At 71.5% G+C, this 44,061-nt stretch carries 39 protein-coding genes; 4 read left to right on the forward strand and 35 right to left on the reverse strand.

The window, feature by feature from the left end; translation table 11 throughout:
- Window positions 1-111: 111 nt before the first annotated feature.
- The 8 genes from pyrF to pyrR form a co-directional block, all read right to left on the reverse strand.
- Complete coding sequence (gene pyrF / locus ACFC0Z_RS25455; RefSeq protein ID WP_376442192.1) at window positions 112-948, reverse strand: orotidine-5'-phosphate decarboxylase; 837 nt, start codon at window positions 946-948, stop codon at window positions 112-114.
- On the reverse strand, window positions 945-2,054 hold the full coding sequence (locus ACFC0Z_RS25460; RefSeq protein ID WP_376442195.1) for a quinone-dependent dihydroorotate dehydrogenase: 1,110 nt from the start codon (window positions 2,052-2,054) through the stop codon (window positions 945-947). Before ACFC0Z_RS25460 ends, pyrF begins: the two co-directional genes overlap by 4 nt.
- Before the next feature lie 75 nt (window positions 2,055-2,129).
- On the reverse strand, window positions 2,130-5,438 hold the full coding sequence (gene carB / locus ACFC0Z_RS25465; RefSeq protein ID WP_376442197.1) for a carbamoyl-phosphate synthase large subunit: 3,309 nt from the start codon (window positions 5,436-5,438) through the stop codon (window positions 2,130-2,132).
- A complete protein-coding gene (gene carA, locus ACFC0Z_RS25470; protein ID WP_376442199.1) occupies window positions 5,431-6,573 on the reverse strand; it encodes a glutamine-hydrolyzing carbamoyl-phosphate synthase small subunit in 1,143 nt (380 codons plus the stop codon). The genes carB and carA overlap by 8 nt, the downstream gene beginning before the upstream one ends.
- A complete protein-coding gene (locus ACFC0Z_RS25475; RefSeq protein WP_376442201.1) occupies window positions 6,570-7,148 on the reverse strand; it encodes a hypothetical protein in 579 nt (192 codons plus the stop codon). Before ACFC0Z_RS25475 ends, carA begins: the two co-directional genes overlap by 4 nt.
- A complete protein-coding gene (locus ACFC0Z_RS25480; RefSeq protein ID WP_376442204.1) occupies window positions 7,145-8,431 on the reverse strand; it encodes a dihydroorotase in 1,287 nt (428 codons plus the stop codon). The genes ACFC0Z_RS25475 and ACFC0Z_RS25480 overlap by 4 nt, the downstream gene beginning before the upstream one ends.
- 2 nt (window positions 8,432-8,433) lie before the next feature.
- The gene (locus tag ACFC0Z_RS25485; protein WP_376442207.1) at window positions 8,434-9,417 is read right to left on the reverse strand and encodes an aspartate carbamoyltransferase catalytic subunit; all 984 of its coding nucleotides are present in this window, start codon (window positions 9,415-9,417) and stop codon (window positions 8,434-8,436) included.
- A gap of 90 nt (window positions 9,418-9,507) precedes the next feature.
- Window positions 9,508-10,071 (reverse strand): bifunctional pyr operon transcriptional regulator/uracil phosphoribosyltransferase PyrR, encoded by a 564-nt coding sequence (gene pyrR / locus ACFC0Z_RS25490; RefSeq protein WP_376442210.1) that lies wholly within the window; start codon window positions 10,069-10,071, stop codon window positions 9,508-9,510.
- 246 nt (window positions 10,072-10,317) lie between these two features.
- Here pyrR and bldD point away from each other — a divergent pair, with 246 nt between their 5' ends.
- Window positions 10,318-10,818 carry a transcriptional regulator BldD gene (gene bldD, locus ACFC0Z_RS25495; RefSeq protein ID WP_330176793.1) on the forward strand — a complete coding sequence of 167 codons (501 nt, stop codon included), beginning with the start codon at window positions 10,318-10,320 and terminating at the stop codon, window positions 10,816-10,818.
- A gap of 269 nt (window positions 10,819-11,087) precedes the next feature.
- Here the strand turns inward: bldD and nusB are convergent, their stop codons facing one another.
- From nusB to ACFC0Z_RS25565, 14 genes are all read right to left on the reverse strand, one after another.
- Window positions 11,088-11,525, reverse strand: coding sequence for a transcription antitermination factor NusB (gene nusB, locus ACFC0Z_RS25500; RefSeq protein ID WP_376442212.1), 438 nt, complete (start codon window positions 11,523-11,525; stop codon window positions 11,088-11,090).
- A 2-nt stretch (window positions 11,526-11,527) separates the two neighbouring features.
- Window positions 11,528-12,094 carry an elongation factor P gene (efp, locus tag ACFC0Z_RS25505; protein ID WP_376442214.1) on the reverse strand — a complete coding sequence of 189 codons (567 nt, stop codon included), beginning with the start codon at window positions 12,092-12,094 and terminating at the stop codon, window positions 11,528-11,530.
- A gap of 48 nt (window positions 12,095-12,142) precedes the next feature.
- A complete protein-coding gene (locus ACFC0Z_RS25510; RefSeq protein WP_376442217.1) occupies window positions 12,143-13,255 on the reverse strand; it encodes an aminopeptidase P family protein in 1,113 nt (370 codons plus the stop codon).
- A 117-nt stretch (window positions 13,256-13,372) separates the two neighbouring features.
- Entirely contained in the window at window positions 13,373-14,416 is a 1,044-nt protein-coding gene (locus ACFC0Z_RS25515) for an AAA family ATPase (RefSeq protein ID WP_376442219.1), read from the reverse strand.
- A 178-nt stretch (window positions 14,417-14,594) separates the two neighbouring features.
- The gene (gene aroQ / locus ACFC0Z_RS25520; protein ID WP_376442221.1) at window positions 14,595-15,050 is read right to left on the reverse strand and encodes a type II 3-dehydroquinate dehydratase; all 456 of its coding nucleotides are present in this window, start codon (window positions 15,048-15,050) and stop codon (window positions 14,595-14,597) included.
- Window positions 15,047-16,144, reverse strand: coding sequence for a 3-dehydroquinate synthase (gene aroB, locus ACFC0Z_RS25525; protein ID WP_376442223.1), 1,098 nt, complete (start codon window positions 16,142-16,144; stop codon window positions 15,047-15,049). The genes aroQ and aroB overlap by 4 nt, the downstream gene beginning before the upstream one ends.
- Entirely contained in the window at window positions 16,141-16,710 is a 570-nt protein-coding gene (locus ACFC0Z_RS25530; RefSeq protein WP_376442226.1) for a shikimate kinase, read from the reverse strand. The genes aroB and ACFC0Z_RS25530 overlap by 4 nt, the downstream gene beginning before the upstream one ends.
- The gene (gene aroC / locus ACFC0Z_RS25535) at window positions 16,707-17,894 is read right to left on the reverse strand and encodes a chorismate synthase (RefSeq protein ID WP_376442228.1); all 1,188 of its coding nucleotides are present in this window, start codon (window positions 17,892-17,894) and stop codon (window positions 16,707-16,709) included. Before aroC ends, ACFC0Z_RS25530 begins: the two co-directional genes overlap by 4 nt.
- 215 nt (window positions 17,895-18,109) lie before the next feature.
- Window positions 18,110-18,952 carry a shikimate dehydrogenase gene (locus ACFC0Z_RS25540; protein ID WP_376442230.1) on the reverse strand — a complete coding sequence of 281 codons (843 nt, stop codon included), beginning with the start codon at window positions 18,950-18,952 and terminating at the stop codon, window positions 18,110-18,112.
- A complete protein-coding gene (gene mltG, locus ACFC0Z_RS25545; protein ID WP_376442233.1) occupies window positions 18,933-20,684 on the reverse strand; it encodes an endolytic transglycosylase MltG in 1,752 nt (583 codons plus the stop codon). Before mltG ends, ACFC0Z_RS25540 begins: the two co-directional genes overlap by 20 nt.
- 101 nt (window positions 20,685-20,785) lie before the next feature.
- On the reverse strand, window positions 20,786-21,250 hold the full coding sequence (ruvX, locus tag ACFC0Z_RS25550) for a Holliday junction resolvase RuvX (protein ID WP_360810020.1): 465 nt from the start codon (window positions 21,248-21,250) through the stop codon (window positions 20,786-20,788).
- Between the two features lie 2 nt (window positions 21,251-21,252).
- Window positions 21,253-23,922, reverse strand: a complete 2,670-nt coding sequence (gene alaS / locus ACFC0Z_RS25555; RefSeq protein WP_376442235.1) for an alanine--tRNA ligase — start codon at window positions 23,920-23,922, stop codon at window positions 21,253-21,255.
- The gene (locus ACFC0Z_RS25560; RefSeq protein ID WP_376442238.1) at window positions 23,922-24,281 is read right to left on the reverse strand and encodes a hypothetical protein; all 360 of its coding nucleotides are present in this window, start codon (window positions 24,279-24,281) and stop codon (window positions 23,922-23,924) included. The genes alaS and ACFC0Z_RS25560 overlap by 1 nt, the downstream gene beginning before the upstream one ends.
- Window positions 24,282-24,287: 6 nt before the next feature.
- On the reverse strand, window positions 24,288-24,725 hold the full coding sequence (locus ACFC0Z_RS25565) for a DUF948 domain-containing protein (protein WP_376442241.1): 438 nt from the start codon (window positions 24,723-24,725) through the stop codon (window positions 24,288-24,290).
- Between the two features lie 170 nt (window positions 24,726-24,895).
- Between ACFC0Z_RS25565 and ACFC0Z_RS25570 the strand changes: the two genes are divergently transcribed.
- Complete coding sequence (locus ACFC0Z_RS25570) at window positions 24,896-27,079, forward strand: regulator (RefSeq protein WP_376442244.1); 2,184 nt, start codon at window positions 24,896-24,898, stop codon at window positions 27,077-27,079.
- 56 nt (window positions 27,080-27,135) lie between these two features.
- Here ACFC0Z_RS25570 and rpsD read toward each other — a convergent pair whose 3' ends face one another.
- The 5 genes from rpsD to ACFC0Z_RS25595 all read right to left on the reverse strand — a co-directional run bounded on the left by rpsD (window position 27,136) and on the right by ACFC0Z_RS25595 (window position 32,255).
- A complete protein-coding gene (gene rpsD / locus ACFC0Z_RS25575; protein WP_015032311.1) occupies window positions 27,136-27,750 on the reverse strand; it encodes a 30S ribosomal protein S4 in 615 nt (204 codons plus the stop codon).
- 334 nt (window positions 27,751-28,084) lie between these two features.
- A complete protein-coding gene (locus ACFC0Z_RS25580) occupies window positions 28,085-29,440 on the reverse strand; it encodes a replication-associated recombination protein A (RefSeq protein WP_376442246.1) in 1,356 nt (451 codons plus the stop codon).
- A 62-nt stretch (window positions 29,441-29,502) separates the two neighbouring features.
- On the reverse strand, window positions 29,503-30,144 hold the full coding sequence (locus ACFC0Z_RS25585; RefSeq protein WP_376442505.1) for a vitamin K epoxide reductase family protein: 642 nt from the start codon (window positions 30,142-30,144) through the stop codon (window positions 29,503-29,505).
- A 132-nt stretch (window positions 30,145-30,276) separates the two neighbouring features.
- The gene (hisS, locus tag ACFC0Z_RS25590; RefSeq protein WP_376442249.1) at window positions 30,277-31,539 is read right to left on the reverse strand and encodes a histidine--tRNA ligase; all 1,263 of its coding nucleotides are present in this window, start codon (window positions 31,537-31,539) and stop codon (window positions 30,277-30,279) included.
- Between the two features lie 8 nt (window positions 31,540-31,547).
- A complete protein-coding gene (locus tag ACFC0Z_RS25595; protein WP_376442251.1) occupies window positions 31,548-32,255 on the reverse strand; it encodes an MBL fold metallo-hydrolase in 708 nt (235 codons plus the stop codon).
- 163 nt (window positions 32,256-32,418) lie between these two features.
- On the opposite strand from ACFC0Z_RS25595, the gene ACFC0Z_RS25600 reads away from it, so the two are divergent.
- Together ACFC0Z_RS25600 and ACFC0Z_RS25605 are read left to right on the forward strand one after the other, a co-directional pair.
- The gene (locus ACFC0Z_RS25600) at window positions 32,419-33,216 is read left to right on the forward strand and encodes a peptidylprolyl isomerase (RefSeq protein ID WP_376442254.1); all 798 of its coding nucleotides are present in this window, start codon (window positions 32,419-32,421) and stop codon (window positions 33,214-33,216) included.
- 214 nt (window positions 33,217-33,430) lie between these two features.
- Window positions 33,431-34,660 (forward strand): DUF349 domain-containing protein, encoded by a 1,230-nt coding sequence (locus ACFC0Z_RS25605; protein WP_376442256.1) that lies wholly within the window; start codon window positions 33,431-33,433, stop codon window positions 34,658-34,660.
- Between the two features lie 67 nt (window positions 34,661-34,727).
- Here ACFC0Z_RS25605 and ACFC0Z_RS25610 read toward each other — a convergent pair whose 3' ends face one another.
- From ACFC0Z_RS25610 to ruvC, 8 genes are all read right to left on the reverse strand, one after another.
- On the reverse strand, window positions 34,728-37,190 hold the full coding sequence (locus ACFC0Z_RS25610) for a RelA/SpoT family protein (RefSeq protein WP_376442258.1): 2,463 nt from the start codon (window positions 37,188-37,190) through the stop codon (window positions 34,728-34,730).
- A gap of 199 nt (window positions 37,191-37,389) precedes the next feature.
- The gene (locus tag ACFC0Z_RS25615) at window positions 37,390-37,941 is read right to left on the reverse strand and encodes an adenine phosphoribosyltransferase (RefSeq protein WP_376442261.1); all 552 of its coding nucleotides are present in this window, start codon (window positions 37,939-37,941) and stop codon (window positions 37,390-37,392) included.
- Entirely contained in the window at window positions 37,938-39,005 is a 1,068-nt protein-coding gene (gene secF / locus ACFC0Z_RS25620; RefSeq protein ID WP_376442263.1) for a protein translocase subunit SecF, read from the reverse strand. The genes ACFC0Z_RS25615 and secF overlap by 4 nt, the downstream gene beginning before the upstream one ends.
- Window position 39,006: 1 nt before the next feature.
- Window positions 39,007-40,767: a protein translocase subunit SecD gene (secD, locus tag ACFC0Z_RS25625; RefSeq protein ID WP_376442266.1), complete on the reverse strand. Its 1,761-nt coding sequence runs from the start codon at window positions 40,765-40,767 to the stop codon at window positions 39,007-39,009.
- A 141-nt stretch (window positions 40,768-40,908) separates the two neighbouring features.
- Window positions 40,909-41,361, reverse strand: coding sequence for a preprotein translocase subunit YajC (gene yajC, locus ACFC0Z_RS25630; RefSeq protein WP_376442269.1), 453 nt, complete (start codon window positions 41,359-41,361; stop codon window positions 40,909-40,911).
- 165 nt (window positions 41,362-41,526) lie between these two features.
- Window positions 41,527-42,618, reverse strand: a complete 1,092-nt coding sequence (gene ruvB, locus ACFC0Z_RS25635; RefSeq protein ID WP_376442272.1) for a Holliday junction branch migration DNA helicase RuvB — start codon at window positions 42,616-42,618, stop codon at window positions 41,527-41,529.
- 47 nt (window positions 42,619-42,665) lie between these two features.
- Window positions 42,666-43,298, reverse strand: a complete 633-nt coding sequence (gene ruvA / locus ACFC0Z_RS25640) for a Holliday junction branch migration protein RuvA (RefSeq protein WP_376442275.1) — start codon at window positions 43,296-43,298, stop codon at window positions 42,666-42,668.
- Window positions 43,295-43,882: a crossover junction endodeoxyribonuclease RuvC gene (gene ruvC, locus ACFC0Z_RS25645; protein WP_360810605.1), complete on the reverse strand. Its 588-nt coding sequence runs from the start codon at window positions 43,880-43,882 to the stop codon at window positions 43,295-43,297. Before ruvC ends, ruvA begins: the two co-directional genes overlap by 4 nt.
- Between the last annotated feature and the right edge of the window lie 179 nt (window positions 43,883-44,061).

The raw sequence follows: 44,061 nt of genomic DNA on the forward strand, positions 1-44,061 counted from the left end.
GGACTTTTCCGGCAAAACGACCCGGTTTTGAGCCAAGTTTTCGTCAAATGGTGAGACGGCTCGCTCCCGCCCGGCCCGTCCGCTCCGACCTGCGGATTGTCCGGAGGAGGGTCAGCCGGCGACGGCCGTGCGGATCTCGTCCGCGTAGCGGTCGGCCGAGGCCCGCAGGGCGGACACGTCGGGGCCGTGGCGGAGGACGCCCCGGCTCACGTTCGGGACCACGTTGCGGACCGCGGAGCCGAAGACGGCCGGGAGGTCGGCCGGGGTCGCGCCCTGGGCACCGATGCCGGGGGCCAGGAGCGGACCGTTGATGTCCAGGTCGAAGGAGGACAGGTCGCCGAGCGTGGCACCGACCACCGCGCCGAAGGAGCCCATGGGGGTCTCCCCCGCGTTCTCCTCGGCGAGGTGGGCCAGCATCGTCGCGCCGATGGTCCGGCCGTCCTCACGGACGGCCCGCTGGACCTCCGCCCCCTCCGGGTTGGAGGTGAGCGCCAGGACGAAGAGTCCTGCGCCCGACTCGCGGGCCAGGTCGACGGCCGGCTTCAGGGAGCCGTACCCGAGGTACGGGGAGACCGTCAGCGCGTCGGAGAAGAGCGGCGAGTCCTTGCGGAGGAAGGCCTCGGCGTACGCGGCCATGGTCGAGCCGATGTCCCCGCGCTTCGCGTCCATGACGACCAGGCCGCCGGCGGCGCGCAGGTCGGCGACCGCGCGCTCCAGGACGGCGACACCGCGCGAGCCGAAGCGCTCGAAGAAGGCGGCCTGCGGCTTGAAGACGGCGACGGTGTCGGCGAGGGCCTCGACGACGGTGAAGGTGAAGCGCTCCAGGCCGTCGATGTCGTCGCTCAGGCCCCAGGAGTCGAGCAGGGCGGCGTGCGGGTCGATGCCGACGCAGAGCGGACCGCGCTCGTCCATGGCGGTGCGCAGGCGGGTACCGAAGGAGATCGTCACTTGGTGGCCTTTCGGTGGTCGGCGCCGATGGCCTCGGCGAGGGTGGCGTACGGGGACGCCTGGAGGCGGGCGGCGAGGCCCTTGTGGATCGCGCGGGCGTAGAACGGGCCCTCGTAGATGAAGGCGCTGTAGCCCTGGATGAGCGTGGCGCCGGCGAGGATGCGCTGCCAGGCGTCCTCGGCGTTCTCGATGCCGCCGACGCCGACGAGGACGATGCGGTCGCCCACGCGCGCGTACAGGCGGCGCAGGACCTCGAGGGAGCGCTCCTTGACGGGAGCGCCGGAGAGACCACCGGTCTCCTTGATCAGCTCGGGGTCGGAGGTCAGGCCGAGGCCCTCGCGCGCGATGGTGGTGTTGGTGGCGATGATGCCGTCGAGACCGAGCTCCAGGGCGAGGTCGGCGACCGCGTCCACGTCCTCGTCCGCCAGGTCGGGGGCGATCTTGACCAGGAGCGGGACGCGCCGGCCGGTGACCGCGCGGTCGGCTGCTTCCCGTACGGCCGTGAGGAGCGGGCTCAGGGACTCGGTGGCCTGGAGGTTCCGCAGGCCGGGGGTGTTCGGCGAGGAGACGTTGACGACGAGGTAGTCGGCGTGGGCGGCGAGCCGCTCGGTGGACTTCACGTAGTCGGCGGCGGCCTCCGCCTCGGGGACGACCTTGGTCTTGCCGATGTTGACGCCGACGACCGTCTTGAAGACCGGGGTACGGGTGCCCAGGCGCTCGGCGACGGCGGCGGAGCCCTCGTTGTTGAAGCCCATGCGGTTGATCAGGGCGCGGTCCGGGACGAGCCGGAAGAGGCGCTTCTTGGGGTTGCCGGGCTGGGCCTCGCCGGTGACGGTGCCGATCTCGATGTGGTCGAAGCCGAGCATCGCCATGCCGTCGATGGCGACGGCGTTCTTGTCGAAGCCGGCGGCGAGGCCGAAGGGGCCGTGCATCCGCAGGCCGAGGGCCTCGGTGCGCAGCTCCTTGTACCGGGGCGCGAGGACGGCGGCGACGAAGGTGCGCAGGACGGGGACGCGGGCGGCGAGCCGGATCCAGCGGAAGGCCAGGTAGTGGGCCTTCTCGGGGTCCATGCGCTTGAAGACGAGGGTGAAGAAGAACTTGTACATGTCTCGGATCCAGGTCTGCTCATGAGAAGGGGGACACCGCGGTGTTGCCGGTGTCCCCCTTCGTCGTACGGGCTGCTAGTCGCGGGCCGCGGTCAGGTGCTCCGCGTGCTCCTGGAGCGACCGGACGCCGACGTCGCCGTGGCCGAGCGCCTCGATGCCCTGGACGGCGGCGGCGAGCGCCTGGACCGTGGTGAGGCAGGGGACGCTGCGCGCCACCGCGGCCGTACGGATCTCGTAGCCGTCGAGGCGGCCACCGGTGCCGTACGGGGTGTTGACGATCAGGTCGACCTGGCCGTCGTGGATCAGCTGGACGATCGTCTTCTCGCCGTTCGGGCCCTCGCCCTCGCTGAGCTTGCGCACGACGGTGGCGTTGATGCCGTTGCGCTTGAGGACCTCGGCCGTGCCGGAGGTGGCGAGCAGCTCGAAGCCGTGGGCGACGAGCTCGCGGGCCGGGAAGATCATCGAGCGCTTGTCGCGGTTGGCGACCGAGATGAACGCGCGGCCCTTGGTGGGCAGCGGGCCGTAGGCGCCGGCCTGCGACTTGGCGTAGGCCGTGCCGAAGACCGCGTCGATGCCCATGACCTCGCCGGTGGAGCGCATCTCCGGGCCGAGGACGGTGTCGACGCCGCGGCCGTGGATGTCGCGGAAGCGGGACCACGGCATCACGGCCTCCTTGACGGAGATCGGCGCGTCGATCGGCAGGGTGCCGCCGTCGCCGGTCTTCGGCAGGAGCCCCTCGGCGCGCAGCTCGGCGATGGTCGCGCCGAGCGAGATGCGGGCGGCGGCCTTCGCGAGCGGGACGGCGGTCGCCTTCGAGGTGAAGGGGACGGTCCGGGAGGCGCGCGGGTTGGCCTCCAGGACGTAGAGGATGTCGCCGGCCATCGCGAACTGGATGTTGATCAGGCCGCGGACGCCGACGCCCTTGGCGATCGCCTCCGTGGAGGCGCGCAGGCGCTTGATGTCGTAGCCGCCGAGCGTGATCGGGGGCAGGGCGCAGGCCGAGTCGCCGGAGTGGATGCCGGCTTCCTCGATGTGCTCCATGACGCCGCCGAGGTAGAGCTCCTCGCCGTCGTAGAGCGCGTCGACGTCGATCTCGATGGCGTCGTCGAGGAAGCGGTCGACCAGGACCGGCCGGGTGGGGCTGATCTCGGTGGACTCGGCGATGTACGACTCCAGGCGGGTCTCGTCGTACACGATCTCCATGCCGCGGCCGCCGAGCACGTACGACGGGCGGACGAGGACCGGGTAGCCGATCTCGTCGGCGATGGCCTTGGCCTCGGTGAAGGTGGTCGCGGTGCCGTGCTTCGGGGCCGGGAGGCCGGCCTCGGCGAGGACGCGGCCGAAGGCGCCGCGGTCCTCGGCGGCGTGGATGGCCTCCGGGGAGGTGCCGACGACCGGCACGCCGTTGTCCTTGAGCGCCTGCGACAGACCCAGCGGGGTCTGGCCGCCGAGCTGGACGACGACACCGGCGACGGGGCCGGCCAGCGTCTCGGCGTGGACGATCTCCAGCACGTCCTCGAGCGTCAGCGGCTCGAAGTACAGGCGGTCGGAGGTGTCGTAGTCCGTGGAGACGGTCTCCGGGTTGCAGTTGACCATCACGGTCTCGTAGCCGGCGTCGCTCAGGGCGAAGGAGGCGTGGACGCAGGAGTAGTCGAACTCGATGCCCTGGCCGATGCGGTTCGGACCGGACCCCAGGATGATCACGGCGGGCTTCTCGCGCGGCGCGACCTCGGTCTCCTCGTCGTAGGAGGAGTAGAAGTACGGGGTCTTCGCGGCGAACTCGGCGGCGCAGGTGTCGACCGTCTTGTAGACCGGGCGGACGCCGAGGGCGTGCCGGACCTCGCGGACGACGTCCTCGCGCAGGCCGCGGATCTCGGCGATCTGGACGTCGGAGAAGCCGTGGCGCTTGGCCTCGGCGAGGAGCTCGGGGTGGAGCTTCTCGGCGGCGGCCAGCTCGTCGGCGATCTCCTTGATCAGGAAGAGCTGGTCGACGAACCACGGGTCGATCTTCGTGGCGTCGAAGACCTCCTGCGGGGTGGCCCCGGCCCGGATGGCCTGCATGACGGTGTTGATGCGGCCGTCGGTCGGGCGGACCGACTCACGGAGCAGCTCGGCCTTGTCACCGGGCTCGCCGACGAAGGTGAACTGCGAGCCCTTCTTCTCCAGGGACCGCAGGGCCTTCTGGAGCGCCTCGGTGAAGTTGCGGCCGATCGCCATGGCCTCGCCGACCGACTTCATGGTCGTGGTCAGCGTGGAGTCGGCGGAGGGGAACTTCTCGAACGCGAAGCGCGGGGCCTTGACGACGACGTAGTCGAGCGTGGGCTCGAAGGACGCCGGGGTCTTCTCCGTGATGTCGTTCGGGATCTCGTCGAGCGTGTAGCCGACGGCGAGACGGGCCGCGATCTTGGCGATCGGGAAGCCGGTCGCCTTGGAGGCGAGCGCCGAGGAGCGGGAGACGCGCGGGTTCATCTCGATGACGATGATCCGGCCGTCGACCGGGTCGATCGCGAACTGGATGTTGCAGCCGCCGGTGTCGACGCCGACCTCGCGGATGATCGCGATGCCGATGTCGCGCAGGCGCTGGTACTCGCGGTCGGTGAGGGTCATCGCCGGGGCGACGGTGATCGAGTCACCGGTGTGGACGCCCATCGGGTCGAAGTTCTCGATGGAGCAGACGACCACGACGTTGTCGGCCTTGTCGCGCATCAGCTCCAGCTCGTACTCCTTCCAGCCGAGGATGGACTCCTCCAGGAGCACCTCGGTGGTCGGGGAGAGCGTGAGGCCCTGGCCGGCGATGCGGCGCAGCTCCTCCTCGTCGTGGGCGAAGCCGGAGCCGGCGCCGCCCATGGTGAAGGAGGGGCGGACGACGACGGGGTAGCCGCCGAGCGTCTCGACGCCCTTGAGGACGTCGTCCATGGAGTGGCAGATGACCGAGCGGGCGGACTCGCCGTAGCCGATCTTGGCCTTGACGGCCTCGACGACACCCTTGAAGAGGTCGCGGTCCTCGCCCTTGTTGATGGCCTCGACGTTGGCGCCGATGAGCTCGACGCCGTACTTCTCCAGGACGCCCTGCTCGTGCATGGAGATCGCGGTGTTGAGCGCGGTCTGGCCGCCGAGGGTGGGCAGGAGGGCGTCGGGGCGCTCCTTGGCGATGATCTTCTCGACGAACTCGGGGGTGATCGGCTCGACGTACGTGGCGTCGGCGATCTCCGGGTCGGTCATGATCGTGGCCGGGTTGGAGTTGACCAGGATCACCCGCAGGCCCTCGGCCTTGAGGATGCGGCACGCCTGGGTGCCGGAGTAGTCGAACTCGGCGGCCTGGCCGATGACGATCGGGCCGGAGCCGATGACCAGGACGGACTGGATATCGGTGCGCTTAGGCACGCTCGGCCTCCATCAGGGATACGAAGCGGTCGAAGAGGTACGCGGCGTCGTGCGGGCCCGCGGCCGCCTCGGGGTGGTACTGGACGGAGAAGGCCGGCTGGTCGAGCAGCTGGAGGCCTTCCACCACGTTGTCGTTCAGGCAGACGTGGGAGACCTCGGCACGCCCGAAGGGGGTGTCGGAGACCTTGTCGAGCGGCGCGTCGACGGCGAAGCCGTGGTTGTGCGCGGTGACCTCGACCTTGCCGGTGGTGCGGTCCTGCACCGGCTGGTTGATGCCGCGGTGGCCGTACTTCAGCTTGTACGTGCCGAAGCCGAGGGCGCGGCCCAGGATCTGGTTGCCGAAGCAGATGCCGAAGAGCGGGGTCTTGCGCTCCAGGACGGCGCGCATGACGGAGACGGGGCCGTCGGCGGTGGCCGGGTCGCCCGGGCCGTTGGAGAAGAAGACGCCGTCCGGGTTCACCGCGTAGATGTCCTCGGCGGTGGCGGTGGCGGGCAGGACGTGGACCTCGATGCCGCGCTCGGCCATCCGGTGCGGGGTCATGCCCTTGATGCCGAGGTCGACGGCGGCGACGGTGAACTTCTTCGTGCCGATCGCGGGGACGACGTACGTCTCCTTGGTGGCGACCTCGGCGGAGAGGTTCGCGCCCTTCATCTGGGGCTGCTCCTGCACCTTCGCCAGGAGGGCCGCGTCGTCGGCGATCCCCTCGCCGGAGAAGATGCCGACGCGCATGGCGCCGCTCTCGCGGAGGTGGCGGGTGAGGGCGCGGGTGTCGATACCGGAGATGCCGACGACGCCCTGGCGCTCCAGCTCCTCGTCCAGCGAGCGCTGCGCGCGCCAGTTGGAGGAGACGCGGGCGGGGTCGCGGACGACGTAGCCGGAGACCCAGATGCGGCCGGACTCGGGGTCCTCGTCGTTGACGCCGGTGTTGCCGACGTGCGGGGCGGTCATGACGACCACCTGGCGGTGGTACGACGGGTCGGTGAGGGTCTCCTGGTAGCCGGTCATGCCGGTGGAGAACACGGCCTCGCCGAAGGTCTCCCCCACGGCCCCGTAGGCGCGGCCGCGGAAGATGCGGCCGTCCTCCAGGACGAGTACGGCGGGAGTCTTGGCGGCTCCCCTTGTGGAGGTCGTCATCGTGCGATGCCTTCCGTCGTGGTGGTGTGGTGCATGGAGTTGATGGCCTCGACCCAGGCGGCGTGCTCGGCCGCCCGGTCGGAGCGGAAGCCGGAGTCGAGCAGCTTGTCGCCGTGGGCCCAGGTGACGATCAGCAGGCCGCCCTCGGCGAGGACCTTGCCCGCGATGCCCTTGTCGAGGCGGGCCTCGCGCAGGGCCTCGGCCGGGATGAGGAAGTCGTCCGCCCCGGGGCGGACGACCGAGATCCCGGCGTCGGCGAGCGTGAGCTCGACGCGGCTGCGGGTGCCGAGGCCGTGGGCCACGATCCGGTCGAGCCACTGCCCGGCCGTCGTGGAGCCGTGGTAGCGCCCGCTGAGAGTCAGTGTGGCTTCACCGGGCTGCTCCGGCACGGCGGCGAGCTCGGGCAGGTCGGACTGGAGGCTGCCCCGCCACTTCCATCCCTGGCGCATCAGCCAGTAGACGAGGACGACGAAGAGGAGCAGTCCCGCGACCCAGCCGATCCGGCCGGCCCAGTCGGTGACCTCCGCCGATTTCTGGTCCGCCGCCTGTGCGGCGATGGTGATGAGTGGTGTCACGCCAGCTTCCCGTCCACGACCGTTGCCCGGCCCCGCAGGAAGGTGTGGGTGACGCGTCCCGGCAGCTCGCGGCCCTCGTAGGGGGTGTTGCGGCTGCGGGAGGCGAAGTCCGCGGGGTCCACGACACCACGGTATGCCGGATCGACCAGCGTCAGGTTCGCGGGCTCACCAGCCGAGACGGGTCGTCCGTGCCCGGTGGCCTGTCCGATGCGGGCGGGGGCGACGGACATGCGGTCCGCGACGCCGGCCCAGTCGAGGAGTCCGGTCTCGACCATCGTCTGCTGGACGACGGAGAGCGCGGTCTCCAGGCCGACCATGCCCATGGCGGCGGCGGCCCACTCGCAGTCCTTGTCCTCGTGCGGGTGCGGGGCGTGGTCGGTGGCGACGATGTCGATCGTGCCGTCGGCCAGCGCCTCGCGGAGCGCGAGGACGTCCTTCTCGGTGCGCAGTGGCGGGTTGACCTTGTAGACCGGGTTGTACGAGCGGACCATCTCGTCCGTCAGGAGGAGGTGGTGCGGGGTGACCTCGGCGGTGACGTCGATGCCGCGGGACTTGGCCCAGCGGACGATCTCGACGGAGCCGGCGGTGGAGAGGTGGCAGATGTGGACGCGGGAGCCGACGTGCTCGGCGAGGAGGACGTCGCGGGCGATGATCGACTCCTCGGCCACGGCCGGCCAGCCGCCGAGGCCGAGCTCGGCGGAGACGATGCCCTCGTTCATCTGGGCGCCCTCGGTGAGGCGGGGCTCCTGGGCGTGCTGGGCGACGACGCCGCCGAAGGCCTTCACGTACTCCAGGGCGCGCCGCATGATGACGGCGTCGTCGACGCACTTGCCGTCGTCGGAGAAGACGGTGACGCCGGCGGCGGAGTCGTGCATGGCGCCGAGCTCGGCGAGCTTCTTGCCTTCGAGGCCGACGGTGACGGCGCCGATGGGCTGCACGTCGCAGTAGCCGGACTCCTTGCCGAGGCGCCAGACCTGCTCGACGACACCGGCGGTGTCGGCGACCGGGTGGGTGTTGGCCATGGCGAAGACGGAGGTGTAGCCGCCGGAGGCGGCGGCGCGGGTGCCGGTGAGGACGGTCTCGGAGTCCTCGCGGCCGGGCTCGCGCAGGTGGGTGTGGAGGTCGACGAGGCCGGGCAGGAGGATCTGGCCCTCGGCCTCGACGACCGTCGCGCCCGCGGCCGACAGGCCCGTACCGACCTCGGCGATGGTCTCGCCGTCGATCAGGACGTCCTGGGCCTCGCCGCCGAGGACCTTCGCACCGCGGATAAGGATCTTGCTCATGATTACTTGTTCTCCTCGGTGCGGGGGGTGGCTGTGGTGGCGGACTCGTTGCCGCCCAGCAGCAGGTAGAGGACGGCCATCCGGACGGACACGCCGTTGGCGACCTGCTCGACGACCGTGCAGCGGTCGGAGTCGGCGACCTCGGCGGTGATCTCCATGCCGCGGACCATGGGGCCGGGGTGCATGACGATGGCGTGCTCGGGCATCTTCGCCATCCGGTCGCCGTCCAGCCCGTACCGGCGCGAGTACTCGCGCTCGGTGGGGAAGAAGGCGGCGTTCATCCGCTCGCGCTGCACACGCAGCATCATCACCGCGTCGGACTTCGGCAGCACGCTGTCGAGGTCGTACGAGATCGCGCAGGGCCAGGTCTCGACGCCGACCGGGACCAGGGTCGGCGGGGCCACCAGGGTGACCTCGGCGCCGAGGGTGTGCAGCAGGTCGACGTTGGAGCGGGCGACCCGGCTGTGCAGGACGTCTCCGACGATCGTGATGCGCTTGCCGGCCAGGTCCTGGCCGAGGCCCGTGTCGCGGCCGACGAGGCGGCGGCGCATGGTGAAGGCGTCCAGGAGGGCCTGGGTGGGGTGCTGGTGGGTGCCGTCGCCCGCGTTGATGACGGGGGCGTCGATCCAGCCGGAGGTGGCGAGGCGGTACGGGGCGCCGGAGGCTCCGTGCCGGATGACGACCGCGTCGACGCCCATGGCCTCCAGGGTCTGCGCGGTGTCCTTGAGGGACTCGCCCTTGGAGACGCTGGAGCCCTTGGCCGCGAAGTTGATCACGTCGGCGGAGAGGCGCTTCTCGGCGGCCTCGAAGGAAATCCGGGTCCGGGTGGAGTCCTCGAAGAAGAGGTTGCAGATCGTGCGGCCGCGCAGGGTGGGCAGCTTCTTGATCGGCCGGTCGGCCACCCGGGCCATCTCCTCGGCGGTGTCGAGGATCTGGACGGCGTCGTCGCGGGTGAGGTCGGCGGCCGAGATGAGGTGACGCATCATCGGGGTTTCTCTCCGTGGTGGGGAGGGCGTGAGGGCATGCGGGGGCGCAGGGGTGTGCCCCCCGGAGGCCCCGCGGGGTAGCCGGTCCGGCTAGGAGGCGGGCTGGGAACCGAGCAGGACGGTGTCGCGACCGTCTTCCTCGGCGAGCTGCACCTTGACCGTCTCCCGCAGCGACGTGGGGAGGTTCTTGCCGACGTAGTCGGCACGGATCGGAAGTTCGCGGTGGCCGCGGTCGACGAGGACCGCGAGCTGCACGGCGCGCGGGCGGCCGATGTCGCCGAGCGCGTCGAGGGCGGCGCGGATGGTCCGGCCGGAGAAGAGGACGTCGTCGACGAGGACGACGAGGCGGCCGTCGATGCCGTCACCGGGGATCTCGGTGCGGCCGATGGCGCGCGCGGGCTTCAGCCGGAGGTCGTCCCGGTACATGGTGATGTCGAGCGAACCGACCGGGATCTTGACACCGGTGATCGACTCGAGCTTCTCGGCGAGCCGGCGGGCGAGGAAGACACCGCGGGTCGGAATGCCGAGGAGGACCACGTCGTCGGCGCCCTTGGCGCGCTCGACGATCTCGTGGGCGATGCGGGTCAGGACCCGCGCGATGTCGGGGGCCTCGAGAACGGGCCGGGCCTCATCGCCGTACTGCTGGGCGTCCATAAGAAAGGACCTCCTTCTCCGCCTCACGGGACGGTTCTTAAAGGACGTCTGATGTGCGAGCCCCACATTACCAGGGGCGGCGTGTCGCGCCCGCCGGGGGTCGGGACGCCGCACCGGAACGTCACCCCCCTGGGAGGGGTGGTACGGACCGTTCGGCTTGACGGGAAAGAGTAACGCTGCGTAACCTCACAGTGAGTTACCAGCCGCGCGGCGCAGCCGCATGTCGTCACAGCGTCCGGGAGCGTTATGTCCAGCGAATACGCAAAGCAGCTCGGGGCCAAACTCCGTGCCATCCGTACCCAGCAGGGTCTTTCCCTCCACGGCGTGGAGGAGAAGTCCCAGGGCCGCTGGAAGGCCGTGGTGGTCGGCTCGTACGAGCGCGGCGACCGCGCGGTGACCGTGCAGCGCCTCGCCGAGCTGGCGGACTTCTACGGGGTGCCGGTGCAGGAGCTCCTGCCGGGCACGACCCCGGGCGGGGCCGCCGAGCCGCCGCCGAAGCTGGTCCTGGACCTGGAGCGCCTGGCGCACGTCCCCCAGGAGAAGGCCGGCCCGCTCCAGCGCTACGCGGCGACGATCCAGTCCCAGCGCGGCGACTACAACGGCAAGGTGCTGTCGATCCGCCAGGACGACCTGCGCACCCTGGCCGTGATCTACGACCAGTCCCCCTCGGTCCTCACCGAGCAGCTGATCAGCTGGGGTGTCCTCGACGCGGACGCGCGCCGCGCGGTCGCCCACGACGAGAACTGACCCTGCCGCTCCCCCGTGCGGGGAGCCAGCAGAAACGTACCGCCGGGCCCGTGGACGTCATCCGACGTCCACGGGCCCGCGTGCTTCCCGGAAGGGCCGCGCCTCCCGGAAGGGCCTTCCGGGGCCTCTGAGGGCCCTCTGAGGCCCCGTACGCAACTTTTGCCCCGAGATGCCCCGAAGAGCCCCGAAGAGTCCCTGATACGCCGAAGGGGCCCACAGCACGAATGCTGCGGGCCCCTTCGGTGTAGCCCCGTGGGGATCGGACGAACTCAGGCGTCCGCGTCCCGGCGGAGGCGCGGCTTCAGTTCCTTGAAGCGCGCCAGGATGCCGTTGACGAAGTTGGGCGACTCGTCCGTGGAGAACTCCTTGGCGAGCTGCACGGCCTCGTCGATCGCGACCGCGTCCGGCGTGCCGTCCTCCCAGATCAGCTCGTACGCACCGAGGCGCACGATGTTCCGGTCGGCGACCGGCATCCGGTCGAGGTCCCAGTCCACCGCGTAGGTGTGGATCAGCTCGTCGATGCGCGCGACCTGGGTCGCGTACCCCTCGACCAGCTGCATGGTGAAGTCGCTGACCGGCGGCTGACGGTCGTCGGACCGCGCGAGCCGGATCTGGTCGGCGAGGACCTCCTGGACGGAGGCGCCGCGCTGATCGGCCTCGAAGAGGATCTGGAAGGCCCGCTTGCGGGCCTTGCTCCGGGCGGCCACGGTTACTTGCTCACCCGGCCGAGGTAGCTGCTGTCGCGCGTGTCGACCTTGACCTTCTCGCCGGTCGTGACGAAGAGCGGGACCTGGATCTCGTGGCCGGTCTCCAGCGTGGCGGGCTTGGTGCCACCGGTGGAGCGGTCGCCCTGGACGCCCGGGTCCGTGTGCTGGATGACGAGCTCGACGGCGGCCGGGAGCTCGACGTAGAGCACCTCGCCCTCGTGCTGCGCGACGGAGGCGCTGAAGCCCTCGATAAGGAAGTTGGCGGCGTCGCCGACGGCCTTGCGGTCGACCATCAGCTGGTCGTAGGTCTCCATGTCCATGAAGACGAAGTAGTCGCCGTCCATGTAGGAGAACTGCATGTCGCGGCGGTCGATGGTGGCCGTCTCGACCTTGGTGCCGGCGTTGAAGGTCTTGTCGACGACCTTGCCGGAGAGCACGCTCTTCAGCTTGGTGCGCACGAAGGCCGGGCCCTTGCCGGGCTTGACGTGCTGGAACTCGACGACGGACCAGAGCTGGCCCCCGTCGAGCTTGAGCACCATGCCGTTCTTGAGGTCGTTCGTGGAAGCCACGGTTGCGGAATCTCCTGGACTGACGTGACCGGGGGATGCGTACGCGCCCTACAGCGCGAGCAGCTCCTTGGTCGTGATGGTGAGTAGCTCGGGTCCGCCGTCCGCCTCCTGGCGCACGACGAGCGTGTCATCGATCCGGACCCCGCCCCGTCCCGGGAGGTGAACCCCCGGTTCGACGGTGACCGGCACACAAGCGTCCAGTTTACCCATGGCCGAGGGTGACAGCTGCGGGTCCTCGTCGATTTCGAGCCCCACACCGTGCCCGGTGAGCGGCACGGCGGCCTCCGCATGGCCTCCCGCGTCCAGGATCTGGCGGGCCGCGCGGTCCACGTCCCGGTACTCCGCGCCGGGTGCCAGGGACTCCCGGCCGGCCCGCTGAGCGGCGAAGACGAGGTCGTACAGCTCGATCTGCCAGTCCGCCGGGGCGGTGCCGATGACGAAAGTGCGACCGATCTCGCACCGGTAGCCGCGGTAGTCGGCGCCGAGGCAGACGGACAGGAAGTCGCCCTCCTCGACCCGGCGGTCGGTGGGCCGGTGCCGGCGGCGGCCGGAGTGCGGGCCGGTCGCCACCGAGGTCGGGAAGGCGGCTCCGTCGGCGCCGTGGTCGACGAGCCGCCGCTCCAGCTCCAGGGCGAGGTGGCGCTCCGTCCTGCCGACGAGGATCGACTCCAGGAGCTCGCCGAGGGCCTGGTCGGCGATCTCGGCGGCGATCCGCAGGCAGGCGATCTCGTCCTCGTCCTTGACGATCCTGAGCTGCTCGACGGCGCACGAGAGGTCGGCGAGCCGGAGCCCGGGCACGGCCGAGCCCATGATCCGGTGCCGGGCCACGGTGAGGTGGTGCTCCTCGACGGCGAGCGCGTCGGCGCCCGCCCGGGAGGCGAGCTCGACCGCGGTGATCGCCGGATCACCGCCCCCGGCGGGCAGCACCTGCTGCCGGAGCAGCTCGTCGAGCCGCCCGTCGGCGGGCTCGCCGCCGGGCGCGACGGGGCAGAGCAGGACGTCCGCCTCCGGCTCCGGGCCCACGAGCAGGACCGCCCCGGGGGGCGCCCCGCCCGCGAGATAACGGACGTTGGCGGGGCGGGAGACCAGGGCCGCCGGGCTGCCCGCGGCCGCGCACCGGTCGCGCAGTCGAACACGGCGGTCCGCATACACCTCAGACATGCTCCGAGCCTACGAGCAGCTCCTCGCCTCGGCCTGTTCTGCGCGTCCGACCGGGGCCCGGGCCCGTCCGGCGCGGCCGGGCCGGGCCCGGGGCCGTCCACGACCGCCGGGCCGGGTTCACCAGGCGGGCGGGCTCGCGATCGCGCGGGCGAGGACGTCGTCGAGGACGCGGGCGGTGGTCTCCACGTCGTACGTCGAGTTGTCGATGATCGGCAGCCCGGAGCCGTACCAGCCGGCCATCCGGCCGTGGATGGCGGCGACCTCCTCGTCGGAGAGGCGCCGGTTGCCGCTGCGCTCCGCGTTGCGCTCCAGGACGACCTCCAGGCCCGGCAGGAGCACGACGGGCAGCAGGCCGGGGCCGACGTGCCGCTTCCAGCCGCCGAGACCGACGACGGGCCGGTCGGGGAAGACGGCGTCGTCGACGATGCAGGAGATGCCGTTGGCGAGGAAGTTGCGGGCGGCGAAGCCGCAGGTCCGGCGGGCGAGGCGGTACTGCGCCTCGGAGTGCTCGTTCCATCCCGACTGCGGGTCGGCGAAGCCGGAGCAGACCCACTCGCGGACGTCGTCGAGACTGATGTGCGCGGTGGGCACCCGGCGACGCTGGGCCCAGTGCCGGGCCACGGTGGTCTTCCCGGCCCCGGCGGGTCCGATGAGCAGCACGGCGAGCGTCGCGGCCCCGGTCCCGCCGCCGTACTCCACGGGCGGCGCGAGGGGCGCGAGGGGCCGGCTGCCCGGCGGGAGGGACAGGTGTCCGGTGGGGTCGACCCGGTGCGGGGCGGGATGCGGCGCGGCGTGCGGGGCTGGATGCGGCACGGGGTGCGAGGCGGAGTGCGGCCCCGGCCCGTGCGCTCCCGCCGCGTGCGGCGGCGTGACGGGCGGCTGCGGTACGGCCCCGGGGACGACGCCCCACCCGGGTACGGGGGGCGCCGCGAGGGGCGCGCGGGTGCCCTGGGGCGACTGCCCGGGGTGGAGCGTCGGGTGCACGCCGAGGCGGGACGCCTCCGGAGGGGCGTACGGCCCCGGCGGCGGAGGCGCCTGCGGAACAGGCGCCCCCGGAACGGGCGGCGGCCCGGCCTGGGCAGCGCCCTCGGGTGCTGTTCCTGTGGTCCCGCTCGGCGTCTGCTCGGGCGGAGGCAGCGGACCCCCCACTGCGTGCTGCATCCGGTGCCACTCCGTCTCGTGCGACCGACTGATGTTTCCGGGCCTTGTCCGGGGTGTCCTGCCGTCCCGGACGCCGGAACGTTACCGCCCCGGCCCCCCACAGGGGGAACGGCCGGGGGCGGCCCGAAGTGCCCGGCCCGCCCCCGCCGTGCGAGGTCCCGCCCCGCCCACTACCGCGTCAGCCCGAGAGTTCCTCGGCGAGCGCCCGCAGGGCCAGCCGGTAGGAACCGATCCCGAAGCCGGCGACCGTCCCGCTCGCCACGGCCGCGATGACCGAGGTGTGCCGGAACTCCTCCCGGGTGTACGGGTTCGAGATGTGCACCTCGACCAGCGGGGCGGTCCGCTGCGCGGCCGCGTCCCGCATCCCGTACGAGTAGTGCGTGAAGGCACCGGGGTTGATGACCACCGGGATCGAGCCGTCCGCTGCCTCGTGGAGCCAGCGGATCATCTCGCCCTCGTCGTTGGTCTCCCGCACGTCGACGTCGAAGCCGAGCTCCGCGCCGAGCGTCCGGCAGGCCTCGACGAGCCCCTTGTACGAGGTCGCGCCGTAGATGTCCGGCTCGCGGGAGCCGAGCCGGCCGAGGTTCGGCCCGTTCAGCACGAGGACGGGACGGCCGGGGCGGGCGGCGGTCACACCGACACCTCTCCGTACGCGGCGAAGAGGACGGCCGGGTCGGGGCCCTCCAGGACGGTCGGCTTGCCGAGCCCGTCGAGGACGATGAAGCGCAGCAGGTCGCCGCGGGACTTCTTGTCCACCTTCATCGTCTCCAGGAGCTTGGGCCACTGGTCGCCGCGGTAGGTGAGCGGCAGGCCGACGGACTCCAGGACCGCGCGGTGCCGGTCGGCGGTGGCGTCGTCGAGGCGGCCGGCCAGCCGGCCGAGCTCGGCGGCGAAGACCATGCCGACGGAGACGGCGGCGCCGTGGCGCCACTTGTACCGCTCGTTCTTCTCGATGGCGTGGGCCAGCGTGTGCCCGTAGTTGAGGATCTCGCGGCGGCCGGCCTCCTTGAGGTCGCCGGAGACGACGTCCGCCTTCACCCGGATGGACCGGACGATGAGCTCGGCGGTGTGCGGTCCCGCGGGCGTACGGGCCGCCTCGGGGTCCTCCTCCACGAGGTCGAGGATCACCGGGTCGGCGATGAAACCGGCCTTGATGATCTCGGCGAGCCCGCTGACGTAGTCGTGCACGGGCAGCGAGTCGAGGGCGGCGAGGTCGCAGAGGACACCGGCCGGCGGGTGGAAGGCGCCGACGAGGTTCTTGCCCTCGGCGGTGTTGATGCCGGTCTTGCCGCCGACGGCCGCGTCGACCATCGCGAGGACGGTGGTCGGGACGGCGATCCAGCGGACGCCCCGCAGCCACGTCGCGGCGACGAAGCCGGCGAGGTCGGTGGTGGCACCGCCGCCGACGCCGACGATGACGTCGGTGCGGGTGAAGCCGGTCTGGCCGAGCGCCTTCCAGCAGTAGGCGGCGACCTCGGCGGTCTTCGCCTCCTCGGCGTTGGGCACCTGGATGGCGACGGCCTCGTAGCCCTGGTCGGCGAGGTCCTCACGGAGCGCCTCGCCGGTGTCGGCGAGGGCCTCCGGGTGGATCACGGCGACCCGCTTGGCCAGGGGGCCGATGAGCGACGGGAGCTCGCCGAGCAGCTGGCTGCCGACGAGCACCTCGTACGCCTCCGTACCGGCGCTGCCCGCGACCTGGATCCGGGTGACTTCCTGCTCCGTCGTCATGCGTCCTTCTTCGGGTCAAGCTGCGGGTCGAGCTGCGGGTCGAGCGTCGGGTCGGGCTTCGGGTCGAGCGCCGAGAGGATCGCGTCGGCGACCTCCTCGGGGGTGCGGTCGTCGGTGGCGACGACGACGCGCGCGACCTCGGTGTAGAGGTGGCGGCGCGCCTCCATCAGCTCGCGCCACTGGCGGCGCGGGTTGACGGCGAGCAGCGGCCGCGCCGTGTTGAGGCCGACGCGGCGGACCGCCTCGTCGACGTCCATGGAGAGGTACGCGACGGGCAGCCCGGCGAGCAGCGCGCGGGTGCCGGCGTCGAGGACCGCGCCGCCGCCGAGGGCGAGGACGCCCTCGTGCGCGGCGACGGCCGCGGCGACGGCGTCCCGCTCGCGTGCCCGGAAGTACTCCTCGCCGTCCTCGACGAAGATGTCGGAGATCTCACGGCCCTCGGCGGCGACGATGTCGGCGTCCGTGTCCCGGTAGGGCACGCCCAGCCTCTCGGCCAGGAGCGTGCCCACCGTGGACTTGCCGGAACCCATGGGTCCGACGAGGACGACCAGCGGTCCGGCGGTCACCGGATGTGCAGGTTGTCGAGGTACGACCGCACGTTGCGGCGGGTCTCGGGGACGCTGTCGCCGCCGAACTTCTCGACGAGCGCGTCCGCGATGACGAGCGCGACCATGGCCTCGGCGACGATGCCGGCGGCGGGGACGGCGCACACGTCGGAGCGCTGGTGGTGGGCGGCCGCGACCTCGCCGGTGGCGACGTCGACCGTGGCGAGGGCGCGCGGGACGGTCGCGATGGGCTTCATCGCGGCGCGGACCCGCAGCAGCTCGCCGGTGGTGAGACCGCCCTCGGTGCCGCCGGAGCGGCCGGAGGTGCGCTTGATGGTGCCGTCCTCGGCCCGCACGATCTCGTCGTGGGCCTGGGAACCGGGGACCCGGGCGAGGTCGAAGCCGTCGCCGACCTCGACGCCCTTGATGGCCTGGATGCCCATGAGCGCGGCGGCGAGCCGGGCGTCGAGGCGACGGTCCCAGTGGACGTGCGAGCCGAGCCCGACGGGCACCCCGTAGGCGAGCACCTCGACGACGCCGCCGAGGGTGTCCCCGTCCTTGTGGGCCTGGTCGATCTCGGCGACCATCGCCTTCGACGCGTCGGCGTCGAGGCAGCGGACCGGGTCGGCGTCGAGCTTCTCGACGTCGGCGGGGGTCGGGTAGACGCCGTACGGGGCCTTCGCCGCGGCGAGCTCGACGACGTGGCTCACGATCTCGATGCCGGCGGCCTCCTTGATGAAGGAGCGGGCGACGGCACCGAGGGCGACGCGGGCCGCGGTCTCCCGGGCGCTGGCGCGCTCCAGGATCGGGCGGGCCTCGTCGAAGCCGTACTTCTGCATGCCGGCGAGGTCGGCGTGGCCGGGCCGGGGGCGGGTCAGGGGCGCGTTGCGGCCCGTCTCCTTGAGCTCGGCCGGGTCGACCGGGTCGGCCGACATGACCTTCTCCCACTTGGGCCACTCGGTGTTGCCGACCATGACGGCGATCGGGGAACCGAGGGAGAGCCCGTGGCGGACGCCGCCGAGGAAGGTGACCTCGTCCTGCTCGAACTTCATCCGGGCGCCGCGTCCATAGCCGAGGCGCCGCCGCGCGAGGTGGTCCGCCACCAGCTCAGTGGTGACCGGGACGCCGGCGGGAAGACCCTCCAGCGTCGCGACCAGCGCGGGTCCGTGGGATTCCCCAGCGGTCAGCCAACGCAACCTGCTCAACGATGCTCCTCATGCTCGCGCCCTGGCACTGCGACGGCACGACCGGGTGCGCGGCCCTGGCCCGCCGCCCCCGATCCTCCCACGTCCGGCACACGAACCCGTGCTCCGGTCCAGCTATCGGACGCGGAGGTCGGGTTCGTGGCCAGGAGCGTCGGCCTCGGGTGACTGTCCGAAGCCTGTGCGCAGCCGCTTGAGGCCCGCTGGGGCGCGCGCCTCTACCGGGCGGCCAGCGCCCGCTCCCCCGCCATGCGCATCGCCGCGAGCGGCGCCTTCGGGAGGCCCGTCATCTGCTCGAACTGGAGGCCCGCCTGGTGGACCAGGAGGTCCAGGCCGCTGACGACCTTGCCACCGTGGTCGGACCAGGCGGCGGCGAGGGCGGTCGGCCAGGGGTCGTACAGGACGTCGAAGAGCGTGCCGACGGTGTTCGAGACGGCCGGCGCGAGCGCGTTGGTCGTCCCGGCCGGGGTCGTCGCGACGACCAGCTCCGCGGTGAACGCGTGCGCCGCCTTCTCCCAGTCCGCCGTCCGGACCTCCACGCCGAGCCGTTCGCCCCAGCCCCGCATCTCCTCCGCGCGCGCCTCGCTGCGGACGTACGCGGTGACGGGGCCGTCGCAGATCCGGGCGACCGCGGCGAGCGCCGAGGAGGCCGTGGCGCCGGCGCCGAGGATCGCCGCGGAGGCCACCTTCTCGACGCCCCGCTCGCTCAGGGCCGCGAGCATCCCCGGGATGTCGGTGTTGTCGCCGACCCGGCGGCCGTCCTCGCGGAAGACCAGCGTGTTGACGGCCTCCACGGAGGCGGCCGTCTCGCTGATCTCGTCGAGCAGCGGGATGACCGCCCGCTTGAGCGGCATGGTCAGCGAGAATCCGGCCCAGCTGTCGTCCAGCTCGCCGATGAACCCGGGCAGCGCGGCCTCGTCGACCTCGAACCGGTCGTAGGTCCAGCCGTCGAGACCGAGCTCGATGTACCCGGCGCGGTGCAGGACCGGGGAGAGCGAGTGCCCGATCGGCGAACCGAGGACGGCGGCGCGGTGCCGCGTCTCACTGGTTCGTGCTGGCATTGAACTTGTCCTTGAGCTTGAGGAAGTCGGCGTGCGTCTTGGCGAACTCGGTCTTGTTCATGCCGTCCGTGGCCACGAAGTAGAGCCAGCCGTCCTTGGTGGGACTGAGCATGGCGGCGAGCGCCTCGTTGCCCGGGTTGCCGATCGGCCCCGGCGGCAGACCCTTGTGCTTGTACGTGTTGTACGGGTCCGTGTTGGTACGGGTCTCCTGCTCGGAGATCTTGATCTCGCTCTGGCCCTTGAGGTAGTTCAGGGTCGAGTCGAACTGGAGGAGCTGGACCGTCTCCTGGTACGCCGGGTTGAGACGGTTGTAGACGACCTCGGCCATCTTCGTGAAGTCGTCGTGGGTCTTGCCCTCGGCCTGCACGAGGCTCGCGACGGTGACCAGTTCCCACGGTCCCTTGACCCCGAGTTCCTTCGCCTTCGCGTCCAGGTCCAGCTTCGTGTACTCCGCGTTCGCCCGCGAGACCATCCGCCGCAGCGCGTCCTCGGGCTTGCTGTTCTTCGCGACCGGGTAGCTCGCCGGGAAGAGGAAGCCCTCCAGCGGGTCCTTGGTCTCCGCGTGGTTCTTGGCCCAGTCGGGCAGCCCGAGGGAGTCGGCCTTCTTGAAGGCGATGTCCTTGGTGGTGCCCGCCTTGAGGTCGAGGCGCTTGTCGATCTGCTCGTACACCCAGGCGTTGCGCTTGCCCTCGGGGATGACGAGGTTGCTCTGGCTGACGGGGTCGAGCATGAGCGCGACCGCGCTGTCCGCCGACATCTCCTTCTTCAGCGTGTAGACGCCCGCCTGGATGGAGAGGCCCTTGGTGTTCCGCTGCTGCGCCGAGACGAAGGCGTCGACGCTCTTCACGACGCCGGCCTTCTTGAGGATGTTGCCGATCTGGTAGCCGCCCGAGTCCTTGGGGATCTCGACCTGGACGTCGCCGGTGCCGCCGCCCGCGTAGTCGGGGGCCGCGCCGAACTGGCCCTGCCAGAACTGGTAGCCGAAGTAGCCGATGCCGCCGATGCCGCCGACGAGGACGCCGGCCACGACGAGGCAGGCCACGCCGTTCTTGCCCTTGCGCTTCTTGGCCTTGCTGCGGCGTTCGCGGTCGCGGTCGTCGCCGCGGGAGCCCCGGCCCGCGGGCGCGGGCTCGTCCTCGTACCCGTCGTCCTCGTGGTCGGGGTTGCCGGAGCCGTCGGCGCCCGTGAAGAAGGGATGGTCGTCCTCGCGCGCGGGTGCCGGGCGGGTCTCCTCCTCCGGGGCCCAGTCGATCACCGGCTCCGGCGGGTTCTGCCGGTGGCCGGGAGCCTGGGGCGGCGGGTACGCCTCCGGGGTGCCGTAGAGGTCGGGGTTCTGGCCCGCGTACGGGTCGACCGGGGGCTGGCCGTACGCCATGGCGGCCTGGCCCGTCTCCCAGTTGCCGTCGTATGCCTGTACGGGCTGCCCGGGCGTGTCGTAACCGCCCGGGTAGCCCGTCCCGTACTGCTGCTGATACTGCTGCTGCTGGTACTGCGGATCCGCGTAGCCCTGCGGCTCCTGCGGGTACTGCTGGTACTGCTGCTGCTGATACTGGTATTGCTGCTGGTACGGGTCTCCCTCGTACCCCTGACCGCCGCTCTGCCCGTACGGGCTCGCCTGCTGCGGCTGCTGCGGGTGCCGGTACTGCTGCTGACCTTCCCACCCCTGGTCCCCGTACAACGGGTCCGTGGGGTGCCACGGTTCGGAGCCTGGGCCCCGGCCATACTCAGTCATCGATCCCCAAACAGCCGCGAGGCTTCCGGACGTTCCGCCTCTACGTAGTGCGGCAGCTGTTCGAACACCGCCGCATCGGCCGGAACGTTACCGTACCGCGATCAGATGACCACTTCGACGCCCTCACCGGGCGGATTACCTGATACCCGTTCGGACTCAAGAGCGTTCTGCAGGATGATCACAGCGGCGGCCTGGTCGATGACCGAACGCCCCTTCTTGGACTTCACGCCCGAGGCCCGCAGGCCCTGGGTCGCGGTCACCGTGGTCATCCGCTCGTCCACGAGCCGGACCGGGATCGGGGCGATGCCCTTGGCCATCTCACCGGCGAAGGCGCGGACCTTCGTCGCGGCCGGACCCTCCCGCCCGCTGAGCGAGCGGGGCAGGCCCACGACGACCTCGATGGGCTCGTACTCCTCGACGATCTGGCGGAGCCGCCGGTGGGCGGCCGGGACGTCACGTCCCGGCACGGTCTCCACCGGCGTGGCGAGGACCCCGTCGGGGTCGCACGAGGCGACCCCGATCCGGGCGTCCCCGACGTCGACCGCGAGGCGACGGCCGCGACGCATCGTCACGCCGTCTCCACCACGAGACGCTCGACGGCGGCGATGGCCTCGCCGACGGCCTCCGGGTTCTGGCCGCCGCCCTGGGCGACGTCCGGCTTGCCGCCGCCACCGCCACCGAGGGTCTTGGCGGCCGTGCGGACCAGCTCGCCGGCCTTGAGACCGCGCTCGCGGGCGGCCTCGTTGGTGGCGATGACCGTCAGCGGCTTGCCGTTGACCGTGGTGAACAGGGCCACGACGGCCGGGCGGCCGCCCGAGATGCGGCCACGGACGTCGAGGACCAGCTTGCGCAGGTCGTCGGCGCCGGTGCCGTCCGGCACCTGACCGGTGACGAGGGCGACGCCGCGGACGTCCTGGGCGGAGTCGACGAGACCGGCGGCGGCCTGGAGGACCTTCTCCGCGCGGAACTTCTCGATCTCCTTCTCGGCGTCCTTCAGCTTGCCGAGCATGGAGGAGATCTTCTCCGGCAGCTCCTCCGGGCGGCCCTTGACGAGCTCCTGGAGCTGGGCGACGACCGTGTGCTCACGGGCGAGGAAGTTGTACGCGTCGACGCCGACGAGGGCCTCGATGCGGCGCACGCCGGAACCGATCGACGACTCGCCGAGCAGCTTCACCAGACCCAGCTGGGCGGTGTTGTGGACGTGCGTGCCGCCGCACAGCTCCTTGGAGAAGTCGCCGATGGTGACGACGCGGACCTTCTCGCCGTACTTCTCGCCGAACTCGGCGATGGCGCCCTGGCGCTTGGCCTCGTCGATCGGCATGACCTCGGCGTGGACCTCGAGCTCGCGCGAGAGGACCTCGTTGATCTTCTGCTCGACGTCCATGAGGACCGTGCCGGGGACGGCGTTCGGCGAACCGAAGTCGAAGCGGAAGCGGCCGGGCTGGTTCTCGGAACCGGCCTGGGCGGCCGTCGGGCCGAGCGCGTCGCGCAGGGCCTGGTGCGTGAGGTGGGTGGCAGAGTGGGCGCGGGCGATGGCCCGGCGGCGCTTGACGTCGATGGCGGCGTAGGCGGTGGAGCCCACGGTCACCTCGCCGACCTGCACGGAACCCTTGTGGACCGAGACGCCCGGGACCGGCTGCTGGACGTCGCGGATCTCGATGACGGCGCCGGAGTGCAGCTTGATACGGCCCTGGTCGGCGATCTGGCCGCCGCCCTCGGCGTAGAACGGGGTGCGGTCGAGGACGACCTCGACCTCGTCGCCCTCGGAGGCGGCCGGCGACGGGACGCCGTTCACCAGCAGGCCGACGACGGTGGTCTCGCCCTCGCTGTTGGTGTAGCCGACGAACTGGGTGGCGCCGTTGGAGTCGGCGATCTCCCGGTAGGCCGTCATGTCGGCGTGACCGGTCTTCTTGGCCTTGGCGTCGGCCTTGGCGCGCTCCCGCTGCTCCTTCATCAGGCGGCGGAAGCCGTCCTCGTCCACGGAGAGGCCCTGCTCGGAGGCCATCTCCAGGGTGAGGTCGATCGGGAAGCCCCAGGTGTCGTGGAGCAGGAACGCCTTGTCGCCGGAGAGGACCGTGCCGCCGGCGGCCTTGGTCTCGGTCACGGCGGTGTCGAGGATGTTCGTGCCGCCCTTGAGGGCCTTGAGGAAGGCGGCCTCTTCGGCGAGCGCGACGGTCTCGATGCGCTTGCGGTCGGTGACGAGCTCCGGGTACTGCTCGCCCATCGTGTTGATCACGGTGTCGACGAGCTCCTGCACGACCGGGCCCGTGGCGCCGAGGAGGCGCATGTTGCGGACGGCGCGGCGCATGATGCGGCGGAGCACGTAGCCGCGGCCCTCGTTGCCCGGGGTGACGCCGTCGCCGATGAGCATGACGGAGGTCCGCATGTGGTCGGCGACCACGCGCAGCGAGACGTCGCTGTCCTTGGCCTTGCCGTAGGCGACGCCGGTGAGGGCGGTGGCCTTGTCGATGACGACCTGGAGGGTGTCCGTCTCGTACATGTTCTGGACGCCCTGGAGGATCATCGCCAGGCGCTCCAGGCCGAGGCCCGTGTCGATGTTCTTCGACGGCAGCTCGCCGAGGATCGGGAAGTCGTCCTTGCCGGAGCCCTCGCCGCGCTCGTACTGCATGAAGACCAGGTTCCAGATCTCCACGTACCGCTCGTCGTTGACGGCCGGGCCGCCCTCGACGCCGAACTCGGGGCCGCGGTCGTAGTTGATCTCGGAGCACGGGCCGCAGGGGCCGGGGACGCCCATCGACCAGTAGTTGTCCTTCTTGCCGAGGCGCTGGATGCGCTCGGCCGGGACGCCGACGACGTCGCGCCAGATCTGCTCGGCCTCGTCGTCCTCCTGGTAGACGGTGATCCAGAGCTTCTCCGGCTCGAGCCCGTAGCCGCCGTGCTCCACCGAGGTGGTCAGCAGCTCCCAGGCGAGCTTGATGGCGCCTTCCTTGAAGTAGTCGCCGAAGGAGAAGTTGCCGCACATCTGGAAGAAGGTGCCGTGGCGGGTGGTCTTGCCGACTTCCTCGATGTCGGGCGTGCGCACGCACTTCTGCACGCTGGACGCGCGCGTGAAGGGCGGCTTGACCTCACCCAGGAAGTAGGGCTTGAACGGCACCATGCCTGCGGGGACGAGCAGCAGAGTCGGGTCGTCCGCGATGAGCGACGCCGAAGGGACGACGGTGTGCCCGCGCTCCTCGAAGAAGCTCAGCCAGCGGCGGCGGATTTCAGCCGACTCCATCAGTGGTCCTCATTCCGGTTGTACGAGATCGTGGGGATCGAGTTCATCGAATACGTCGTGTGCGGTCCTGCGGTGGGGCCGAGCGCGGCCCTGCGGCGCGGGGCCGGAAGCTCGCGGTCCGCGGCGTCCACGGGTGCGTCCAGGCCGAGGGCCGTCTCCAGCTCGGCTTCCCGCTGGACCATGCCCGCCCTCACGTCGAGGGCGAAGTCCTTGAGCCGGTGTCCGGTCTCGACGGCCTTGTTCGCCGCCTGGGCGGCGAGGCTCTCGGGCGTCAGCTGCTTCAGCTTCGCGTTGACCTTGGCGGTGGCCCACACGCCGGCGGCTGCGCCGGCCGTGAACCAGAACGTGCGGCGGAACATGACGGCTCAGCCCTTCTGCTTCCGGCGCCGTGCGGACGGCACCGTACGGCCGACGATCACAGTACGGCGCGCGGTCGCCCGCGGCACGTCCTCGGCGTCCCGGCCCCGGCCGAGCGCCTTGCGCACGCCGTAGCCGAAGGCGGCGACCTTCACCAGCGGGCCGCCGAACGTCGAGGCCACGGTGGAGGAGAGCGCGGACGCGTTGGAGGTGACCTCCTGGACGTCCGAGGCGATGGCGTCGACCCGGTCGAGCTGGGTCTGCGCGGAGCGCACGGTCGCGGAGGCGTCGGCGAGCAGGGGGACGGCCTGCTCGGTCACGTCCGCCACGAGCCGGGTCGTCGCCTTGAGCGTCTGCGCCAGCCTCACCAGCACCACGGCGAGGAAGGAGACCAGGATCGCCCAGAAGACGGCGACCAGGATGCCGGCAACCTCTCCACCGGTCACTCTGCACCGCTCCTCGAAGTCGTCTGATGTGTCGTTGGGCCCTTGCCAAAAGTAGTCCCCCGACCCTATCGCGCCAGGACTGTTCCGCCGTACCGCATTACGGGCCGTGGGAAGGGAGTTACAGAATCCGATTGTACGGAGCGCGTGCGGATCAGTACGCTCCGTGTCTCATGCGACGGAGCAATCTCCCGGCCGAGCTGAACCGGTTCGTCGGAAGGGCCGAGGAACAGGCCGCACTCGACCGACTCCTCGGGGAGTCGCGTCTCGTCACGGTCGTCGGGGTGGGCGGCGTCGGCAAGACGAGGCTCGCGCTGCGGGCCGCCACCGCGGTGCAGAAACGCTACGGCGGCGAGGTCCGGCTCGCCGAGCTGGCGCCTCTGCGCGACGCGGACCTCGTCGACCACGCCCTCGTCGAGGCGCTCGGCCTCACCGACCACACCCTGCGGGCCCCGCGCGAGGTCCTCGTCGAGCACCTCGCGGAGCGACGGCTCCTGCTGGTGCTCGACGGCTTCGAGCACCTCGTGGAGACCTGCGCTCCGCTGGTACGGGAGTTGCTGGAGCACGCTCCCGGGCTCACCGTCCTCGCGGTCGGACGCCGGCCCCTGCGGGTGGCGGGCGAGTCCGTGTTCACGCTGGCTCCGATGGGCGAGGCGGACGCGGTGGCGCTGCTCGCCGAGCGGGCGGCGGAGGCGGGCGCGGCCGTTCCCGTACCCGTAGCGGCACCCGATCCCTCGCCGGAGTCGTGGGCGTCGGAGCACGCCGTACGGGAGCTCTGCCGCCGGCTCGACGGTATCCCGCTCGCCCTGGAACTCGCTGCCGGGCGGCTGCCGTTGCTCTCCGTCGAGCAGATGCTGAGCCGGCTCGACGACCGCTTCCGGCTGCTCGCGCACGGGGAGCGCGGGGTGCTCCCCCGCCACCAGACCCTGCGGACCGCCATCGGGTGGAGCCACGAGCTGTGCACGCCGGAGGAGCGGCTGCTGTGGGCGCGGCTCTCGGTCTTCGCCGGGCCCTTCGACCTGGAGGCCGTGGAGTACGTCTGCGGCGGCCCCGGGCTTCCGCAGGAGCAGATTCTCGACCTGATGGGCGGCCTGCTCGCGCAGTCGCTCGTGGCCCGGGAGGACACCCCGGCCGGGCCCGGCTACCGGATCCTCGACACGGTCGCCGCGTACGGGGCGGAGTGGCTGGAAGCGCTCGGCGACACCGAGCGGATGCGGCGGCGGCACCGCGACTGGTACATGGGGCTCGCGACCTGGTGCGAGCTGGAGTGGTTCAGCCCGCGCCAGGCGGAGGTGGCGGCCTGTACGGACAGGGCGCTGCCGAATCTGCGGGCGGCGCTCGACCTGTGCCTGGAGAACCCCGAGGACGGGCACCTCGCCCAGCACCTGGCGGGCACGCTGTGGTTCGCCTGGGTGGGCTGCGGACGGCTCTCGGAGGGCCGGCACTGGCTGGAGCGGGCGCTCGCGGCGGACTCCGGGCACGAGGAGGCGCGGCTCAAGGCGCTGTGGGTGCTCGGCTACGTGACGATCCTCCAGGGCGACGGCACGGCGGCGGTGGCGGCGCTCCACGAGTGCGGGGAGCGGGCCAGGGCGTCGGGCAACGCGCTGGCGGAGGCGTACGCGACGCACCGCATGGGGTGTCTGGCCCTGCTGTCGGACGACATGCGCCGGGCGGAGGAGCTGATCGGCCGCGCCCTCGACGCGTACCGCACGCTCGGCGAACTCAACAGCAACGTCCTGATGGGGCAGGTCGAGGTCGCGATGGCGCGGGCCTTCGGCGGCGACCTGGAGGGCGCGGTCGCGATCTGCCGCGAGGTGCGGGAGGTCTGCGAGGAGCGCGGTGAGCGCTGGACCCGGGCGTACGCGCTCTACGTGCTGGCGTTCTCGGCGTGGACGCGGGAGGCGTACGGGGAGGCGCGGGAGCTGCTCGTCGAGTGCGTCACGATCAACCACGTCTTCCGGGACCTGGTCGGTCTCGTCCTCGCCATCGAACTGCTCGCGCTGGTGACGGCCTGCGAGGGCGATCCGGTGGAGGCGGCCGTGCTCCAGGGCGCGACCGTGCCGATCTGGGACACGGTGGGCATCCGGCTCTTCGGCTCGGGCGCCTTCAACGGGCCCCGGGCGCTCTGCGAGCAGCGGGTGGTCGAGGCGCTGGGCGCGGAGGCGTACGAGGCGGCGCTGCGCGCGGGGCTCGGGCTCTCGCTGGACGCGACGGTGGAGCGGGCGGTCGCGCACCGGCGCGAGCCGGCGCTCGGCGGCCCGGCGCGGGCGGCCGGTCCCGTGGCCCCGCGTCCGTTCCGTACGGCGAGGTCGGCGGAGCCCGGGAACGCGGAAGCCCGCCGGCTCCCCCACCGGTAAGGGCGGGGAAGCGGCGGGCTGAACACCGCGTGGGTGGTACTGCGCCGAAGCTGAGATCAGCGGGCGTAGTACTCGACGACCAGCTGCTCGTCGCAGATGACCGGGATTTCCTTGCGGTTCGGGTCGCGGTCGAGGCGGAAGGCCAGGGCCTTCAGGTTGACCTGCAGGTAGCGCGGGGTCTCGCCGTCGGCGGCGAAGCCACCCTCACGGGCCATCTCGAACAGCGGCTTGGTGCGGCTGCGCTCGCGGACCATCACGACGTCGTCGGGACGGACGCGGAACGACGGCTTGTCGACCTTGCCACCGTTGACCTGGATGTGGCCGTGGACGACCATCTGGCGGGCCTGGTAGATGGTGCGGGCGATGCCCGAACGCAGGACCAGGGCGTCGAGGCGACGCTCGAGCTCGACGACCAGCGCCTCGCCCGTCTTGCCCTCGGCCTTCTTGGCACGGTCGTAGGCGCGCGCCATCTGGCGCTCGCTGATGTCGTACTGGGCGCGCAGACGCTGCTTCTCGAGCAGACGGACCTTGTAGTCCGAGTTCTGCTTGCGGCCACGGCCGTGCTCGCCCGGCGGGTAGGGGCGGGCCTCGAAGTACTTGACGGCCTTGGGGGTCAGCGCGATGCCGAGGGCACGCGACTTCTTGACCTTGGGACGGGACTGGTTCGGCATGAACCAACCTCTCTATCTGAACGAATACGGCTTCACCAGGGTTAGGGGAGGTCGCATCCGCAGCCCGGGAAACCCGTGCGGTCCGTACGGGACGGACCTGTCGGGCAGCCGCTCCCAGGTCTGGGCACATACGTGCAGCACGCGAACGACCCATCGCCGATCCCGGAAATCCGGGGGGTGATGGGTTGCCCGCGACACCTTCGAAGGTGCGCGACGCTCCTGGAAACCTGGCCCGGGGGCCGGGTCTCCCGCTGACTGTCCCGTTCTGGTGGTGCCGACCGGAGCCGGCCACGGGACGCAGCAATCCGGTCCAGTGTACCGGCTTTCCCGAGTGCTACTTCCCGTCGCCTCTCAGGCGCTCGCGGACCTTCTCCACCACGTCCGCGTAGCGCGCCTCCGCGCCGTAGCGCGTGGGCTCGTAGTAGCGGCGGCCGTGGATGGCGTCCGGAGCGTACTGCTGGGCCGCGATGCCGCCGGGGACGTCGTGCGGGTACACGTACCCCTGGGCGTGGCCGAGCTTGGCGGCGCCCTTGTAGTGGCCGTCGCGCAGATGGGGCGGGACGGAGCCCGCGAGGCCGTTCCGCACGTCGGCGAGGGCGGCGCCGATCGCGGTCGTCGCCGTGTTCGACTTCGGGGCCAGGGCGAGGGCGATCGTGGCGTGGCTCAGGGTGAGGGCCGCCTCGGGGAAGCCGATCATGGCGACGGCCTGGGCGGCGGCGACGGCGATCGGCAGCGCGTTCGGGTCGGCGAGGCCGATGTCCTCGCTGGCGGAGATCATCAGGCGGCGGGCGATGAACCGCGGGTCCTCCCCCGCCTCGATCATCCGCGCCAGGTAGTGGAGGGCCGCGTCGACGTCGGAGCCGCGGATCGACTTGATGAGGGCGCTGGCGACGTCGTAGTGCTGGTCGCCGTCCCGGTCGTACTTCACGGCGGCCCGGTCGACGGTCTCCTCGACCGTCTGGAGCGTGATCTCCTCCTCGCCCTTGGAGAGGGCGGCACCGGCGGCCGCCTCCAGGGCGGTGAGGGCGCGCCGGGCGTCGCCGCCGGCGACCCGGAGGAGATGGGCCTCGGCGTCCTCCGGCAGGGTCACGGCCCCGCGCAGCCCGCGCTCGTCGGTGAGCGCGCGGCCGAGGAGGCCGCGCAGGTCGTCGTCGGTGAGCGGCTCCAGGGTGAGCAGCAGCGAGCGGGAGAGGAGCGGGGAGATCACCGAGAAGTACGGGTTCTCCGTGGTGGCGGCGATGAGCGTCACCCAGCGGTTCTCCACGGCGGGCAGGAGGGAGTCCTGCTGGGCCTTGGAGAAGCGGTGGATCTCGTCGAGGAAGAGGACGGTCTCCTTGCCGTACCCCCCGACGGCGCGCCGGGCGCCGTCGATGACCGCCCGGACCTCCTTGACGCCCGCGGTGATCGCGGAGAGCTCCACGAACCGCTTGTCGGTCGCCTTGGAGACCACGTACGCGAGGGTGGTCTTCCCGATGCCCGGCGGGCCCCAGAGAATCACCGAGGAGGCGCCGGCCGGGCCGCTGTCGCCGTCCCCGACGAGTCGGCGCAGGGGTGAGCCGGGCCTGAGCAGGTGCTGCTGCCCCACCACCTCGTCGAGGGTGCGGGGGCGCATCCGGACGGCCAGCGGGCTGCTGGACGGGTCCTTCTCCTGGCGGTCTTCGGCGGCTGCGGTAAAGAGGTCGGGCTCCACGTCATGAAGCCTAAGTCAGGCCACTGACACTCCGGAGACGGTCCGCAGACACCGAGGAACGGTCAGCTGGTCCAGAAGTCCCACCAGCGCGTCAGGATCAGCATGCCGATGATCCCGATGTGCAGGACGGGCAGGACCCACGTGAACTCGGCGAAGAAGGTCCTGAGGGCGCGCGGGGCGGGAATGACGCCGTGCCGGACGTTGTGGGAGGTCACGTTCCAGAACATGACGATGGTGGCGACCCAGGCCAGGCAGCACCAGAGGCAGAGCGAGTTGATCTCGTACAGCGACTGCTGCATCAGCCAGGTGCAGAAGCCGACGCCGAAGAGGGTGCCCGCGTTGAGGCCGAGCCAGTACCAGCGGCGGTAGCGGGCGCCCGCGAGGAGGCCGACGCCGATCGCGACGACCATGCCGTACGTGACGAGGCCGAGCATCGGATTGGGGAAGCCGAAGACCGAGGCCTGCTCGCTCTTCATGATGTTGCCGCAGGAGACGATCGGGTTGAGGCTGCACCCGGGGACGAAGTTCGGGTCCTCCAGGAGCTTGATCTTGTCGATCGTGATGACCCAGGCGGCGAGCAGACCCGCCGCGCCGGTGATCACGAGCAGCCACGACAGGGCCCGGCTCGCACCGATCGTTCCGGCGGCGCCGGTCGTGCCGCCGTCCCGGCCGGACGCCGTCTCGTCCGCCGCTGCCTTCGCCATGTCGTTCATCCCTCGCTCGCGGGCCTTCTGGGCCTGGTCATTCTGCAACACGGACGGGACGTTCGGCCGTTAGCGGGACATAAGGAGAGGCCCGGACCGTGGTGCGGTCCGGGCCTCTCCTCAGGTGGTGGATCAGGCCAGCTTGGCCTTGACGGCCTCCAGGAGGCCCCCCGGGGTCACCGCCTGCTGCTCGCCGGACTCCATGTCCTTGAGCTGTACGACGCCCTCGGCGAGGTCGCGCTCGCCGGCGACAACGGTCAGGCGGGCGCCGGAGCGGTTGGCGTCCTTCATGGCGCCCTTGAGGCCCTTGCCGCCGTAACCGAAGTCCGCGGCGATCCCCGCCCGGCGCAGCTCGGTGACCTTGCCGAAGAGGAGGCGGCGCGCCTCCTCGCCGAGGGCCACGGCGAAGACGCTGGTGGCGGCGGGGATGTCGAGCGCGACGCCCTCCGCCTCCAGGGCGAGGACCGTGCGGTCGACACCGAGCGCCCAGCCCACCGACGGCAGCGCGGGGCCGCCGATCATCTCGGAGAGGCCGTCGTAGCGGCCGCCGCCGCCGACCGCCGACTGCGAGCCGAGGCCGTCGTGGACGAACTCGAAGGTGGTCCGGGTGTAGTAGTCGAGGCCGCGGACCAGCTTCGGGTCGTCCTCGAAGACGACGCCGGCCGCCGTGATCAGGGCGCGGACCTCCTCGTGGTACGCCGTGCAGGCGTCGCACAGGTAGTCGCGCAGGAGCGGCGCGCCGACCAGCTGCTTCTGCACGGCCTCGCGCTTGTCGTCGAGGACGCGCAGCGGGTTGATCTCGGCGCGGCGCAGGGTCTCCTCGTCGAGGTCGAGGCCGCGCAGGAAGGTCTGGAGGGCCTCCCGGTAGACGGGGCGGCACTCCTTGTCGCCGAGGGAGTTCAGCAGGATGCGGAAGTTCCGCAGGCCGAGCGAGCGGTAGGCCTCGTCGGCGAGGATGATCAGCTCGGCGTCGAGCGCCGGGTCCTCGGCACCGATCGCCTCGGCGCCGACCTGCGAGAAGTGGCGGTAGCGGCCCTTCTGCGGGCGCTCGTAGCGGTAGTACGAGCCGGAGTACCAGAGCTTGACCGGGAGGTTGCCCTGCTTGTGCAGGTTGGCCTCCAGGGCCGCGCGCAGGACGGAGGCGGTGCCCTCGGGGCGCAGGGCGAGCTTGTCGCCGCCCTTGGTCTCGAAGGCGTACATCTCCTTGGTCACGATGTCGGTGGACTCGCCGACGCCGCGGGCGAAGAGGTTCACGTCCTCGAAGCCGGGGGTCTCGACGTAGCCGTATCCGGCCTTCCGCAGCGGGGCGGAGATCGCGTCCCGGACCGCCAGGTAGGTGGCGGAGAAGGGCGGGATGAGGTCGTACGTGCCCTTGGGGGCCTTGAAGCTGCTCACGAAAGTCGTCACATTCCTCGTCGGGGAGCGTCCGTGCTCCCGAGACCGGAGGCCACCTGCCGCAGATAGGGGTTGGTGGCGCGCTCCTGGCCGATGGTCGTCTGGGGACCGTGCCCCGACAGCACCACGGTCGAGTTGTCGAGCGGCAGGCACACGCGGGCCAGCGATCCGAGCATCTCGTCCATGTCACCGCCGGGCAGGTCGGTGCGTCCGATGGAGCCGGCGAAGAGCAGGTCCCCCGAGAAGAACACGGAGGGGATCTCCGTGGTCTCGGGCATCCTGAAGGTCACCGACCCCTTGGTATGACCGGGCGCGTGGGCGACGGAGAACTCCATGCCGGCGAGGCTCAGCGCGGCGCCGTCGGTGAGTTCTCGCACGTCGTCGGGTTCCCCCACGGTCAGCTCGCCCATGAGGGGCATCCCGATGGAGCGGCCGAGGGCCTTCTCCGGGTCGCTCATCATGTAGCGGTCGGACGGGTGGATCCACGCGGGGACGTCATGGGCGCCGCACACCGGGACGACGGAGGCGACGTGGTCGATGTGTCCGTGGGTGAGGACGACGGCGACGGGCTTGAGCCGATGCTTCTTGAGCGTCTCCTCGACTCCCTGGGCGGCTTGGTGGCCCGGGTCGATGATGACGCACTCCTCGCCTGCGGCGGGGGCGACCAGGTAACAGTTGGTCCCCCAGGCCCCGGCGGGGAACCCGGCAATCAGCACGTTCGTCCTTAGGTTGTCGTCCGGCACGGGATGCGGAAGCCGTGGCAATCACGCGATTCGGCAGATCAGAGCCTACCGGCGGTGCCGCTTCCACAGCGAACCCATATACGGTACGGGCACATCCGGCCAGGACAGGAACAGACGAGCGACAGGAGCGGACCCGGTGGTCACCAGCGATCAGCGGCGGCGGCAGCTTGCCAGGGAGAAGTACGCGCGGCAGCAGCAGCGGCGTGAGGAAGCACGGCAGAGGGCGAAGCGCCGCAACACCGTCGTCGCGGCCGCTCTCGCGGTGGTCCTCGCCGCCGGCGGCGCCGTGTACGCGTCGGTGCAGCTGACGGACGACAAGAAGTCCTCGGACAGCGCGTCGGGCGACACGCCCACGACGGCCGCGCCCACGCCCACGCAGAGCGAGTCGGCGAGCCCCGAGCCGAAGATGGCGATCGACGCCAAGGGCACGTACGCCATGTCCCTCAAGACCAACGAGGGCGACATCACGATCACCATGGACGCGGCGAAGACCCCGCGCACGGTGAACTCCTTCCACAGCCTCGCCGCGAAGAAGTACTTCGACGGGACGAAGTGCCACCGCCTCACCACCCAGGGCATCTTCGTGCTCCAGTGCGGCGACCCGAAGGGCGACGGCACCGGCGGCCCGGGCTACACGATCCCGGACGAGAACCTGGACGCGCTCGGCAAGGCGGGCAAGGACGGCGCGGTGACGTACCCGGCGGGCACGGTCGCGATGGCCAACACCGGCCAGCCCGGCACCGGCGGCTCGCAGTTCTTCCTCGTCTACAAGGACACCAAGCTGCCTCCGTCGTACACGCCCTTCGGGAAGATCGACGCGGCCGGCCTGAAGGCCGTCGAGGCCGTGGCCAAGGAGGGTGTCGAGGGCGGCGCCACCGACGGTGCCCCGAAGAAGGCCGTCACCATCGAGAAGGCGACCGTCACCAAGAAGTGAGCCGGTGGTTCCGCACCCCAGCGCGACCGAGGCGCGACCGTTGAATTTCGGTCGCGCTGAGTGCGGACAGCCGGGCCGCCGTTCGCCTAGATTGGCGTTGTGCAGCGTGGGCCGTCGCCGGCCGCGCTGCGGATGGCGGGCGAGGCCCGCCGGGAAACTGTGGACGATGCCCGGGGGGTACGACCCCGCGACGGCATCATGGTGAGGAGGCGCTGTGAGCAGCGACCCGTGGGGCCGCGTCGACGAGACGGGCACCGTGTACGTGCGGACGGCCGAGGGCGAGAAGGTCGTCGGATCGTGGCAGGCCGGCACCCCTGAGGAGGCCCTGGCCTACTTCGAGCGCAAGTACGAGGGCTTGGTGGTCGAGATCGGCCTCCTCGAGAAGCGTGTGAGGACCACCGACCTCTCGTCGAAGGACGCCACCGCGGCCATCGAGCACATCCGCCAGCAGATCGACGAGCACCACGCCGTCGGTGACCTGGCCGCGCTCGGCGCCCGGCTGGACAAGCTCGTCGCGTCGGTGGACTCCCGCCGCGAGGAGCGCAAGGCCCAGAAGGCCAAGCAGACCGACGAGGCGCGGGTCGCCAAGGAGGCGCTGGTCACGGAGGCCGAGGAGCTGGCCCAGAGCGAGCAGTGGCGCTCCGCCGGCGAGCGGCTGCGCGCCCTGGTGGACACCTGGAAGGGTCTCCCCCGGCTCGACCGCAAGTCCGACGACGAGCTGTGGCACCGCTTCTCGCACGCCCGCTCGGCGTTCTCGAAGCGCCGCAAGGCCCACTTCGCCTCGCTGGACGCCCAGCGTGAGGACGCCCGCAAGGCCAAGGAGCGCCTGGTCGCCGAGGCGGAGTCGCTGTCGAACTCCACCGACTGGGGTGCGACCGCGGCCCGCTACCGCGAGCTGATGGCGGACTGGAAGGCGGCCGGCCGTGCGCAGCGCGAGCACGAGGACGACCTGTGGAACCGCTTCCGCGGCGCCCAGGACGTGTTCTTCGCGGCGCGCGGCGAGGTCTTCGCCGAGCGGGACGCGGAGCAGACCGAGAACCTCAAGCTGAAGGAGGAGCTCGCCACCGAGGCCGAGAAGCTGGTGCCGGTGACGGACCTGAAGGCGGCGCGCGCGGCCTTCCGTTCCCTCAACGAGCGCTGGGAGGCCGTCGGCCACGTGCCGCGTGACGCCCGCCCGAAGGTCGAGGGCCGGATGCACACGGTGGAGCGGGCGATCCAGGAGGCCGAGGAGGCCGAGTGGCGCCGGACGAACCCGGAGGCGCGCGCGCGTGCCGCGGGTCTGACCGGTCAGCTCCAGGACGCCGTCGAGAAGCTGCGCAAGCAGATCGACGCCGCCCGTGCCGCGGGCAACGACGCCAAGGCCGACAAGCTCGCCCGCGAGCTGGAGGGCCGTCAGGCCCTGCTCGACCAGGCGCTGAAGGGCCTGGAGGAGTTCGGCGGCTGATGCCCTGAACCCGCTTGTACGAGGAAGGCCCCCGGCTCCGTGCCGGGGGCCTTCCTCGTGGTCGTCCTCAGGGCCTGCGCGCCGAGGTCACGCGGTAGACGTCGTACACGCCCTCCACGCCCCGCACGGCCTTCAGGACGTGGCCCAGGTGCTTGGGGTCGCCCATCTCGAAGGTGAAGCGGGAGGTGGCCACCCGGTCGCGGGAGGTCTGGACGGCCGCCGACAGGATGTTGACGTGCTGGTCGGAGAGGACCCGTGTGACGTCCGAGAGCAGCCGGGACCGGTCGAGCGCCTCGACCTGGATGGCGACCAGGAAGACGGAGGACTGGGTGGGGGCCCACTCGACCTCCAGAATCCGCTCCGGCTCGCGGGACAGCGAGTCCACGTTGACGCAGTCGCTGCGGTGAACCGATACGCCACTGCCTCGGGTGACGAAGCCGATGATCGGGTCGCCGGGCACGGGCGTGCAGCAGCGGGCCAGCTTCACCCAGACGTCGTCGACGCCCTTGACGACGACACCGGGGTCGGCGCTGGACCGGCGCTTGGAGCGGCCGCGCGTCGGCGGGGCCACCTCCTCGATGTCCTCGGTGGCGGCCTCCTCGCCGCCGAGCGCCTGGACGAGCTTCTGCACGATGGACTGGGCCGTGACATGGCCCTCGCCGATCGCCGCGTACAGCGAGGAGATGTCGGTGTACCGCATCTCGTGCGCGAGGGTGACGAGCGAGTCGCCGGTCAGGATGCGCTGGATCGGCAGGTTCTGCTTGCGCATGGCCCGGGCGATGGCGTCCTTGCCCTGCTCGATCGCCTCGTCGCGGCGCTCCTTGGAGAACCAGCCGCGGATCTTGTTGCGGGCGCGCGGGGACTTGACGAATCCGAGCCAGTCGCGGGAGGGGCCGGCACCGGCGGCCTTGGAGGTGAAGACCTCGACCAGGTCACCGTTGTCCAGGGTCGATTCGAGCGGCACGAGCCGCCCGTTGACCCGCGCTCCTATGGTGCGGTGGCCGACCTCGGTGTGGACCGCGTACGAGAAGTCGACGGGGGTCGCGCCGGCGGGCAGCGCGATGACGTCGCCCTTGGGCGTGAAGACGAAGACCTCGTTGCGCGAGAGGTCGAAGCGCAGGGACTCCAGGAACTCGCTGGGGTCCTCGGTCTCCTTCTGCCAGTCGAGGAGCTGGCGGAGCCACGCCATGTCGTTGAGGTGGTCGTCCTTGCCGGCCTTCTTGGGCACGTCGGCGCGGACCTTGGAGGCACCGGCGACGGCCTCCTGCTTGTACTTCCAGTGCGCCGCGATGCCGTACTCGGCGCGGCGGTGCATGTCGAAGGTGCGGATCTGGAGCTCGACGGGCTTGCCGTTGGGTCCGATGACCGTCGTGTGCAGCGACTGGTACATGTTGAACTTCGGCATCGCGATGTAGTCCTTGAACCGGCCGGGGACCGGGTTCCATCGCGCGTGGACGGTGCCGAGGGCCGCGTAGCAGTCGCGGACGGTGTCCACGAGGACGCGGATGCCGACCAGGTCGTAGATCTCCGCGAAGTCACGGCCGCGGACGATCATCTTCTGGTAGACGCTGTAGTAGTGCTTCGGGCGGCCGGTGACGGTGGCCTTGATGCGGGCGGCGCGCAGGTCGGCCTGGACCTCGTCGGTCACTATGGCGAGGTACTCGTCCCGCTTGGGCGCGCGCTCGGCGACGAGGCGGACGATCTCGTCGTACATCTTGGGGTAGAGGATCGCGAAGGCGAGGTCCTCCAGCTCCCACTTGATGGTGTTCATGCCCAGGCGGTGGGCCAGGGGCGCGTAGATCTCGAGGGTCTCGCGGGCCTTCTTCTCCTGCTTCTCCCGCTTGAGGTAGCGCATGGTGCGCATGTTGTGCAGGCGGTCGGCGAGCTTGATGACCAGGACGCGCGGGTCCTTGGCCATGGCGACGACCATCTTGCGGACGGTCTCGGCCTGGGCGGCCTCGCCGAACTTGACCTTGTCGAGCTTGGTGACGCCGTCGACCAGCAGGGCGACCTGGTCGCCGAAGTCGCGGCGGAGGGTCTCCAGGCCGTACTCGGTGTCCTCGACGGTGTCGTGCAGCAGGCCGGCCATCAGGGTCGCCGGGTCCATGCCGAGCTCGGCGAGGATGGTGGTGACGGCGAGCGGGTGCGTGATGTACGGGTCGCCGCTCTTGCGCTTCTGTCCGCGGTGCCACCGCTCGGCGACCTGGTACGCGGTCTCGATCTGGCGGAGGGTGGCCGTCTCGATCTTGGGATCGTTGGAGCGGACGATCCGCAGCAGCGGTTCGAGGACCGGGTTGTACGGGGACGAGCGCTGGACGCCGAGACGGGCGAGGCGGGCCCGGACACGGTTGGACGAGCCGCCGGAACGCGCGGGCGCGGGGCGCTCGGGGGTGGCGGGCGTCGGGGCGGGCGCAGCAGGCGTGGGCCTGGTCTCCGCTGGCTTGTTCTGGGGCGTGCCGGTCCCCGGCGCGGCCTTGTCGGCCTTCGGGTCGGGCTGCGCGGCGGAGAGTGACTGGGCCTCGTCTGGCAAGAGCGCTCCTCGTGCGGTTCCGGGTCCCCCGGTCAGGCCCGGAAAGGCCATGGTATCGAGCCATGACCGTCGGTGCTCACGGGCCCGGGTCCCGGGCCTCCGCCGCGGGGGCGACGCGGGGCACCTGCGGACTTCCGGGGAACGCCGAGGGGCGCTCCGGGGATTCCCCGGAGCGCCCCTCAGGGGGTGAACCCCCGTGTCAGACCGTGATCAGCGCTGTGAGCGGAGCGCCGTCAAGGGCCGGTTCCAGCCGGGCGCGGCCCGGGAGGAAGCTCAGCTCCATGAGGACCGCGACACCCGCGACCTCGGCGCCGGCGCGGCGGATGAGCTCGATCGAGGCCTCGGCCGTCCCGCCGGTGGCGAGGACGTCGTCGATGACCATGACGCGGTCGCCCGCGGCCAGGTCCTCGGCGTGCACCTCGATCTCGGCGGTGCCGTACTCCAGCTCGTACGCCTGGCGGAGCGTGGCCCCGGGGAGCTTGCCGGCCTTGCGGACCGGGATGAAGCCCAGGCCCGCGCGGACGGCCACCGGGGCGGCCAGGATGAAGCCGCGGGCCTCCAGGCCGACGATCTTCGTCGCGCCGTGCTGGGAGCACAGCCCGGCGAGCTCGTCGGTGAGGGCCGTGAACGCCTCGGGGTCCGCGAGCAGCGGCGTGATGTCCTTGAACAGCACGCCCTGCTTCGGGTAGTCGGGGACGTCACGGATGCGGCTGAGCAGGAGCTCGGTGACGTCCTGGGCCTCGGCGGTCACGCGAGGTGCTCCGGGGTGCCCCGGTGGCTCGCGCGCTGGCCCACGACGGCGGCCTCGGCGTCCGAGGCGAAGTCGTCGAGGGACTCGCCCTTGGCGGCGGCGGAGGCCCGCTTGGCCAGGACGCGCTTCTTGAGGGCCTTGATCGCCGGCTCGCGCTCCTTGAGGTCGGCGACGAGCGGGGTGGCGATGAAGATCGAGGAGTACGCGCCGGCGGCGAGACCCACGAACAGCGACAGCGAGATGTCGTTGAGCATGCCGGCGCCGAGGACGCCGCCACCGATGAAGAGCAGGCCGGCGACCGGCAGCAGCGCGACGACGGTGGTGTTGATCGAACGGACCAGGGTGCCGTTGATCGAGCGGTTGGCCAGCTCGCTGTAGGTGAAGCGGGTCTGCTTCGTGATGTCCTTCGTCTGCTCCTTGAGGGAGTCGAAGACGACGACGGTGTCGTACAGCGAGTAGCCGAGGATCGTCAGCAGGCCGATGACCGTACCGACCGTGACCTCGAAGCCGACCAGTGAGTAGATGCCCACCGTGATCGTGAGGTCGTGGATGAGCGCGATCAGTGCCGCGACCGCCATGCGCCACTCGAAGGCGATGGCGAGGTAGATCACCACGAGGATCATGAAGACGCCGAGGCCGGTCCAGGCCTTGTTGGCGATCTGCTCACCCCAGCTGGGGCCGACGAGCTCGGCCGCGATCTTGTCCTCGGGAACGTTCAGGTCCTCGGCGAGCTCCGAGCGGACCTGGTCGGACTGGGCCGTGTCGAGGCCGCCGACCTGGATGCGCAGGGAGCCGTTGCCGAGCTGCTGGACGATCGCGTCGTGGCCGGAGGCCTCTTCCGCGTACTCCTGCGCCTGGCTGACGGACACGTCCGTCTTGGGGGTGGTGAAGACCGCGCCGCCCTGGAACTCGATGCCCATGTTGAGGCCGCGGACGGCCAGGGCCACGATGGCGGTGATCGTGATCAGGATGGAGATGCTGTACCAGATCTTGCGGTTGCCGATGAAGTCGTAACCGACCTCACCGCGGTGCAGCCGGGCGCCGAGATCGCCGAGCTTCGACATCTCACGCCTCCTTCGGGTCGACGGTGGCGGAGGAGACACGGCGCGAGCGGCGCAGCGGCGGCTTGGCACCGAGGCGCTTCGGGTCCAGGCCGGACCACGGGTGACCGTTGCCGAAGAACTTCGTACGGGCGAGCAGCGTCATGAGCGGCTTCGTGAAGAGGAAGACCACGACGATGTCGAGCAGGGTGGTCAGGCCGAGCGTGAACGCGAAGCCCTGGACCTTGCCGACGGTGACGATGAAGAGCACGGCCGCGGCCAGGAACGACACGAAGTCGGAGACCAGGATGGTGCGGCGGGCGCGCGGCCAGGCGCGCTCGACGGCCGGGCGGAGCGTACGGCCCTCGCGGAGCTCGTCACGGATGCGTTCGAAGTACACGATGAACGAGTCCGCGGTGATGCCGATGGCGACGATGGCACCGCAGACGGCCGGCAGGTTCAGCGCGAAGCCGATGGCCGGGCCGAGCAGGGCCATGAGCACGTAGGTCAGCAGCGCGGAGACGCCGAGGCTGGCGATCGCGATGAGCGACAGGCCGCGGTAGTAGACGACCAGGTAGAGGATGACCAGGCCGAGGCCGATGGCGCCGGCGATGAGGCCGGCCTCCAGCTGGTCGCCGCCGAGGGCGGCGGTGACGGTGTCGACGCTCTGGGTCTCGAAGGCGAGCGGCAGGGCGCCGTACGACAGGATGTTGCCGAGGTCCTGGGCCGACTGCTGGTTGAAGCTGCCGGAGATCTGGGCGTTGGTGGTCAGCGTCGTGCGGACCGACGGCGCCGAGGCGACCTCGCCGTCCAGGACGATCGCGAAGCGGTTCTGCGGTTCGGCCTGCTGCGACAGCTTGCTGGTGATCGCCTGGAACTTCTTGGAGCCGGCGTCGGTGAACTGCATGTCGACGATCCACTGGCCGGACTGCGGGTCGATGCCGGCCGAGGCCTTGTCGACGTCCTTGCCGTCCACCTCGGCCGGGCCGAGGAGGTACTTGGCCCACTGGCCCGGGCCCTCTTCGCCGCAGGCCACGGTGGGCTCGGACGGCTTGACGCCCTCACCGGCGGCGGAGCGCTGCTTCGGGTCCAGGCAGTTCAGCTTGCTGAACTTCTCCTGGAGGGCGAGGGTGGAGGCATCGGCGGACGGAGTCGCCGTGGGGGTGCCGGTCGCCTTGGGCGTGGCGGAGGCCTTCGGGGTCGCGGAGGAGCTCGCGGTGGGCGTGGGGCTCGGGGCCTTGAGGGCCTCGCTGACCGCGCGGCCCTGCGAGGTGGCCGTGGCCGTCGGCGTGGCCGACTTCGTCCCCGCGGAGGCGGAGGAGGACGGCTTGGCGGAGGGAGTGCCGGAGGGCTTGGCGGCGGGCGCCTGGGGCGCGCCGTCCGCGACGGTGAGAACGGGGCGGAAGTAGAGCTGGGCGGTGGTGCCGACCTGCTCGCGCGCCTGCTTCTCGTTCGTCCCGCGAGGGATGTTGACGATGATGTTCTCGCGGCCCTGGGTCTGGACCTCGGCCTCGGAGACACCCAGACCGTTGACACGGCGCTCGATGATGCCGACCGCGGTGTTCATGTTGGTCTCGTTGACCGCGGCTTCCTGGCCGGGGTCGGCCTTCGCCTTGAGCGTGATCGACGTACCGCCGGCGAGGTCGATGCCGAGGCGCGGGGTGGTGTGCCCCGACGCGAACATCCCGCCGGTGAGCGCGACCATGGCGATCAGGATGAGTGCCAGGGCGCGGCCGGGACGGCTCTGTCCCCCGGCCGGCCTTCGGCCCTTCTTCGGTGCTGCCACCTGTCGTATCTCCCTGTCCAACCGTCCCGCGCCGGGTATGCGCGGGACGGCCACGAAGTGTGTGTGGGGACCATCCCCCGCAGACGTGGAACCGTTCCGGGGCCGCGCACGCCGTGGGCGTGCGCGGAATCCCGGCCGCGACTACTTCGCGTCGGTCTCGCCGTCGGCCTTGCCGTCCTTCTGAACCTCGGCGTCGGCCTCGGCCGCGTCCGACTTCTTCGTCAGGTCGGCCTTCGGCGCGTCCGTCTCCGTGGCCTCGGTGAGCGAGGAGGCGTCGTCGGGGACGACGGTCTCGGTCTCCGCCTCCGGCTCGTCGCCGTGAACGATGCGGTTGTACTCCGCGTCGTCGAGGACCGCGCCGATCGAGTTCTTCGCGTAGACCGCGTGGACGCCGGGGGCGACCTCGAGGAGGACGGTCTCGTCGCCGATCTCCTTGACGGTCGCGTACATCCCCCCGATCGTGCGCACGCCGGTGCCGGGCTGCATCTCGTCACGCATCTGCGCAGCCGCCTGCTGCTTCTTCTTCGCGGAGCGGGTCATCAGGAACATGGCCCCGATGAGGACGATGAAGGGGAGGAGGGTCACGATGTTCACGGGACGGGATTCCTTCGCATGGTCGCGGAGAACCCGCGGCCTGATCTTCGGGGGTGGGCGCGCCGACCGGAAAGGGCGGCATCGGCGGAGTCTAGGCGAGTCCGCATCGACTGAACAACGTCCAGCATCGCACCCCGGTTCCGGTCCGGGCGAGTGTCGGCACCGTCACGCCCCGAAGAGCCCCTGTTGTCCCGATCCCGGTGTGGTACCCGCGCCGGCCGGGCCCGCCACCTGCGGCGGAACGAGTCCGAGATGGGCCCATGCCGCCGGAGTGGCGACGCGGCCACGGGGCGTGCGCGCCAGCAGTCCTTCCCGTACGAGGAAGGGCTCGGCGACCTCCTCGACGGTCTCGCGCTCCTCCCCCACCGCCACCGCGAGCGTGGACAGGCCGACCGGTCCGCCGCCGAAGAGCTTGAGGAGGGCTTCGAGGACGGCGCGGTCGAGGCGGTCGAGGCCGCGGCTGTCGACCTCGTACACCTGGAGGGCGGCCTCGGAGACCTCGCGGGTGATCACTCCGTCCGCTCTGACCTGCGCGTAGTCCCGGACGCGGCGGAGCAGGCGGTTGGCGATGCGGGGGGTGCCGCGGGAGCGTCCGGCGATCTCGGCGGCGCCCGCGGGGTCGATCTCGACGTCGAGGAGGCCGGCCGAGCGATGAATCACACGCTGGAGCTCGCCCGCGTCGTAGAACTCCATGTGCGCGGTGAAGCCGAAGCGGTCGCGGAGCGGGGGCGGCAGGAGTCCGGCGCGGGTGGTGGCGCCGACCAGGGTGAAGGGCGGGAGCTCCAGGGGGATGGCGGTGGCGCCGGGGCCCTTGCCGACGATGACGTCGACACGGAAGTCCTCCATCGCCATGTAGAGCATCTCCTCGGCGGGCCGGGACATGCGGTGGATCTCGTCGAGGAAGAGGATCTCCCCCTCCTGGAGGGAGGAGAGGATCGCGGCGAGGTCGCCGGCGTGCTGGATGGCGGGGCCCGAGGTGATGCGGATCGGCGCGCCCATCTCCGCCGCGATGATCATCGACAGGGTGGTCTTGCCGAGGCCGGGGGCGCCGGAGAGCAGGACGTGGTCGGCGGTGGCGCCGCGCTGGCGGGCGGCCTTGAGGACGAGGTCGAGCTGCTGGCGGACCTTCTCCTGGCCGACGAACTCGCTGAGGTCCTTGGGGCGCAGGGCGGCTTCGACGGCCTGGTCGTCCCCCTCGGCGGCGGCGCCGACGATGCGCTCGTCGGGGACCGGTGGCGTCTCGTCGTCCCAGTTCACGGTGGTTGCCTTTTCGTTCGTACGGGCCTGGCGGCGGATGCTTCGGGTCAGCGGGCCCGGTTGAGGGTCTGGAGGGCGGCGCGCAGCAGCTGCGGCACGGGCGCCGAGCCGGTCTCGGCGAGGGCGGCCTCGGCCTGCGGGGTGACGGCGCTGACGGCTTCCTCGGCCTCGCGGCTCGCGTAGCCCAGCCCGATGAGGGCGGCGGAGAGCTGCTCGGTCCAGGGGGCGGGTCCCGAGGCGGCGGCGCGCTGGGCGCCGACCATTCCGCTGCTGCCGAGGGGCGCGCCGAGCTTGTCCTTCAATTCGAGGAGGAGCTTCTGCGCGCCCTTCTTGCCGATGCCGGGGACGGCGGTGAGGGCCTTCTCGTCCCCGGTGGAGACGGCGACGCGGAGCGCGTCGGGGCTGTGGACACCGAGCATGGCCTGCGCGAGGCGGGGGCCGACGCCGCTGGCGGTCTGGAGGAGCTCGAAGACCTGCCGCTCGTCGTCGTCGGCGAAGCCGTACAGCGTGAGGGAGTCCTCGCGGACGACCAGGGAGGTCGCGAGGCGGGCCTCCTCGCCGATCCGCAGGCCGGAGAGGGTGTTCGGCGTGCACTGGAGGGCCATGCCGACGCCGCCGACCTCGATCACGGCGGTGGAGGGGGCGAGGGCGGCGACCGGGCCGCTGACGAAGGCGATCATCGGGTTCGGCCTTTCAGGGCGCTGGTCGGGGTCGTGGCGGTGGCCGCGTGCCGGGCGGCCGCCTGCTGGAGTCGGTTCTGCGCGGCCACGGCCTGCTGGAGACGGTTCTGGGCGGGGGCCCGCCAGATGTGGCAGATGGCGAGCGCGAGGGCGTCGGCGGCGTCGGCCGGTTTGGGCGGCGCGGAGAGCCGCAGGAGCCGGGTCACCATGGCGCCGACCTGGGCCTTGTCCGCCCGGCCGCTGCCGGTGACGGCGGCCTTGACCTCGCTGGGGGTGTGCAGGGCGACCGGGATGCCGCGGCGGGACGCGCACAGCATGGCGACCGCGCTGGCCTGGGCCGTACCCATGACCGTCCGTACGTTGTGCTGGCTGAACACGCGCTCCACGGCGACCAGTTCGGGCGAGAAGCGGTCGAGCCACTCCTCTATGCCGCGCTCGATGCCGACCAGGCGCACACCGATGTCCGCGTCGGCGGCGGTCCTGACGACGCCCACGCCGAGCATGGTCAGCGGCCGGCCCGCGACGCCCTCGACGACGCCGACGCCGCACCGGGTCAGTCCGGGGTCCACCCCGAGAACGCGCACTGTGCCCCTCCCTGGACCGCTTTCGCTCACCTGTTTGTGCAGGCTATCGGCTGCCACTGACAACGCAGCGGGGCGCCCGGGGGGGGTTGCGGGCGGCCGCGCGGCGGCCCGCGGGGGGACGGGGGCGCACCAACCGCACGGCCCCGGGCGGGGCGCGGAGGTGGGCGCCGGGCGGGGGC

Origin of the sequence: Streptomyces sp. NPDC056144, assembly GCF_042264145.1 — a bacterium.
In the GTDB taxonomy this organism is placed as follows: domain Bacteria; phylum Actinomycetota; class Actinomycetes; order Streptomycetales; family Streptomycetaceae; genus Streptomyces.

Excerpts from the sequence above, each read along its gene's own strand:
- ACFC0Z_RS25460 (WP_376442195.1), bottom strand. The coding sequence starts at position 2,054 with ATGTACAAGTTCTTCTTCACCCTCGTCTTCAAGCGCATGGACCCCGAG.
- carA (WP_376442199.1), bottom strand. The coding sequence starts at position 6,573 with ATGACGACCTCCACAAGGGGAGCCGCCAAGACTCCCGCCGTACTCGTC.
- ACFC0Z_RS25480 (WP_376442204.1), bottom strand. The coding sequence starts at position 8,431 with ATGAGCAAGATCCTTATCCGCGGTGCGAAGGTCCTCGGCGGCGAGGCC.
- ACFC0Z_RS25485 (WP_376442207.1), bottom strand. The coding sequence starts at position 9,417 with ATGATGCGTCACCTCATCTCGGCCGCCGACCTCACCCGCGACGACGCC.
- pyrR (WP_376442210.1), bottom strand. The coding sequence starts at position 10,071 with ATGGACGCCCAGCAGTACGGCGATGAGGCCCGGCCCGTTCTCGAGGCC.
- bldD (WP_330176793.1), top strand. The coding sequence starts at position 10,318 with ATGTCCAGCGAATACGCAAAGCAGCTCGGGGCCAAACTCCGTGCCATC.
- ACFC0Z_RS25510 (WP_376442217.1), bottom strand. The coding sequence starts at position 13,255 with ATGTCTGAGGTGTATGCGGACCGCCGTGTTCGACTGCGCGACCGGTGC.
- ACFC0Z_RS25515 (WP_376442219.1), bottom strand. The coding sequence starts at position 14,416 with ATGCAGCACGCAGTGGGGGGTCCGCTGCCTCCGCCCGAGCAGACGCCG.
- aroB (WP_376442223.1), bottom strand. The coding sequence starts at position 16,144 with ATGACGACGGAGCAGGAAGTCACCCGGATCCAGGTCGCGGGCAGCGCC.
- ACFC0Z_RS25540 (WP_376442230.1), bottom strand. The coding sequence starts at position 18,952 with ATGCCAGCACGAACCAGTGAGACGCGGCACCGCGCCGCCGTCCTCGGT.
- mltG (WP_376442233.1), bottom strand. The coding sequence starts at position 20,684 with ATGACTGAGTATGGCCGGGGCCCAGGCTCCGAACCGTGGCACCCCACG.
- ruvX (WP_360810020.1), bottom strand. The coding sequence starts at position 21,250 with ATGCGTCGCGGCCGTCGCCTCGCGGTCGACGTCGGGGACGCCCGGATC.
- alaS (WP_376442235.1), bottom strand. The coding sequence starts at position 23,922 with ATGGAGTCGGCTGAAATCCGCCGCCGCTGGCTGAGCTTCTTCGAGGAG.
- ACFC0Z_RS25560 (WP_376442238.1), bottom strand. The coding sequence starts at position 24,281 with ATGTTCCGCCGCACGTTCTGGTTCACGGCCGGCGCAGCCGCCGGCGTG.
- ACFC0Z_RS25570 (WP_376442244.1), top strand. The coding sequence starts at position 24,896 with ATGCGACGGAGCAATCTCCCGGCCGAGCTGAACCGGTTCGTCGGAAGG.
- rpsD (WP_015032311.1), bottom strand. The coding sequence starts at position 27,750 with ATGCCGAACCAGTCCCGTCCCAAGGTCAAGAAGTCGCGTGCCCTCGGC.
- ACFC0Z_RS25585 (WP_376442505.1), bottom strand. The coding sequence starts at position 30,144 with ATGGCGAAGGCAGCGGCGGACGAGACGGCGTCCGGCCGGGACGGCGGC.
- secF (WP_376442263.1), bottom strand. The coding sequence starts at position 39,005 with ATGTCGAAGCTCGGCGATCTCGGCGCCCGGCTGCACCGCGGTGAGGTC.
- ruvA (WP_376442275.1), bottom strand. The coding sequence starts at position 43,298 with ATGATCGCCTTCGTCAGCGGCCCGGTCGCCGCCCTCGCCCCCTCCACC.